We start from the raw sequence: 56466 nt of genomic DNA, 5'->3' as shown, positions 1-56466 counted from the left end.
CATCCTGCACGAAATGCGCGGCGTGCGCGAGACCGCCGCCCACAAGACGGACGGGCTTGCCGAACTGGTCTGCTCCAATTCCTTCCGCTCCGACGACGCCACCAGCAATGCCGTGGGCGTGATCCATGCGGAAATGCGCCTTGCCGGATCGCTGGTCATGGCCTCGGCGGATACCCACCAGGTGCCGGCGGGCGGCGCGCTGGCGGTGGACCGCGACGGCTTTTCCGCCGCCGTGACCGCGATGCTGACCGACCATCCGCTGGTCACCATCGTGCGCGAGGAAGTCGCGGCCCTGCCGCCGGAGGAATGGGACCAGGCGATTATTGCCACCGGCCCGCTGACCGCGCCGGCGCTCGCCGAAGCCATTCAGGAAAGAACCGGCAGCGAGGCGCTCGCCTTCTTCGACGCGATCGCGCCGATCGTCTATCGCGACACGATCGACATGGATATCTGCTGGTTCCAGTCGCGCTACGACAAGATCGGCCCCGGCGGCACCGGCAAGGACTATATCAACTGCCCGATGGACGAGGCGCAGTACAACGCCTTCATCGACGCGCTGATCGCCGGCGACAAGACCGATTTCCGCGAATGGGAAGGCACGCCCTATTTCGACGGCTGCCTGCCGATCGAGGTGATGGCCGAGCGCGGCCGCGAGACCCTGCGCCACGGGCCGATGAAGCCGATGGGCCTCACCAATGCGCACAATCCCGACGTCAAGCCCTACGCCGTCGTCCAGCTCCGCCAGGACAATGCGCTCGGCACGCTCTACAACATGGTCGGCTTCCAGACCAAGCTGCGCTATGGCGCGCAAAAGGACGTGCTGCAGATGATCCCCGGCCTCGCCGAGGCGGAATTCGCCCGCCTCGGCGGCCTCCACCGCAACACCTATCTGAATTCGCCGGTGCTGCTCGACGGCACGCTGGTGCTGAAGGGCCGGCCGGGCCTGCGGTTTGCCGGCCAGATCACCGGCTGCGAGGGCTATGTGGAAAGCGCCGGCATCGGCCTTCTCGCCGGCCGTTTCGCCGCCGCCGAGCGTCTCGGCAAAACGCCGGTCGTCCCGCCGCCGGAAACGGCGCTGGGCGCCCTGCTCGGCCACGTCACCGGCGGGCACCTTGCCCATCAGGAGGAAGGCGGCAAGCGCTCGTTCCAGCCGATGAACGTCAATTTCGGCCTGTTTCCGGAACTCGAACCCGGCGCGCTGATCGATCCCGAGACCGGCAAGAAACCGCGCGGCAAGGCGAAATCCAGCGTCAAGAAGCAGTTGATGGCAACGCGCGCGCTAACGGCGTGCAAGGTGTGGCTTGAGAGCTGAGAGGCAGCCCGCCAGGGCTCAGCGGGCGTTGAGCATCCACGTGGAAACGTCGGCGGCATCCTGTTCGGTCTGGAACAAGTAATTGCCGCTGAAGAAATCCGCCTCGGGATAATCCACCTGAAGGCCGTTCGCCTCCGGCAGCGCCCGAAGACGGTAGTCGCTCTGCACCACGATGATGGCCTGACCCTTGCCGCGCCGCGAGCGGTATATGCCAACCTTGCCATTAACGAGCCGAAGGAAGAAGGTCTCCATCTCCTTGTCGCCGATCACCGCCGCCACCTTTTCATCTGGATAGCTGCGCCTGAACTCGCTTGCCGCCCATTTATAGGTCTCGTCAACCGAAACATCCGAGGCGGCGGGCTGGCTCTTGGGACGGAGCAGGAAATAATAGGCTGCGACGACGGCCGCGATGGCGATTGCGACCCATATCCAAGTTTCCATGCGCCCACTTCCTCTGCTGCTGCATCACGCGCGCCCTGCCCTCCGGACGGAAATGCTGAATGGTTGAAAGCCTGTGCCCGGAACCGGCAGGAAAACCCAAGGTCGACGCGTTATATAAATCAAAACTTACGAAACAGCAAAGAGCGCATCATCGCGAACTGTCTCTTCCACTGTGGCGGCTGGATTGAGTTATCGAGCACATTTTCACCCAAACGCTCGGCCTTTACAAGAATGTTCTTGCAGCTCGCTATGGGCAGATAGGCGGGCGCGATTTCCCTTGCAACAGGGCCTTCCGCGCGGAATTTCTCCAGATGGGAGCGTCCGAACCCGGCAAAGGCGCGCACAGCATTGCCCACCCGGTAGCGATCGCTGGCGATCAGGAATGATTCGCGGTCGAGCCCCGTCGCCGACAGGATTTCGGTCGGAATGAAGACCTGGCCGTTGGCGCGATGCCGGCTCATCAGGAGCAGCGAACCCGCCACCGCCTGCGCCACGCCGGCATGACCGGCCGCCGTAGACGCCGCAGCGGCCTTTTCGCTGTCGAGCACCAGGCTTGCAAGCTGGATCAGGGCGGAGGCGGTTTCGCCGGCATAGCCTTCGAAGTCGGAAAGGCTGCCCATCGGATCGTCATAGAGATCGAAGATCCGCGCCTCGCTCATGCCGATCAGCGGGGCGGCCGGCAGGCGGTAAGCCTCAAGCGTCTGCAGCAGACGGGCGGCAAGCGGGTTGCGCTGACTTTCGCCATGGCCGCTGCCCTCCAGCAAATCGCGCCAGTATTGCAGGCGCACCTCGCCCGGCAGCGGCTCGCTGATCCGCTCGCGCACCCGAGCCAGTTCGGCATTGAATAGATAGAGCGCCGTCAGCGCTTGCCGGTGTTCCGCCGGCGAAAGCAGTACGGCAAGGTAGCGATCGCGATCGGCCTCGCGAAGCTCGGCGAGCAGTGGATCCGGCCCTTCTTGTGCGTCGGCCAATGGTTTCTCCGGTATCAGGGCGGGGCCGCTCGAGACTATACCGCGATCAGCGCCGCGGCCACCGCGCGGGATTCTTCCAGCAGGATATTGTAGGTGCGCACCGCAGCACCGGTATTCATCGGATCGGCAACGATGCCGCGTTCCTTCAGCGCTTCCTTCAGAGGACGCGGCAGCAGCGACAGGTCCAGCCCCGTGCCGACCAGCAAGACCTCGATCTCGTCCGCCTCGGCCAGCACCCGCTCGAAAGTCTCGACTGCCATCTCCTGCGGCGATGTCACATCCCAGCCGTGGATGCCGGACGGCAGGCACAGAAGCGAGCCGCGATGCGACATGTCGGCAAAGCGAAAACCGCCATTGCCGTAGGTATCGATCGGCGCGCGACCGGGAAAATGCGCCTCGCGTATTTCGATGCCGCGCGCCATATCGTCAGATCGTCTCCACGGTTCCATGCTCTTCGGGCGCGCCCTCGTCCTTCTTGTTGAAGGTGTCGGGGCGCAGCTTGAAGGCGATCAGCACGGGGGCCGCGATATAGATCGAGGAGAAGGTGCCGACCGCAACGCCGAACAGCATCGCGAAGGTGAAGGAACGGATCACCTCGCCGCCGAAGACGTAGAGGGCCGCCAGCGCCAGCATCGTCGTCACCGCCGTCAGGATGGTGCGCGACAGCGTGTGGTTGATCGAGATATCGATCAGCTCCGGCAGCGGCATCTTCTGATAGCGCCTGAGATTTTCGCGCACGCGGTCATAGACCACCACCGTATCGTTCAGCGAATAGCCGACGATGGTCAGCACCGCCGCGATACTGGTAAGGTTGAATTCGACCCCCGTCAGCACGAAGATGCCGATGGTCAGGATCACGTCATGCGCGGTGGCGATGATCGCGCCGACGGCGAACTGCCACTCGAAGCGGAACCAGATATACATCAGGATCGCGATCAGCGAGGCAAGCACGCCGATCGTCGCCGAGCGGCTGAGTTCGCCGGAGACGACCGGACCGACCACCTCGACGCGCGAGAAGGTGTAGTCGCTTTCCAGCGCGGAGCGAATCTTCGAAATCGCGCTCTGCTCGGCATTCGCCCCGCCATCCTGGGCCGGAATGCGGATCAGCACGTCCTTGTCGGAGCCGAAGCCCTGGGCCTGAACCGCGCCGATATTCAATCCGTTGAGCGTCGTACGAATTTCGGAAAGATCGGCCGGTCCGGACTTCGACTCAACCTGGACGACCGAGCCGCCGGTGAAGTCGATGCCGAGATTCATGCCCTTGGTGCCGAAGCCGACGACCGAGGCGATGACCAGCACCACCGAGATGATGAAGGTGACGCGGCGGAAGTTCATGAACGAGAAATTGATGCCGTCGAACATGCCGGTGCGGATGCCCTTCGGCAGTTCCTTCGGGCGCTTGCGGCGCACCCATTCGGCAATCATCCAGCGCGTCAGGTAGAAGGCGCTGAAGATCGTGGTGATGATGCCGATCGCCAGCGTCACCGCGAAGCCGCGCACCGGACCCGAGCCAAGGAAGAACAGGATGACGGCGGCAATCAGCGTCGTCAGGTTGGCGTCGATGATGGTGCCGAAGGCGCGCGAGAAGCCGGCATCCACCGCCTGCACGATGGACCGCCCATTGCGGCGCTCCTCGCGGATACGCTCGTAGATCAGCACGTTGGAGTCCACCGCCATACCGATCGTCAGCACGATGCCGGCAATGCCCGGCAATGTCAGAGTGGCCCCGATAACGCTGAGCAGCGCAAGCAGCAGCACGATGTTGAAGAACAGGGCGATGTTCGCGACAAGGCCGAACATGCCGTAGAAGGCAACCATGAACACCACCACGGCGGCAGCGCCGATGACCGATGCCATGATGCCCGCGCGGATCGAATCGGCGCCGAGGCTCGGGCCGACCGTGCGTTCCTCGACCACCGTCAGCGTTGCCGGCAGCGCGCCGGCGCGCAGCAGCACGGCAAGGTCGTTGGCGCCCTGAACCGTGAAGTTGCCCGAAATCTGTCCCGATCCGCCAAGGATCGGCTCGTTGATCACCGGCGCGGAAACGATCTGGTCGTCGAGCACGATCGCGAACGGCCGGCCGACATTCTGCTGGGTCGCCTGGGCGAAGCGCTGGGCGCCGCGCGAATCGAAGCGGAAATTGACCACCGGCTCATTGGTGCGCTGGTCGAAGGCGGCCTTGGCGTCGACCAGGTCCTCGCCCGAGATCAGCGCGCGCTTCTCGATCACATAGGGAACCGGCGGATCGTCCATCGAATAGAGCACTTCGGTGCCCGCCGGCGGACGGCCCTCGATCGCATCCTGCGCCGAAACCGTGGTGTCGACCATGTGGAAGGTCAGCTTGGCGGTCTTGTTCAAGAGCGCCTTCAGGCGCTGCGGATCATCAAGACCCGGCACCTGCACGATGATGCGGTCGTCGCCCTGGCGCTGGATCAGCGGCTCGGTGGTGCCGAGCTCATCGACGCGGCGACGGATCACCTCGATCGACTGTTCGACGGCCGAGCGCATGCGGTAATCGATGCCCTGCTCCGTGAGCGTCAGGCGGATGAGGCCGTTGCCGTCATCATCCATCGTGACTTCCTGGAAGGTGCCACCGTTGAGCGTGCCGGCATTGACATATTCGGCAAGCGGCTCGAGCGCGGTTTCGGCTTCCACATACTGCGCCGGATCGGTGATCCGCACCTGGGCGCTGTCGCCCGTGCCGGAAAGGCCGGTATAGCGCACCTGCGCCTCGCGCAGATCGGCGCGCACATCATCGACCAGCGTGTTCAGCCGGTCGGTGACGATATCATTTCGATCGACCTGCAGCATGATGTAGGAGCCGCCCTGAAGGTCGAGGCCGAGCGTGATCTTGCTGTCGGGCATCCATCCCGGGAGCTTCGACAATTGCTGGTCGCTGAAGATATTCGGCAAAGCGATGACGATGCCCACCGCAACGACTAGCCAGATGAAGAAGGTCTTCCAACGGGAAAAATACAGCATGAAGGTCTCGGTTCGTCGGTTTCACGAAGCAGGCGGCAACCCGGAAGGTCCCGCCTCTGTTTCGGCGCTCGGGCCGAAGGCATGCAATAGAATTACGGCCGAACCGGGCTTTTTCACGGTTCGGCCGTAATGAAATCAGGACTTGGCGTCTTCGGTCTTGACCGGCTCGCCCTTGACGCGCACGTCGGAGACGTAGGCGCGCATGATGCGGATGCGCACGCCGTCGGCGATCTCGACTTCAAGTTCGTTGTCGTCGATGACCTTGACCACCTTGCCGACAATGCCGCCGCCGGTGACGACCTGATCGCCGCGGCGGATGGCGGCCAGCGTTTCCTGGCGCTTCTTGGCCTGGCGGCGCTGAGGCCGGATCAGCAGGAAATACCAGATCGCCATCAGCGGCACGAACAGGAAGATCATTTCCATGCCGGAACCGAACGGACCTGCGGCGCCTGCCGCCTGGGCGTAAGCCGTGCTAAACATCGTGTTCAAAACTCCTCAAACCAGAACCAGGGCCACGCCCGGCGTCAAGACGGGGCCCACCCCCGCAAACGTGTCGCCGGTATATAGTCGGAGCCCGGTTCAATGCAACAATAGCCTATGAAACACCGATGCTTTTTGCGCTTTAGTGGCCTTTTTGCCCGGGAATCGACCTTGCATCGGCTCCCGAAACCGGAAATCTGGGCGGCAATGACGGATAGCATAGGAGAACAACGTGAACACCGAGACGACAGACAGGCTCCTTGCAGAGGTAACGCGGATCGCCAATGCGCTGGAGCGCCTGTCCGGCCCGCAGCCGCGCGAAAACGATCTCGACGCCGCCGATTGCTTCGTCTGGAAGCCGGAACAGCTCTACCTCGCGCCGGTCGCGAGCCCCAGCCGCGTCGATCTGTCGCTAATCCGCGGCGTCGATCATGTCCGCGACATCCTGTTTGAAAACACGCTGCGCTTCGCCGAGGGCTTTCCGGCCAACAACGCGCTGCTCTGGGGCGCTCGCGGCATGGGCAAGTCCTCGCTGGTCAAGGCCGTTCACGCCGCCATCATCGCCGAGCACAAGCTGCCCCTGAAGCTCGTGGAGCTCTACCGCGAGGATATCGGCACGCTCGGCGACCTGCTCGAGATCATCAATGCCTCCTCCCACCGCTTCCTCTTGTTTTCGGACGACCTCTCCTTCGATCACGACGACGCGGCCTATAAATCGCTGAAGGCGGCGCTGGACGGCGGGGTCGAGGGGCGGCCGGAAAACGTGCTGCTCTACGCCACCTCCAACCGCCGCCATTTGATGCCGCGCGACATGATCGAAAACGAGCGCTCGACGGCCATCAACCCGTCAGAGGCGATCGAGGAAAAGGTCTCGCTCTCGGACCGCTTCGGCCTCTGGCTCGGCTTCCACAAATGCTCGCAGGACGATTATCTGGCAATGATCGACGGCTACGCCGCCCATTTCGGCCTCGAAGGCACGCCCGAAACCCTCCACGCCGAGGCCCTCACCTGGGCCACCACCCGCGGCGGCCGCTCCGGCCGCGTGGCGTGGCAATTCGTGCAGGATATCGCCGGACGGCAGAGGAAGCGGTTGGAGATGTGAGGGGATTGGCTGCGAGGACCACTTGCTCGAAAGAGCAAGCGATTTTCTGAAGCAGAACGGCTTGCTCCCCATACTCTCTCCCGCTGGCGGGAGAGATGCCCCGAAAGGGGCAGTGAGGGTGGCGCGGCATTTCAAATCGTGAGGGCGTTCGAGGGGATACTCTCTCCCCTCACTGTCGCTTTCGCGACATCTCTCCCCGCTGGGGCGAGAAGATTGGGTGGCTTTGCGGCAATGATTGCCAGTGCCGCAAAGGTTCAGGACTAATCACCGCGTCAGCCGCTTATACGTCACCCGCTTCGGGTTCACGCTTTCCGGCCCCAACCTTCTGATCTTGTCGGCTTCGTAGTCTTCGAAGTTGCCCTCGAACCATTCCACGTGGCTGTCGCCCTCGAAGGCGAGGATGTGGGTGGCGAGGCGGTCGAGGAACATGCGGTCATGGCTGATGACGACGGCGCAGCCGGCGAAGTTTTCCAAAGCATCCTCGAGCGCGCCCAGCGTCTCGGTGTCGAGGTCGTTGGTCGGTTCGTCTAGCAGGAGAACGTTGGAGCCCGACTTCAGCATCTTGGCGAGGTGGACGCGGTTGCGCTGGCCGCCGGAGAGGTTTCCGACCTTCTGCTGCTGGTCGCCGCCCTTGAAGTTGAAGGCGCCGCAATAGGCCCGCGAGTTCATCTCGAACTTGCCGAGCTTGATGATGTCGTTGCCACCGGAAATCTCTTCCCAGACATTCTTGTCGCCATCAAGCGAATCGCGGCTCTGGTCGACATAGCCGAGATCGACGGTCTCGCCGATTCGGATATCGCCGCTGTCGGGCTTTTCCTGGCCGGTGATCAGCTTGAACAGCGTCGACTTACCGGCACCGTTCGGGCCGATGACGCCGACAATGCCGCCGGGCGGCAGCTTGAACGACAGGTTTTCGAACAGCACGCGGCCATCATAGGCCTTCGACAGGTTCTCGGCCTCGATCACGACATTGCCGAGACGCTCGCCGACCGGGATGATGATCTGGGCATCGCCCGGACGACGGTTTTCGGCGGATGCCACCAGTTCGTCATAGGCGCGGATACGGGCCTTCGACTTGGCCTGACGGGCCTTGGGACTGGAGGCAATCCATTCCTGCTCGCGCGACAGCGCCTTCTGGCGGCTGCCCTCCTCGCGGGCCTCCTGCGCAAGGCGCTTGGCCTTGGCCTGCAGATAGGCCGAGTAGTTGCCCTCGTAGGGGATGCCGCGGCCGCGGTCGAGCTCGAGGATCCAGCCGGTGACATTGTCGAGGAAGTAGCGGTCATGGGTGACCATCAGGATGGCGCCAGGATATTCGCGCAGGTGCTTTTCAAGCCAGGCGATGGTTTCGGCGTCGAGGTGGTTGGTCGGCTCGTCGAGGAGCAGCAGGTCGGGCTGACGCAGCAGCAGCTGGCAGAGCGCGACGCGGCGCTTTTCACCGCCGGAGAGGTTTTCGACATTGGCATCGCCCGGCGGGCAGCGCAGTGCGTCCATCGCCATCTCGACCTGGTTTTCGAGGTCCCAGAGGTTCTGCGCGTCGATCTCGTCCTGAAGACGCGCGCCCTCGTCCGCCGTCTCGTCGGAATAGTTCATCATCAGTTCGTTGTAGCGGTCGACGATCGCCTTCTTGTGGGCGACGCCTTCCATCACGTTTTCGAACACGGTCTTTGTCGGATCGAGCTGCGGCTCCTGCGGCAGGTAGCCGAGCGTCGCGCCCTCGGCGAGCCAGGCCTCGCCGGTCCACTCCTTGTCGAGACCGGCCATGATCTTCAGCACGGTCGACTTACCGGCCCCGTTCGGGCCGAGAATGCCTATCTTGGCGTCCGGATAGAACGACAGATGGATGTCTTCGAGAATCTTCTTGGCGCCATAGGCCTTCTTGAGCCCGGCCATGTGGTAGATGAACTGTCGTGCCATATCTTTCCTGCTTCCCGTCAATTGGATGCTTGGGCCGCTATGTATGCGAAACCGGCTTCGGAAACAATGCGCCTTCCCGATTTGCCGCCGCCGTCACAAAGACGTCATGAAATGAACAATCGTCCGCGTCAGACGTTTAGACCTGCAGAACTGAAACAACGGCATTTGGGAAGGAAGCGACAATGGTACTGAAAAAAGCGGCTTTCTACGGCGATCCGGTTGAAGACACCGAGGAATGGAATCCCGACGCCCGCAGGGAGGATGAGATCGCCAGCGAACTGGCCTCGTCCGGCCTGCTCGATGCCACGGAAGTCCACGTCACCGTCAAGGGCGAAGAGGCGCGGCTTACCGGCGAGGTCTATATGCGCGAGGAGATCGCGGTCGCCGGGAATATCGCGCTCTCCGTCGAGGGCATCAAGCGGGTGCGCAACGCCATCCGCCCGAAACAGCGCCATCTGCGCAGCGCCGGCAAGGAAGACGATGCGCGCGCTCAGCAGCGTACCCTTTGACGACTACTGCAGACCGGCGGGGTCGACGATCCCGCCGTCGCAACCGATCGTGGTCCTTCCGGCGCCCTGTATCAGGTCTTCCAGAGACGTCCCCGGCGCATATTTGTCGGAAAGGCCGATCGTAATCTCGTCGATCAACTGACGATCTCCATCGGCAACGCAGCTGACCTTGATGCGATTCTTCGCTCCACGCCCGAACGCGCTATCGAAAGCCTTGGCAATCTCGTCGGCCGAGAGTTCCCTGCCGATATTCGCCTGAAACAGCCTGGCGACCTCTGAGCCGTTCAATTGCTCAAGCAGGTCCACAGACGTCTGGAAGTAGTTTTCCGGCGTGAACCTGGTGCAGGTGCCGTGCTTTACCCATTCGTGGCGCTGGAGATTGGATTGCGTTCCGGGCATCACCTTCGCCAGCGTTTCCCGCAGGCCATCGCTGAGCGTCAGCGCCGGCAAAGCATTCCAGTTTCCGTTTTCATCAGTCGCGCGAACGTCCGCCGCAACGCCGCAATAGTTCTCGCCGAGCGGCCACAGCCCATGCAGCGAGAAATGGCCGGCATCAAAGCGGCTTTCCGTCTGGCTTTTGCATTCGGGCCTGTCCTGATGACCTTCGCAGAAGGCAGGCTGCCAGCTGACGGCCAGGATCGCCGCGGTTCCGCGCGCCATCGTCGGCGTTGCCGCAGTCGCCACCATCGCTATTGCGATCAATGCTGCCTTGATTTTCATTCCTTCCCCCCGATTTGCCAAAGTTGAAACCGTCGCAGCATAGCTGCCGGCTGCACTGTATTGTACATGCCGCAGAAAAATGGCCTGGATGCGCCCCAGGCCATTCCGGCGGCAAATGGCGCCGCGATCAGTCCAGCGCGGCGATCACGGTGAACTCGACGAGGATATGCGGCGCGGCGAGTTCGGCCTGGCTGGTGGCGCGCGCGGGCGTGTTTGCTGGATCGACCCAGTCTTTCCACACCGCGTTCATCTCGGCGAAACTGCCCATGTCCTTCAGATAGACCAGCGTCTGCAGGATCTTCGACTTGTCGGTCCCGGCCTCGGCCAGAAGCGCGTCGACCTTGGCGAGGCATTCCTTCGCCTGCGTCGTCACGTCCGCGCCCTCGCCGGTCTGGCCCGAAAGATAGACCGTGTTGCCATGGACAACCGCGCCGGACATCAGGGGGCCGGGCTTGATACGTTTTACCGTCATCGCATTCACTTTCTTTTGCATGAAAAAATAAAAGGCGGCCCGCCGGGACCGCCCTGATTATCAAAACTCAGCCGCGCAGGCGCTTGGCTTCCTCATAGATCCGGGTCGAGCGCGCGCCCGAGCGGCAATAGGCCAGCACCGGCTTTTCCATATCGTCCAGCGCGTCGACCATGCCGGTCACGGCCTCGGGCGTCAGTCCCATGCCGCCGACGGGCACATGGGCGAAATAAAGACCGGCATCCTCGGCGGCCTGCTTGATCTCGGCAAATGTCGGCTGGCCCGGTTCCTCGCCATCCGGCCTGTTGCAGACGATGGACTTGAACCCCGCCGCCTTGATCTCGGCGATCTGGTCCGGCGTGATCTGCGGGCTGACGGCATAAAACTCATCGATCGGGCGGATATTCATGACGGTATCCCTGTTGCGTTTGTTACGCAGAAACTAAGAAGATTTTGACGATTTGCAAGTCGGCGGAGGGTCTCGCTATTCGAAACGAATGCGGAGCGAAAACCGCTTTGAGCCGCCCGGCTCAACCGGCTCCAGCTCGCCGGCTTCGGCAAGCTTGCGCCGCGAGGTCCAGCGATGGGAAACCGGCTCGATGCCGAGAATATGCGCCGGTGCCTCCTGATTGCGCCAAACCTGCAGGTAAGGCAGCGTCGCTGTATCGACGGAAAGCGTGAAGGAGCGCCCGCCAAGCGCCGCGATCGGGCCGAGCCGCGTCGTCGACCAGCCATCTTCGCCGCTTTCCGCCGGCACGCAGAATATGCCGTGATCGCCCTCGCCGAACCGCCATGGAAGCGCGCCCTCCGGCAGTGACGCGCTTTCAAGCCGCACGCCGTCATCGAAATGCTTCGCGCCGAAATTGATGTGATACATCATCATGATCGGCAGAGGTCGGTCGGAGCGGTTGATCACGGTATCGGCAAGGCTCAGTTCGCCGGTTGACGCCTCCAGCGTCCAGCGGCGCTCGATCAGCATCTCGCCGCCATTGGCGGTCCTCACCGGGATCGCGGCAACGCATTCCGCGCCGGCCGCCCCCGTCTCCAGCGATTTGACCACCGCCGCATTGGCTGAGGCGGAGCCGTGGAGCGGATAGAACCGCCCTTCCTCGCCCTCGACGGGCTCGGGATGACGGATATGCTCGGGGCCGCAGGTGAACAGAAAGCCTTCCAGCGAGTGGTCTATGCGCGGATCGCCATCATCCGGAATAGCCCGTTTCGGCGCGATGTCGACGCCCGCCACGACGCAGCCGCCGATATCGAGAACCGACGTCGGATCAAGTTGAAAGGCCGGGCCGTCGGGGATGCTGAAATCGATCATGATGCGTCCGTCATAAAACCAAATTTAACCACGATTGCAAGATAATGAAACCTGCCGGTTCAGCCGACGTTCATTCTCCAGGGCTTTGAATCCATCCCAAAACGAATCCGGCAAGGATTTTCCCGATTATAACGCTCACACGGTCGAAGACATGCGAAAAGCGAGATTGTACACCATTCCCTTCTGTCTGGCGCTGGCGGCGGCATCCGCCGTCACGCCGGCCCAGGCGCATGAGCCGCTCTACAGGGATGGCCGGCAGATCCTGCTGATCGCGCCCGATGGCGCAATGCTCGACTATGTGCCGGAAGCCGGCAGCGTGGTCTTGAGCCGCGATGTCAATGGTCGCCAGATCCTGCTCGACGCTTATGGGAACCTCGTTGCGACGGAATTCTATGCGGATGAGTACCGCTCGGAAAATGCCGGCTACAATACCAATCAGGGCTTCGACCAGGGTTGGCAGCGCGGCAACAGCTGGGGCGAGCGCCCGTTCGGCACGAACGGCCGGGCCCGCTGGAGCCGGGACTTTGGCAATCAGAACGCCTACCCGCCGCCGCCCGCCAATGATTTTCCTTCAGCGCCGCAAACCGTGACGCCCGATCGCCCGGAAACCAGCCCCCCGGTTGCCAGGACGTCGGCGAAGCCGGATATGAACGTGGTCGCGACCCAGGTGTTTCTCGACCGCAAGGGCTTTTCGCCGGGCGTGATCGACGGGCTTATGGGCGACAATGTCAGGAAGGCGCTGGACGCCTATGCCGAGGCCACCGGCGAGCGGCTCGATCCCGTCGCCGATAGCGAAAAGATCATGCAGGTGCTGTCGCTGGAGGGCGGACTGCCGTTTACCACTTATACCATCACCGCGACGGATGCCGCCGGCCCCTATGTTGCCGCCATCCCGTCCGACTACGCCGAAAAGGCCGAGCTTCCGGAGATGTCCTACACCTCCGTCTCCGAAATGCTGGCCGAGAAATTCCACATGGACGAGGGCTTCCTGAAGAAGATGAATCCGGATGCCGACTTTTCCCGGCCCGGCACCACGATCAAGGTCACGAGTGTCGGCAAGCCGGAAAAAACCAAGGTCACGAAAATCCTCGCCGACAAGGCCCTGAAGCAGCTGCGCGCCTATGACGCCGACGGCGTGCTGATCGCCGCCTATCCGGCCACGATCGGTTCGGCCGACACCCCCTCGCCCTCAGGCACGGTTTCGGTGGAGAGGATCGCGATCGATCCGAACTACACCTATAATCCGCACAAGAACTTCAAACAGGGCGACAACAACCGGGTGCTGACGATCAACCCCGGTCCCAACGGGCCTGTCGGCAATGTCTGGATCGCGCTGTCGAAGCCGAGCTACGGCATTCACGGCACGCCCGATCCCGGCAAGATCGGCAAGACCTCAAGCCATGGCTGCGTGCGGCTGACCAACTGGGATGCGAATGAACTCGCACACATGGTGTCACCGGGCACAACGGTCGAGTTCATAGACTGAGCCCGTAGCGCATCACCTTGCGGCCTTTGCCATCCGCTGTCAGCGCCCTACATCAGGCGCGAAACAAACGGATGACGAGGAACTATGGCCAAACCGGCAATTTACTGGATCCGCAACGATCTGCGCCTTTCAGACAACCGCGCGCTTGCCGCCGCCTTGGAAGAGGACCGGGCCGTGGTGCCGGTCTATATCCGCGAGGATAATGGCAACGGCCCGCTTGGCGCAGCGCAAGCCTGGTGGCTGGAGCGCTCGCTGGAGAAACTGTCGGAGCGTTATGACGATCTCGGCGCGCCGCTGGTTTTGAGAAGCGGCGATCCGCTGAAGGCGCTGCGCGCGCTGATCGAGGAGACCGGGGCCGAGGCCGTGTTCTGGAACCGGCGCTACAGCACCGAAGGCATTCGCGCCGACAAGGCGATAAAAAAAGCGCTGGACGATGATGGGATCACGGTCAAAAGCTTCGCCGGCCAGATCCTGCACGAGCCTTCGAATTTCAAGACCAAGTCGGGCGGGCCCTACAAGGTCTATACCCCGTTCTGGAAGGCGTTTTCGGCGGATCAGCATGTGCCCGACCCGGTCGATGCCCCGAAGAGCCTCAAAGGCGTATCGAAGACGATCAAATCCGAGAAGCTGAAGGATTGGAAGCTCTATGAAGCCAAGCCCGACTGGGCGGCGGGCTTTTCCGAGATCTGGGAGCCGGGCGAGGACGGCGCGATCGAGCGCCTCGACCATTTCATCGAAGATGTCGTGCAGGATTACGCCGAGAAGCGCGACCGGCCGGACCGGCAGGCGACCTCGATGCTCTCCCCCCATCTGGCGCTCGGCGAGATTTCGCCGGCGACGGTCTGGCATCGCATCAATGCGGCAAAATCGATCTCCGCAGAAAACAGGAAGAAATTCCTACAGGAACTTGTCTGGCGCGATTTCTGCCGCCACCTGCTGTTTCACGCGCCCGATCTTGCAGAGAAAAACTGGAACGAGCGCTTCGATGATTTCGGCTGGAAGGATGATGAGGAAGCGTTTGACGCCTGGACCAAAGGCCAGACCGGCTATCCGATCGTTGACGCCGGCATGCGCCAGCTTTGGCGCGAGGGCTACATGCACAACCGCGTGCGCATGATCGCGGCGTCCTTCCTGATCAAGGACCTGATGATCGACTGGCGGCGCGGCGAGAAATGGTTTCGCGACACGCTGGTCGACGCAGATCCCGCCTCCAACGCGGCGAACTGGCAGTGGGTCGCGGGCTCGGGAGCGGACGCGGCCCCGTTCTTCCGGATCTTCAACCCGACCCTTCAGGGCGAAAAATTCGATCCGGCGGGCGATTATGTGCGCGCCTATGTGCCGGAACTGAAGGATATGCCGAAAAAGCACATCCACGCCCCGTTCGATGCCCCGGACGACGTGCTGAAGGAAGCGGGCGTGACGCTTGGCGAGACCTACCCTGAGCCGCTCGTCGACCACAAGGCGGCTCGCAAACGCGCACTTTCCGCCTTCGAGGCGATTAAGGACTGAAATGGCTTTGCGCCAAAGCCACTGGCGACGCAAACTGAATCCTTGGCAAAGCCCGACCCCGGCGGCACAAGTACGGAAAAATTGAAAGCGAGACCATGACCACGCATTCCTCCGTCATCGACCTGATCGGCAACACGCCGCTGGTGAAGCTTCGCGCCGCCTCGGAGGCGACCGGCTGCACCATTCTCGGCAAGGCCGAATTCCTCAATCCCGGCCAGTCGGTCAAGGACCGCGCGGCACTTTACATCATCCGCGATGCCGAGAAACGCGGCCTGCTGAAGCCCGGCGGCACGATCGTGGAAGGCACCGCCGGCAATACCGGCATCGGGCTGACCATGGTCGCCAACGCGCTCGGCTACAAGACCGTGATCGTGATCCCGGAAACGCAGGCTCAGGAGAAGAAGGACGCGCTCCGCCTGCTCGGCGCGGAACTGGTCGAGGTTCCCGCAAAACCCTATCGCGACCCGAACAATTACGTAAAACTCTCCGGCCGGCTTGCCGAGAAGCTCGCAAAGAAAAACCCGAATGGGGCGATCTGGGCCAACCAGTTCGACAATGTGGCAAACCGCAACGCCCATATCGAGACCACCGCCGAGGAAATCTGGCGTGACACCGATGGCAAGGTCGACGGCTTCATCTGCGCGGTCGGCTCTGGCGGCACGCTGGCCGGCACGGCGATCGGCCTTACGGCGAAGAACAAGGACATCAAGATCGGCATCGCCGACCCGGAAGGGGCTGCCCTTTACCAATTCTATGCCCATGGCGAACTGAAGAGCGAGGGCGGCTCGATCACCGAGGGCATCGGCCAGGGCCGCATCACCGCCAATCTGGAAGGCTTCACCCCCGATTTCGCCTATCGCATTTCCGACAGCGAGGCGCTGCCGCTGATATTCGATCTGGTAACGGATGAGGGCTTGTGCCTCGGCGGCTCATCGGGCATCAATATAGCAGGCGCCATGCGTCTGGCGCGCGAGCTCGGCCCCGGCCACACCATCGTCACCATATTGTGCGACTATGGCAACCGGTATCAGTCGAAGCTTTTCAACCCGGAATTCCTGAAGGATAAAGGGCTGCCGCTGCCGCAATGGCTGACCCAGAAAACGGAGATTGCCGCTCCGTTTGAATAGAAAGTAACCCATGCCTGTTGATGCTCTCTACCGCAACGATTTCACCCTGACGAGTTGCGATGCGGTGGTCACTTCAGTGCATGAGGACGGCACGTTCGAAACCGACCGCACCTGTTTCTACGCGACCTCCGGCGGCCAGCCGGGGGATACCGGTATTGCAACGCGCGATGACGGCTCCGCAATCGCGCTTGCCGTCACCCGCCACGGCGAGACCAAGGACATCATCCTACATGTGCCGGCCGAGGGCGAGGCGACGCCTTCCGTCGGCGAAAGCCTCCGCCTCGAAATCGACTGGCCGCGTCGGCTGAAGCTGATGCGCATGCACACCGCCTGCCACCTTCTTTCCGTCGTCTGTCCCTACCCCATTACCGGCGCCTCCGTTGGCGAGGACGAATCGCGCGTCGATTTCGACATGTCTGAGACGATCGACAAGGACGCGGTTACCGCGGCAATGATGAAGCTGGTTGAGGAAAACCACCCGGTCTATGTCCAGTGGATCACGGATGAGGACCTCGCCGCCAATCCCGCTATCGTGAAATCGAAGAATGTCCGCCCCCCGATGGGCATGGGGCGGATCTCGCTGATCGCGATCGGCGAGAATGCCAGCGTGGACAGCCAGCCCTGCGGCGGCACCCATGTGAGCGCAACCGGCGAGGTCGGCGGCGTCCATATCGGCAAGATCGAAAAGAAGGGCCGCGAGAACCGCCGTTTTCGGATACGGTTTGACGCCTAGGCCGTCGCATAGAATCATCGCATGAGGAGTGTCGCCAGATGAATTTTATCGTTTCGCCGGATTGGGTCGAGGAAAGGCTGGGCCAGCCCGGGTTTTCTGTCATCGATGCCTCCTGGTACCTGCCGACCCACAACCGCGACCCGAAGGCCGAATACCTGGCCGGTCACCTGCCGGGCGCGGTGTTCTTCGATCACGATGCGATTGCCGACACCTCCTCCGGCCTGCCGCACACCCTACCCGCGCCGGACGTGTTTGCCGCCGAGATGGAAGCGCTCGGCGTCGGCAGCGATCACACCATCGTGGTGTATGACGGCCCCGGCTATTTCGCCGCGCCTCGCCTGTGGTGGATGCTCAGGATGATGGGCGCCAGCGACGTCTACGTTCTCGATGGCGGCCTCGACGGCTGGCGCAACGAGGGCCGCGCCCAGGAGAAAGGGGCTCCCTCGCCCGCGCCGGCGAAGTTCAAGCTCGACGCCAAACCGCACCGCGTTACCTCTTTTGAAGACATGCGCGATATCGTTGCCTCCGGAAGCCGGCAGATCGCCGATGCGCGCAGCGCCGCCCGGTTCGAGGCCGTGGAGCCGGAACCGCGCGCGGGCATGCGATCCGGCCATATGCCGGGCGCGAAAAGCCTGCCAGCATCTTCCTTCGGGAAAAACGGCCGGTTCAAGTCGCCCGAAGAGCTTCACGCGATGTTTGAAGAGGCCGGCATCGACCTTTCGAAACCGGTGGTCACCACCTGCGGCTCCGGCGTCACCGCCGCCATCATCACGCTGGCGCTCGAAACGCTCGACCACACGGACAATACGCTTTATGACGGCTCGTGGTCGGAATGGGGCAGCCGCGATGATACGCCCGTCGCGACCGGAAAGGCCTGAGCGCGATGACGAAAAAGAAGACAGCACCGCTTCCGGTCCATGTCACCCGGCTTGAAATGACCGCTGCGCCGAAGGCCCATATGCTGGCGCCGTCGAACCTTCATATCGCGCTGATGCGGGTGCCGGAAATTCCGCTCGCCTACTACCGTTTCCTCTATCGCCAGGTCGGCACGCGCTGGGAATGGGTCGACCGGGTGCGCATGAGCGACGAGGATCTGGCCGCGACCATCCACAACGACCGCACCACGGTGACGGTGTTCTATCTGGAGGGCGCGCCGGCCGGCTTTTACGAATACCACCGCGAGGATGACAGCGTCACCCGGCTGGTGCATTTCGGCCTGTTCGAACGCGCGCTCGGCTTCGGCGTCGGCAAATGGTTTCTGCTGCAGGCGTTAAAGGCAATCTGGGCCGACCAGCCGGAAAAGGTGATCACCGAGACCAACAATCTCGATCACCCCCGCGCGCTCCAGCTCTATCAGCAGTTCGGCTTCTCGCCGGTCTCCACCTATGAAAGCGAAATCGCGCCGCTGTCCGACGCCGAGCTTCTGGAATTGGCGCGGCGGTTTTAGAATTCGCCACATGAGGCAATAACCCGGCGAGAGCGCCGGGTTATATCTTTCGTTATATCGAAATTCCGCGAAAACTATTCGTAGCGCGCCGTGAACTCCAACAGAGCCCGGACGATCTCGCTGGCGGCGGCAGGGTCATCATCCAGCTTGCGGGCGATCACCTCGCGCAGGTTCAGCATCGCGACGTCGACGCTTCGCGGCAGTTCGGGGCCGGCTTCGGCCTTGTGCCGCTCTTTCCGCCGCTTCATCTTGTCGCCGATCGCCGACAGCGCCTTCAACGCCATGGACGCCTCGAACATGTTGTCGGCGAGATAGGCGCTGCCCTCGTCCGTGATCGCGTAGCGCTTCTTGTTTCCGTCTTCGGTGGCCGCCACATAGCCGCCTTCCTCGAGGAAGGACAGCGTCGGGTAGATCACGCCGGGGCTCGGTGCATAGAAGCCGCCGCTCATTTCCTCGATGGCCTTGATGATTTCGTAACCGTGGCGGGGCTCCTCTCCGATTAGGTGGAGAACCAGAAGGCGGATCTGCCCCTGGCCGAGAAAGCGGCCCGGCCTGCCAGGACCATCGCCGTCGCCGAAACCGAACGGGCCGCCGAAGCCGCCGCGTCCGAAACCGCCGCCGCCGCGCGCCATCATCATATATTCGCGAAATCCTGCGCGGGGATCGTGCAACCGATGTTCTTCAAATTGTCTCATCATGAATGCTCCTGTTGTTTACGATATATCTAAAGATATAATTTCTGGAGGAATTTGCAATATACGATATATCGAAAATTCATTTTGAGCCCGAGCGGCTTCTCATCCAGCGGTGAATTCCACTACACTACGGGGAAAATCGGCGTTTACCGCGGAAGCCGATTTCACTATGCAGCTGTCCTGCCGCATCGTCACGGGGATCAGATGGCGTGATCGATCATGAAATGCTCTGAAGGGAGATGACCGGCATGAACCTGCAGACCATTGCTGACGATATCGTGCGCGAGCTCCAGCCGCGCGCCGGCGAAGGCCAGGTGGCGGATTACATTCCCGAACTCGCCAAGGTCGACCCCAATCAGTTCGGCATTGCCATCACCACCGTCGACGGCAAGACCTACCTTGCGGGCGATGCCGAGACGCAGTTTTCGATCCAGAGCATTTCCAAGGTGTTCATGCTGACGCTGGCGCTCGGCAAGATCGGCGAGGCGATCTGGAAACGGGTCGGGCGCGAGCCCTCGGGCTCCGCCTTCAATTCGATCGTCCAGCTTGAGCACGAGCAGGGCATTCCGCGCAATCCCTTCATCAATGCCGGCGCGATCGTGGTCACCGATATCGTGCTGGCCGGCCACGCGCCGCGCGAGGCGATCGGCGAATTCCTGCGCTTCATGCATTTCATCGCCAATGACGAGACGCTCTCGATTGACGAGAAGGTGGCGCAATCGGAACAGCGCACGGGTTATCGCAATTTCGCGCTCGCCAATTTCATGCGCGGCTTCAAGAATATCCACCACCCGGTCGACCACGTGCTGGGCGTCTATTTCCATCAATGCGCGCTGACGATGAACTGCGTCCAGCTTGCCCATGCCGGGCTTTATCTCGCCAATCACGGCACCAATCCGCTGACCGGCTTTTCCGTGGTCTCGCCGCGGCGGGCGCGCCGCATCAATGCGCTGATGCTGACCTGCGGCCATTATGACGGTTCCGGCGATTTCGCCTTCCGGGTCGGTCTTCCCGGTAAGTCCGGAGTCGGCGGCGGTATTCTGGCGGTTGCGCCCGGCAAGGCCTCGATGGCGGTGTGGTCGCCGGGGCTGGATGCCACGGGAAACCCCGCGCTCGGTTCCGTTGCGCTGGAAATGCTGGCCGCGCGCACCGGCTGGTCGGTGTTTGCGGGTTGATCCTTTCGGCGTAAACAGGCATTGCCTTTGAGCGCGTCCAGGAAAAGTGGATACCGGTTTTCCGTCCGGACGAGCGGAAAACAAAAGGTTAGAGCCGGTTCGCGATTCAACGAAAAGCGAACAGGCTCTAGCAAACCAAGCGCCCGGAGCGATGATGAACGAACTGGCCGACGATACCCTGCCCGACGCCTTCCAGGCCCTGTTTGCCGATGCGCCCTCCTCCGTCGGTTTCGGCAAGCTGCGCAAGCGGCTGCTCCGGCAGGTGCGCCAAGCGATCGCCGATTTCGACATGCTGAAGGACCAGAAGCGCTGGCTAGTCGCGCTTTCGGGCGGCAAGGACAGCTACGGCCTGCTCGCCGTTCTGCTGGAGCTGAAATGGCGCGGCCTACTGCCGGTCGACATCATCGCCTGCAATCTCGATCAGGGCCAGCCGAACTTTCCCAAGCACGTGCTACCGGATTACCTCACGAAGATCGGCGTTCCGCACCGGATCGAATATCGCGACACCTATTCGATCGTGACCGAAAAACTGGTGCCGGGCTCCACCTATTGCGCACTCTGTTCGCGTCTGAGGCGTGGCAATCTCTACCGGATCGCGCGCGAGGAAGGCTGCGACGCGCTGGTGCTCGGCCACCATCGCGAGGATATTCTCGAAACCTTCTTCATGAACCTGTTCCATGGCGGCAAGCTCGCCACCATGCCGGCGAAACTGCTGAACGATGAAGGCGATCTGATGGTGCTGCGCCCGCTCGCGTATGCGGCAGAGGACGATCTCGCCCGGTTCGCCGAAGCGATGCGGTTTCCGATCATCCCCTGCGATCTCTGCGGCTCTCAGGACGGGCTGGAACGTAACGCGATGAAACAGATGCTGGCCGATATGGAAGCGCGCATGCCCGGACGCAAGGACGTGATGTTGCGGGCGCTTGCAAGCGTCAACGCCTCGCATCTGCTCGATCCGTCGCTGTTCGATTTCTCCGCGCTGACCGCCAAACGCTAACCCGGCGTTTTCGCCTTTACGCTTTGTGACAGAACGGCAAAACTTTTCGGCCGCCCGGCGAAAAGCGCCGGTTTTGCGCCGCCACGTCTTGCCGTTTGCCCGTGGCGGTGCCACAAAAGGCCAACCCCGGTTCGCCGCGCACTCCCCGGCGCAGCTGAAGGCTATCCGGGTTTTCGAAATTGCGCATCATTGCCCACGGCAATCCACATGATGCGCCAAAGACAAGAGGTGATGTCTTGGAAAAAGCAGAAATCGGACTGATCGGGCTTGGAGTGATGGGCTCCAACCTCGCCCTCAACATTGCCGAGAAGGGCAACAGGATCGCGGTCTACAACCGCACGGCCGACAAGACGCGCGCATTTTACGCCGGCGCCGGCGAACTGCAGAAGAACATCGTCCCGACCGAGACGCTTTCGGATTTCGTCGCGGCCATCCGCCCGCCCCGTCCGATCATCATCATGATCAAGGCCGGCGATCCCGTTGACGAGGAAATGGAAAAGCTGCGCCCCTATCTCGGCAAGGGCGACATCATCATCGATGCCGGCAACGCCAATTTCCACGACACCCGCCGCCGCTTCAAGGAACTTGACGGCACCGGCCTGACCTTTATCGGCATGGGCGTGTCGGGCGGCGAGGAAGGCGCGCGCCACGGACCTTCGATCATGGTCGGCGGCACCGAGGACAGCTACAAGCGCGTCGAAAAGGTGCTGACCTCGATCTCCGCCAAATTCGACAACGACCCCTGCTGCGCCTGGCTCGGCCCGGACGGCGCCGGCCATTTCGTCAAGACCATCCATAACGGCATCGAATATGCCGACATGCAGATGATCGCCGAAATCTACGGCATTCTGCGCGATGGCTGCGGCATGGACGCCAACGATATCGCCAACATCTTCGGCGAGTGGAACAAGGGCCGGCTGAACTCCTTCCTGATCGAGATCACCGAGAAGGTGCTGCGCGCCAGCGATCCGGAAACCGGCAAGCCGATGCCGGACGTGATCGTCGATGCCGCCGGCCAGAAGGGCACCGGCCGCTGGTCGGCGATCGAGGCCCAGCAGCTTGCCGTGCCCGCGACCGTGATCGAGGCGGCCGTTGCCGCCCGCTGCATCTCCGCCATGCGCGGCGAGCGGGCCGCAGCGGAACCGATGTTCAACAAGGAAGAGCTTTCCTTCGGCATCGAAGCCGGCCCCTGGCTCAACCGCGACCTCGAACTGGCACTGTTCGCCGCCAAGATCGCGGCTTACGCCCAGGGCTTCGACGTAATGGCCTCGGCCTCCGAGGAATATGGCTGGAACCTGCCGATGCCGGAAATCGCCCGCATCTGGCGCGCCGGCTGCATCATCCGCTCGCAGTTCCTGGACGAGATCACCAAGGCATTCTCCGACACCCCGGATGTCGCCAATCTGATCGTGACGCCGGCATTCTCGGAAATGGTCAATGAGTGCATGCCGTCGCTGCGCCGGATCGTATCGGCCGCCACCGCCGCCGGCCTTCCGGTTCCCGGCCTAGCCTCGGCGCTCACCTATTTCGATGCCTATCGCCAGTCGCGCGGCACCGCCAACCTGATCCAGGCCCAGCGCGATTTCTTCGGCGCCCATGGTTTCGACCGTCTCGACGGCCTCGATATCCATCACGGCCCCTGGGGCAGCGGCGCGGTCTGAACCGGCCGCAAGGCATAGCAAATCAGCAAAACGGAAAGCCCCGGCGACGGGGCTTTTCTCGTATTCCGGGTTGAGCCTCAGGCGGAACGGGTCTTCTGCCTGCGGTCGGTTTCGAGCCGATAGGCGCACACGCGGTTGCGGCCGCTGTTCTTGGCATCATAGAGCGCCTTGTCGGCATGTTCTATGACCCTGAACACCGAGAAGGCCGTGGCGTTCGCTTCGGCGACCCCGACGCTGACCGTCACGCCGATCTCCTCGGTCGCCGCCTGGAAGCGCTCTTCCATGATCTGAAGCCTGATATCCTCCGCAATGCGCCTGGCATTGTGCAGCGTCGCCTCCTTGACCACAACGCAGAATTCCTCCCCGCCATAGCGCACCACGAGGTCGAAGCCGCGCATGCGCCCGCGGACAACCTCGGCAAGGCGGCGCAGGACCCTGTCGCCGAAGGCATGGCCGTGAATGTCGTTCAGGGATTTGAAACCGTCGATGTCGATCATCAAAACAGCGAAGGGGTGATCCTCGGCGTCGGTGGCGACCTGCCGGTCGAATGCCTCAAGCGCCCGCCGGTTCTTCAGCCCGGTGAGCGGATCGCGTTCCGCCTCGCGCTTGTAGGCGCGATATTCGGCCTCGCGCCGCTCCTCCATGGCAAGCAGATAGCCGAGGATCATGGTTCCGAGCAGATTGCGGATGATGAGCGCCGGCGTTGTGGAGGACACCACCGGCACGGGCGCGAATACGCCGGCGACGAGGGTGAGCGACAGCAAAAGCCCCAGAACGGCAAGACCGAGCGCATCGCGCCGTCCGCCGCTGAGGCGCGCATAGACAAGCCCGATCACCGCCGCAAGCGCGATGCTGACACAGCCCGCAAGCGCCCCGGCGCCGCCGATATATATCCGCATAACGATGGTCACGGCCGAGGCGATCAAGGCGGCGAGCGGACCGCCGAAAAGCGCCGCAAGGGCAACCATGACCGCCCGGATATCCACGATGATGCCCGGCAGCACCTCCAGCGGATCGACCATCGTGACCACGGCCCCGAAGCCGAACAGCAACCCGGTCGCCAGCGATGAACGGACGATCGAAAAGCGCGCATACCGGATCAACCGATAGGCCAGAACGATGAGGGCCGCCATGCCGACCTTTTCCAGCATGGCGATGATGATTTCCAGATTTTCAAGCATTGCGTCCTGAACCGCCAGGCCTTTCTTCAACCTTCGAACCCGCGAAAGCACGAGCGTCGAGTTTCAACGACAAGGCGCGCAGTTCGCTCCAGGGCGCCGTGAGAGCGAGCAATGTCCAATATATACCCATATGCCGACAAGTTGGTAGGGTTAACACTGGACCGACGCGATAACACTTCCTACCTTGGGTCCTGTCTGGCGCCAGCCCGCCGGGACCTTCAATCCGTGCTGGCGTCAAAACGCACCTGCCTTGGCTCTCGCTTTCAGGACAAGCACAAATGTCGTCAACCGTCATTCCCTTTCCGCCCGCCGTGACCCTGCCCGTCAGAGGCAGTGAAAGCATATTTCCCGTTCGCCGGGTCTATTGCGTGGGTCGCAACTACGCCGCACACGCGGTGGAAATGGGCCACGATCCCAGCCGCGAAGCACCGTTCTTCTTCCAGAAGAACCCCGACAATCTCGTCGCCCACGGCAAACCCTTTCCCTATCCCGTCCAGTCGCGAAACGTCCACCACGAGGTGGAGTGTTTTATTGCCCTGAAAAATGGCGGCGCCGATATCGGCGTCGGTGAGGCCCTGGATTGTGTATACGGTTATGGCGTGGCCGTGGATTTCACCCGGCGCGACATTCAGGACGAAGCCAAGGCGAAATCGAGGCCGTGGGAAATGGCCAAGGCCTTCGAGGGGTCCGCGCCCGTCTCCGCAATCGCGCCCGCCGCCGAAATCGGCCATCCCGCGCGCGGCGCGATCAGCCTTGTGCGCAACGGCGCGGTGGTCCAGAACGGCGATCTCTCGCAGATGATCTGGAAGACCGCGGAAATCATCGCCGAGCTTTCCCGTTATGTGCGCCTTGCCGCCGGCGACGTCATCCTCACCGGCACGCCCGCGGGCGTTGGACCGGTCGAGCGCGGTGATCGCATTGCGTGCACCATCGATGGCGTTGGAGAGCTTGCATTCGAGGTAATCTGATATAGTGTCTGTCTGCGTTTGAGAGGAGATAGACGTGCCGCTTTACAACCTCGCCGATAAACGGCCGCAATTGCCGCCTGAAGGCAGATTCTGGATCGCTCCCGACGCGTCGGTGATCGGCGACATCATCGTCGGCGAGGATGTCGGCATCTGGTTTACCGCCGTGCTGCGCGGCGACACCGAGCCGATCACCATCGGCAAGGGCAGCAATATCCAGGATGGGGTCATCATCCATACCGACTTTGGATTCCCGACCACGATCGGCAAAGGCTGCACCGTCGGCCATCGCGTGATCCTGCATGGCTGCACGATCGGCGACAACAGCCTTGTCGGCATGGGGGCCACGATCCTGAATGGCGCGTCGATCGGCCGCAACTCGCTGGTCGGCGCCAATGCGCTGGTAACCGAGGGCAAATCCTTTCCCGACAACAGCCTGATTGTCGGATCGCCGGCCCGCGCCATTCGCGAACTCGATGACGCCGCGATCGCCGGCCTTCGTCAGTCGGCCGAGAACTATATCGCCAACTGGAAGCGTTTCAGCCGGGATCTCGCGCCGGCGGAGTCGCGGACGCCATGATGCTGCGACGCGTAGCGAGCCTGTCGAGCACGGACCAGTTGCTCGACGAGCAGATTGAACTCAACCTGAGAAGACGGGGCGTGCTGCTCCGCTTCACGCGCCCGCTCGAGCGCCGCTTCTTGGAAGAGATGCATCGCAGCCGCCACCGCCAGCTCGTCTGGGCGGGCGCGATAGGCATCCTCGTGATCGCAGGTTTTGCGTTCATCGATATGATTTATCGGGAAGAATTGCTGGCCCGCATGACCCTGATCAGATCCGGCGTTGTTCTGGCCTTGCTGTCAGCGCTAACAGTTCTGATCATGCGCGATCTCGACACCCGCCTTCCGGGCTGGATTTCGGTTTTCGGCGTCGCTGTCTCTGCGATCGGCACCGGTCTGATGCTGAAGACGCCCGGCAACCCGATCGTGGAATTCGAACCGTACAGTTTTATTCTGCTGGCCATCGTCGGCAATATCGCGCTGCCGCTGCGCACGTCACAGGCCGTGGTTGCCGCGTCGGTCAACTTCGCCATCGCCGCCTTCTTCATCCTTCCGCTGCCGACACTGCTGCCGATGGAAAAGGCCTCTCCCCTGATCTTTCTCGGCGTGACAAGCCTGCTCACCTTGCTGGCGAGCTATCGCATCGAGTCGGTCGAGCGGAAGGTGTTCCTCCTCTATCTGCGCGAAAAGGTCTATGCCGACGCGCTCTATGCCAAGTATCGCTCGCTCAACGATATCTCGAACACGGATGCGCTTACGGCGCTCGCCAACCGCCGGCTGTTCGACGATTTCCTGAAACAGAGCTGGACGGCGGCCGCGGAGACGGACCAGCCGCTCGCCATGCTGATGATCGATATCGATCACTTCAAGGGCTATAACGATACCTACGGTCATCCCGCCGGCGACGAATGTTTGAAACGGGTTGCCGCCGCGCTCAAGGCATCGACACGGTCCGACGAGGATCTTCCGGCGCGCTTCGGCGGCGAGGAATTCGCACTGGTGCTGCCGAACAGCGACGAAGATGCAGCCCTTGCCCTCAGCGACCGCATTCACGACGCCATTGCAGAACTCGCCATCCCGCATGCATCAAGTCCGAGCAAGCGGCTGTCGGTCAGCATCGGCATCGCCGTCGAGCACCCGGCGACGACCCAGCACGATTCGCGCAACCTCTTGATCAGGGCCGATCGGGCGCTTTATGCCGCCAAGCGCGCGGGCCGCAACTGCACGCAGGTCGACCTCTCCATGGATCCCGCTCCGGAATTTGCCGACAATGCCGCAAAGGCCGCCCTGCGAAACTGAGCGCGCATAGACGGCGTCATGCCTCGCCGGCAGCGCAGGCGGCGCAAAGCCCCCGCATTTCCACCGTCATCGCGCCGGGCCGAAACCCCTTTGACCGCGCCAGCCGGCCAAGCGCATCCTCGATATCATGGGCGTGGAATTCGATCACCGCGCCGCAGCCCTCGCAAATCGCAAAGGCCGTCATGCCGTGATGGCTGCAATCCTGATGCGGATGGGCGCAGGCGACATAGGCATTCAGGCTCTCCAGCCGGTGGACCAGCCCGGCCTCGGTGAGTTTTTCAAGCGCGCGGTAGACCTGCAGCGGCGCCTTGAAGCCCTGATCGCGCAGCCGGTCCAGAATGGTGTAGGCGCTGATCGGCGCCTCGCTGCCGCTGAGGCAGTCGAACACCAGCGCCTGGTTGCGGGTCAGCTTTTCATCGGGCCTTTTCATATCGTCCCTCGTTTTCATCGCGGCCGCCTTGCCGCTTCAGGCACCAGCGTCACCAGAAAGATCAGCATGGCGGCCACCACGATCGACGGACCGGATGGCGTGTCATAATAGAGCGAGGAATATAATCCTGCCACCACGCTCACAACCCCGATCAACGATGCGAACACCGCCATCATCTCCGGGGTCCGCGCGAAGCGACGGGCGGTTGCGGCCGGCACGATCAGGAGCGAGGTGATCAGCATGATGCCGACGATCTTCATCGCGATCGCGATCACCAGCGCCATCAGCAGCATGAAGATGAAGCGCACCGTCTCCGGCCGCATGCCCTCGGCCTGCGCGATCTCGGGCGAGACCGTGGCCGCAAGAAGCGGCCGCCACAGGCCCGCCACGGCCGCGACCACCACCAGCCCGCCGAGCCAGATCGTGGCGATATCGGCGCGCGTCACCGACAGGATGTCGCCGAACAGGAAGCTGATCAGATCGACCCGGATCCAGGTCAGGAACGACACGATCACGAGGCCGATCGCCAGCGTCGAATGGGCGAGGATACCGAGCAGGCTATCGGTGGAGAGCGCCCGCCGCCGCTCCAGCATGATCAGCATCACCGACACGATGGTGGCGACCACAAACACGCTGAGCGTCAGATTGACCGTGAACAGCAGCGACAGCGCCACGCCGAGCAGGGCCGAATGGGCCATGGTGTCGCCGAAATAGGCCATCTTGCGCCAGATGATGAAGCAGCCGAGCGGGCCTGCCATCAGCGCAACGCCGATGCCGGCGACCAGCGCGCGCACGAAGAAATCGTCAAGCATGTTCCTGCGCCTCATGATGATGGCCGTCATCGGGATGGCAATGTTCGGTCACCGAGCCATCGGCATGGCGCACCTTGCCATCGGGCAGATGGGTGTGGTCGTGATCATGGCGGTAGAGCGCGAGCGCGCCATCGCCGCGTGCGCCGAGCAGAGACTGATAGGCCTCGCTTCCGCTCACGGCCTCCGGCGTGCCGGTGCAGCAGACATGGCCGTTGAGGCAGACGACCGTATCGGTTCGCGCCATCACCACATGCAGGTCGTGCGAGATCATCAATATGCCGCAGCCCTGGCGCTCCCGGATGCGCGAGATCAGGGCGTAGAGCGCGATCTCGCCGGCATGGTCGACGCCCTGCACCGGCTCGTCCAGCACCAAAAGGTCGGGTTTGCGGGCAATCGCCCGCGCCAGCAGCGCGCGCTGGAACTCGCCGCCGGAAAGGGTCTGAACCTCGGCCTTTGCCAGATGGGCGATACCGACCTCCTCCAGCGCTTCGGCGATCGCATCAGCCGAAAGCGGCCCGGTCAGGGTCATCAACCGCCGCACCGTCAGCGGCAGGGAGTGATCGATGGCGAGCTTCTGCGGCACGTAGCCGATGGTCAGGCCACCGGCGCGCTCGACGCGGCCCTCATCGGGCGCGAGAACCCCGAGCGCCATCCGCGCGCTTGTGGATTTGCCCGCGCCGTTCGGCCCGATCAGAGTGACGATCTCGCCGCGGCGCACGCTGAAGCCCACGCCGCGCACGAGCCACCTTCCATTGCGGTGGAGCCCGGCATTGTCGAGCGAGACCAGCAGGTCATTCGAATGCATTTTTTCAAAACTCCGTCTTGTCCGCGTCTATGGCATACGTTATAGCGTAACGCAATTGATGTAATAACATTACGTCGAACTGCAATCCCCGGGCTACCCGCCTTCGAAAATAATGAGGATCTCATGAAAACGTCCCGCCTGCTTCTCCTCACGACGGCCGCGATGGCCCTCGCCCAGACCGCAGCGGCAGAAGATGCCCTCAAGGTCGTGACGTCGATCAAGCCGCTCTATTCGCTGACGACAGCGCTGACCGCGGGAACGGCGACCGAAACGACGCTGCTGGTGAAGGGCGCCGCCTCGCCCCACACCTATAACATGACGCCGTCCGAGGCGCGCGCCCTGCAGAATGCCGACGTCGTGTTCTGGATCGGTCCGGCGCTGGAGCATTTTCTCGACAAGCCGCTCGACGCACTCGGCGGCAATGCCCAGATCGTGGAACTGGAAGACGCCCCCGGCGTGGAGACGCTGGCCCCGCGCGAAGGCGGCGCTTTCGAGGCGCATGAACACGATGAGGATGATCACGAGGGCCATGATCATGAGGAAGACGGGCACGACGACCATGATCACGAAGCCGATCATGACGACCACCACCACGGAGAGGTCGATCCGCATATGTGGCTCGATCCGATGAATGCGAAGGCCTTTGCCGCCGCCATGGCGGAAACGCTTTCGGAAAACGACCCCGCCAATACCGAGATCTATGCCGACAATGCCGAAAAGCTCGAGGCCCGGCTTGATGGGCTGACGACCGACATTCAGGCTCAGATTGATGCCGTGAACGCCAAGCCCTATGTCGTCTTCCATGATGCCTACCACTATTTCGGCAACCGGTTCGGCGTTGAGGCTGCAGGCTCGATCACGGTCAATCCCGAAGCCCCGCCGAGCGCACAGCGCATCCGCGAAATTCACGACAAGCTGACCGAACTGGGTGCTGCCTGCGTGTTCTCCGAACCGCAATTCCCGCCGAAGATCGTCGATACCGTGATCGAGGGCACGGATGCCCGCACCGGCATTCTCGACCCGCTTGGCGCCGGTCTTGAGGACGGACCGGACCTCTATTTCCTGCTTCTGGAAAACCTCGCCGGCAACCTCACCGACTGCTTTGTGGCCGGGTAATCGACCACAAGGACATCGCCCGGGCGCGCATGGCCGGGCGTTGTGGCCTGCGGGTGAGTAGTGCCCCCGCAGGCCTTTTTTTGTCCGCCGGTCCGGGACCCGGCTATTTCTGCCGCTCCGGCCCCTTGCGTTCGGCCGATCGCGCCCAGAGGTTAATGTCGGCCTCGCGAGCATATTTGTCGATTTCGGCAAGCTCGGCTTCAGTGAAATCGGGTTTGTCGAGGGCCTTCACGCAATCGAGCACCTGTTCCGGCCGGCTTGCGCCGATCAGCGCGGTGGTGACCCGCCCGCCGCGCAGCACCCAGGCCAGCGCCATCTGCGCCAGCGTCTGGCCCCGCCGCTCGGCGATCGCATTCAATGCCCGGATATGCTCAAGCGTGTCCTCGCGCAGGAATTCATGGCGCAGCGATTTGCCCTGCGCCGCCCGGCTGTCATCGGGAATGCCCTTCAGATACTTTGATGTCAGCATACCCTGGGCCAGCGGCGAGAACACGATCGAGCCGAGCCCGAGTTCCTCAAGCGTATCCAGCAGGCCATCCTCCTCGACCCAGCGATTGATCATCGAATAGCTCGGCTGATGAATGACGAAGGGCGTCTTCAGTTCCTTCAGGATTTTATAGGCCTCACGCGTGCGTTCGGAATTGTAGGAAGAAATTCCCACATAAAGCGCCCTGCCCGACCGCACGATCTGGTCGAGCGCCATCATGGTTTCCTCGAGCGGCGTATCCGGATCGAAGCGGTGGGAATAGAAGATATCGACATAGTCGAGGCCGAGCCGTTTCAGGCTCTGGTCGCAGGAGGCCAGCAGGTTCTTGCGGCTGCCCCACTCGCCGTACGGCCCCTCCCACATTCCATAGCCGGCCTTGGACGAAATGATCAGCTCGTCGCGCAGGCCGGCAAACTCGTTGCGCAGGATATCGCCAAAGGCCTTTTCGGCGGAACCGGGCGGCGGGCCGTAATTATTGGCGAGATCGAAATGGGTGATGCCGGCATCAAACGCGGTCTGGCAGATCGCCACCTTGCGGGCGCGCTCGGTATCGTCGCCGAAATTGTGCCACAGGCCGAGCGATATCGCCGGCAGCTTGAGGCCGGAGGCGCCGCAGCGGTTATATTGCATCGTGTCGTAGCGGGTCTTCGAGGGTGTCCAGCGCATCATATCCTCCTGCCTGAAGAGGGCCGGGACGGCCCGGCCATGAAAAAGGCGGCAGAACGCCGCCTCTTGCGATTCGATTATAGGCAAGCCGGGCGCAAAGCGCCACGCCCTACCGCAACAACGCCCTGGCCGCCTCGGCATCCAGCGCCGCCGGCTGGGTGCAGGTCGTCGACAACGGGACGAAGGCGCCGGTCTCCCCGGATTTCAGGATCGCGGCCATGACGTCGACGCCGTGCAGCGCGCGGGCGAGCGAACAGCGGGCGTCGCGGCCTTCGATCAGCGCCACCGCCATATCGGCAAGGCCCGCCGTGCGGTAATTGGCGCGCTCGCCCTGGTTGGGCTTGCCGAAGGGGTGATCCTGGCTGTCGAGTTCGGACGTCTTGCCGTCGCGGCCCGCCGCCTCGACCTTGCCGCCGAAGAAGTTGGGGTCGGGCACGAACAGCGTCCCTTCCGTGCCGTAAAGCTCCATGTTGGAGTGACGGTGCACCCACACATCCCAGCTTGCGGCAAGGGAAATGGTCGCCCCGTTTTGAAACTCCAGCAGCGCATGGATATTGGTCGGCGTCTTCACCGGAATGATCTCGCCGTGCCGGGGCTTTGAGGTGATAGTGCGGGTCTCGTTCGCCATCGAGGTCAGCGCCGCCACCCGCTTTACCGGCCCGATCAGGTTGATCAGGTTGGCGATGTAATAGGGGCCGAGATCGAGCACCGGGCCGCCGCCGGGCAGGAAGAAGAAATCCGGATTGGGATGCCACATCTCCATGCCCGGGCTCATCACGTGGCAGGTGCCGGAGGTGACCCGGCCGATGCCGCCCTCATCGATATATTTGCGGGCGCGCTGATGGGCGCCGCCCAGAAACGTATCCGGCGCGCAGCCGACCGAAAGCCCCTTTTCGGCGGCGATACGGCCGAGCTCCTTGCCCTCGTCGACGGACAGCACAAGCGGCTTTTCCGAATAGACGTGCTTGCCCGCCTCGAGAATCCGCTTCGACATCTCGTAATGCGCGCCTGGAATGGTGAGGTTGACGATCACGTCAAGCTCATCGTTCTGGAGCAGTTCCTCGACGCTCTGTGCCGTCACGCCGTATTCCTCGGCGCGCGCGGTGGCCGCCGCCGGATTGATGTCGGCGCAGGCCAGCACCTTGAGGCCGCGAAACAGCGGCGCGAGAGAAAAATAGGTCGCGGAAATATTGCCGCATCCGAGGATGCCGACACCAAGTTCGCTGGTCATGAATGCCTCGTTCAGAAAGACTGGAAGGATGCGATCGACCGCTCGATCAGACGGTCGATATCATTCGGATTGTCGTGCTCGACGATGTAGTGACGGATCGGCAGCGGCTTCAGGACGCCCATCAGACCCTTCCAGTCGACCGTGCCGTGGCCGACATCGGCCCAGCCGTCCTCATCCTCGTTTTCGCCCGGCTCGGCGATATCCTTGACGTGGACGGCGCTGAGGCGGTCCTTGAACGTCTCGATCCAGTGCAGCGGATCGGCGCCGCCGCGAATGACCCAGGCGATATCGGCCTCCCAGGCAAGCGACGGGCCGCCCTGCATCAGATGCGTCATCGGCACGCTGCCATCGGCAAGGGCTGCAAATTCGAAATCATGATTGTGCCAGCCGAACACGAGGCCGGCATCACGCACCGGCGCGCCGGCCTTTTCCAGCCGCGCGCCGAAATCGCGCCAGCCCTCGGCCGTCGTCGGCCTGTCATCCGGCATCAGGAAGGGGCAGAACACGCTGTCCATCTTCAGCGCCGATGTGATCTCGAGCACGCGCTCGGGATCGTTCTCCAGCATGTTGAGGCTGAAGTGACCGGTCGGCATGGTAAGCCCGATCGTCGCCAGATCGGAAGAAAGCCGGTCGAGCCCTGCCTGATCGAGATCGTCATAAAGCGCGCCGTAGCCCTCGACTTCGCTGTAGCCCGCAGCCGCGAGCTTCTTGAAGATCGTCGAAAACGGCTGGTAGTTGCGCGCGCTGTATAGCTGAAACCCTAGTTTTGTCATCTGTTTCCTCCGGCTGCCGCCATTGATCCGGCCGGCAGGCCCTTCCTGTTATTCATGCCGCGCAGGACTGTCCCCTCGCGGCCTTGCTTCAAAGCCGCAATTCGGTTTTCGCGTCGAAGACCGAGGCGAGCGGGATATCGAAAGCGAAGCGGATCTTCTGGCCGACCTTGTAGCGGACATTGCCATTGACCCTGACCGTGATCAGGTGGCCTGCATGTTTCAGCCACAGCAGGCTGTCGGCGCCCATCGGCTCTTCAAGGTCGACCGTCGCCTCGTGCACTTCGAGGTTTTCCTCCGACAGCGCCTTGTCGATGACGATATGCTCCGGCCTGACGCCGAGCGTCACCTTGCCCGTCTCCGGCAGTTCGCCATTGGCATCATAGCCTTCGAGCGAGAAATCGACGTCATTGGTGCGAAACACCGGCTTGCCGTTCTCGCGGCGCAATTCGCCATCCATGAAGTTCATCGGCGGCGAACCGATAAAGCCGGCAACATAGCGGTTGACGGGACGATTGTAGATCGTGGTGGGCTCGTCAAGCTGCTGGATCACGCCACCGCGCATGATCGCGATCCGGTCGGCCAGCGTCATCGCCTCGATCTGGTCGTGGGTCACGTAGATCATGGTGTTGTGCAGCGACTGGTGCAGCCGCTTGATCTCCACGCGCAGTTCGGAGCGCAGCTTGGCATCGAGGTTCGACAAGGGCTCGTCGAACAGGAACACATCGACATCGCGCACCAGCGCGCGGCCGATCGCGACGCGCTGGCGCTGGCCGCCGGAAAGCTCGGCGGGCTTGCGCTTCAGAAGCGGCTCGATCTGCAGGATTTCGGAGGCGCGCTTGACGCGCTTGTCGATCTCCGCCTTCGGAATCTTCGCCACCTGAAGGCCGAAGGACAGGTTCTTCTCGACCGTCATCTGCGGATAGAGCGCGTAGGACTGGAACACCATGCCGATGCCGCGATCCTTCGGCTCAAGCCAGGTGACGTTCTTGTCCTTGATGAAAATCTGGCCGCCGGTGACGTCAAGCAGGCCCGCAATGCAGTTCAAAAGCGTGGACTTGCCGCAGCCGGACGAGCCGAGCAGCACCAGGAACTCGCCGTCCTGGATATCGAGATCGAGGTTCTTGAGGACGTCCACGGCCCCGAAGGAGAGCGACAGGTCCTTGATGGAAACACTGGTATTCATCATTTACCCTTTCACCGCGCCGGCGGCGATGCCGCGCACGAACAGCGGTCCGGAAACGAAATAGACGGCGAGCGGGACAAGGCCGGTCAGAAGGGTCGCCGCCATATTGACATTGTACTCCTTCACACCCTGAACCGCATTGACGATATTGTTGAGCTGGACCGTCATCGGATAGTTCTGCTGACCGGCGAAGATCACGCCGAACAGGAAGTCGTTCCAGATGCCGGTGGTCTGGATGATCATGCCGACGACGAAGATCGGCAACGACATCGGCAGCATGATCTTGAAGAAAATCTGCCAGAATCCCGCGCCATCGACGCGCGCCGCCTTGAACAATTCCTCCGGCAGCGAGGCGAAATAGTTGCGGAACAGCAGCGTCAGGATCGGCATGCCGAAGATGGTGTGCACCAGCACGATGCCGGGAAGCGTCGAGAACAGGTGTAGTTCGCGCAGGATGATCACCAGCGGATAGAGCATCACCTGATAGGGGATGAAGGCCCCGAACAGGAGCACGGTGAAGAAGAATTCCGAGCCCTTGAAGCGCCAGTTGGCAAGCGCATATCCGTTCACCGATGCGACCGCGATCGAGATGATGATGCCGGGAACGGTGATCTTGACCGAGTTCCAGAAACCGACGCTGATCCCTTCGCAGTAAAGCCCGGTACAGGCGCCGCTCCAGGCCTTGACCCAAGGCTCGAAGGTGATTTCCACCGGCGGGGCGAAGATATTGCCCATGCGGATTTCCGGCATGCCCTTCAGCGAGGTCACGATCATCACGTAAAGCGGGATCAGATAATAGACAGCGGCCACGAACAGGATGGAATAGAGAATGATCCTGGAGGGGGCGAGCCGGCGTTTGGGGCGCGGACCCGCGGGTCCGTTCAAAGCGATGTCAGCCATGTTGCTACCTCTTCTTGCCTCTGAATTCCATCAATGCCCAGGGCACGAGGATGATGAACACAGTGACCAGCATGACGGTGGATGCCGCCAGACCCTGCCCGATATTGCCGCGCTGGAACATCAGGTCGTAGACATATTTCGCGGGCACTTCGGAGGCGAATCCGGGTCCCCCTTGGGTCATGGCCACGACAAGGTCGTAGACGCGGACGATGCCGGAGGCGACGATCACCAGCGTGGTGACGAACACGCCGCGCATCATCGGAATGACGATGAAGATATAGGTGCGCCATGCCGGAATGCCGTCGATCTTCGAGGCCTTCCAGATTTCCGTGTCGATGCCGCGAAGCCCCGCCAGCATCAGCACCATGACGAGGCCCGTGCCCTGCCACAGCCCGGCGATCACCAGCGCATAAATCACGGTGTGCTTGTTGCCAAGCAGCGCGAGATCGCCGCCGGGCAGCCCGAGTTCATCGAGAAATTTCGGCAGGCCGAGGCCGGGATCGAGAATCCATTGCCACACCAGACCGGTGACGATGAAGGAAAGCGCGAAGGGATAGAGGAAGATGGTGCGGAACGTGTTTTCGAAGCGGATCTTCTGGTCGAGCAGCGTTGCCAGAATGAAGCCTACGACGAAAGAGAAGATCAGGCTCAAGCCCCCGTAGATAAACAGGTTGCCGATCGCCACATTCCAGCGCGTGGTGCCGAACAGGCGATCATACTGCGCGAAACCGACGAAGTTCTCGCTCGGCAGAAGCCTTGAATCGGTGAATGAATAGATGACCGTCCAGGCGGTGCAACCGATGAAGATGACCACCGCGGTGAGCATCATCGGTATGGCCGCGATCTTGGCGTTCAGGTTCTTGAACAGGCCCATCGGACGGCGAGCGACATCAGCCATTGCTGCTCCCCTCACGAGATTGGTGCAGAAAGAAAGGCGGAGCGGAATAACCCGCCCCGCCGCTCAACCGGGCAAATTACATTGCCTGTTCGATGATTTCCTGCTGGCGCTCCATCGCTTCGTCGACCGACATGTCGGAGGAGAAGAACTCGAGCGCGAGGTCGGTGATCTGGCCCTGCGTATCGGAGTCGAGCAGCTGCTCGGTCGACGGCAGCACGTTTTCGGGGTTGGCGAGAATCTCGATACCCTTCTTCATGCAGGCATTGGCGGCTTCCAGATCGACATCGCCGCGCACCGGCAGCGAGCCCTTGACGAGGTTGAACTCGACCTGGGTTTCGGGCGAGACCAGCATGGAGGCGAGCTCGAGCTGGGCGGCCGTGATATCCGGGTCATCCGTCTTCGGGAAGTAGAAAGCATCGCCGCCGGTATCGAGAACCGGGTTGTTGCCGAGGCCCGGCAGGCAATCATAGTCGACGCCGGCTTCCTGGCCGGCCTGGGCGAACTCGCCCTGCGCCCAGTCGCCCATGATCTGGGCCGCGGCGTCGCCCTGGATCACCATATTGGTGGCGACGTTCCAGTCGCGGCCGGAATAGGCATCATCGACCATGGTGCGGGCCTGCGCAAAGGCTTCCCAGATGGCGCGGTTTTCGTCGCTCATCACCGCTTCGGGATCCTTGTCGCCATTGACGGCGAGATAGTTGTCGACGCCGCCGATGGCGACCTGCATCACGTTGCGGATGCCGTCGACCTGCCAGGGCTGGCCGGTGGCAAGCGGAATGACGCCGGCTTCGCGCAGCTTCGGCGCGGCTTCCACCAGCTCGGCCCAGTTGGTCGGGACCGGGATGCCATTGTCTTCGAACACATGACGGTTCAGCCACATCCACTGCCAGGAGTGGATGTTGATCGGAACGCAATAGATGCGGCCGTCATATTCGCAGGCTTCGAGAAGCTTGGCGGGACGGATCTTGCTGGCCCAGTCTTCCTTCTCGGCAAGCTCGGTCAGGTCGAGCATCAGGCCGGCCTTGATGAGCTCCTCGGCGTCGCGGCCGGTGTTCATCTGGGTCGCGCCCATGGGGTTGCCGCCGAGAATGCGGCTGACGATGATCGGGTTGGCGGTGGTGCCGGAACCGGCGATGGCGCTGTCGACCCAGGTATTGCCGGTTTCGTTGAAATTGTCGGCAAGAACCTTCACGGCGGCAGCCTCGCCGCCGGAGGTCCACCAATGGGTTACTTCGAGATCGGTCGCGCTGGCGGAAAGCGGCATCGCGACGCCGGCAGCGAGTGCTGCGGTGAGAAGTGCATGTTTCATCTTGTCCTCCCAACTGAAACGTTACCGAAAAACGGTATTCAAATTCCCGGAAGCTGGCAACCTTTTTGTCGAAGTTTTTGTTTCAGTGCGACTTTAGTCGGAATTTTACGCACCCCGGCAGCATGCCTTATTGCAACGCAAATAACCCATCAAATCATTATTTTAATTGGATTTTTCAAAGAAAATCGGCTTCCGAAATAGCGCTTATTCGCTAACGCACACAATGTGGTGACCTATGCGTCATGACCCAGGGTACACCTTGAAAATCAGGGGCTCGAAGGGCCAGAAACACTTTTCTGTATCGTTTCAGTTCTTGCCGCGCTACATTGCTGTCATCCCCTTTCCTGGACGGGAGGAGGCCACTTGACGCATGGCAGACAGCGCTTTTTTTTGCGCATGGATTGCCGGGAGACGCTATAAGCGTCGGCGACAGGCGGGGCTGTTCAGGGCGAGGCGGAAGAGGTGCAACCTCGAGACGCAGACGAGCCGGGGCGCGCGACCAGTTTCGCGCGGCAAAGCACGTTTGCAATCATGTCCGGTTGCCGGCGAATGAGGAGACGCAATGAAACCGACGACAAGCCGCACAGAGGGCCGAACAGAGAGCCGCACAGCCGAAACCGCAAACGCCCGGCCGACGCTGAAGACCATCGCCTATATGACCGGGCTCGGCGTCACCACCGTTTCGCGCGCGCTGAAGGATGCGCCGGACATCGCCGAGAACACCAAGGAGCGGGTGCGGCTGGTCGCCAAGCAGCTCGGCTACATGCCGAATCGCGCCGGCGTCAGGCTTCGGACCGGCAAGACCAATGTCATTGCCTTGATCCTCAACCTGGAAGAGGAAATCATGGGCATGGCCGGCCAGATGATCTTCGGCATTTCGGAAATCCTGGCCGACACGCCCTATCATCTCGTGCTGATGCCGCAGCCGATCCATCACGATCAGATGGCGCCGGTGCGTTACATCCTCGACACCGGCTCGGCCGATGGCGTGATCATCTCGCGCATCGAGCCCGACGATCCCCGCATCAAGCTGATGCGCGAGCGCGGCATGCCGTTTGCCGCCCATGGCCGCACCGAAGGCAGTATCGACTATCCGTTTCATGACTTCGACAATGACGCCTATGCTTTCGACGCCGTTGAAATGCTGGCGGGGCGCGGGCGGCGGCGGATCGTCAGCTTGCAGCCGCCGAGCCACCTGACCTATTACAAATATTTCCGATCCGGCTTCGAGCGCGGCCTTAGCCAGTTCTCGCTGGAGGAGACGCCGCTGACGTCGATCTCGACCGATTCGCCCCTGACCGAGATCCGCAGCGGCATGCTCGCGACGCTGCGCTCCAGCCATCCGCCCGACGCCGTGATCGCCTGCAGCGGCAGCAGCGCGATCCCGATCATGGCGGCGCTAAGAGACTGCGGCCTGACGCTTGGCCGCGAGGTCGACGTGGTGGCCAAGCAGCCGGCCGATTTTCTGAACTGGATCAACCCCGAACTCATCGCCATGAGCGAGGATTTCGGCCGGGCCGGGCGCGAACTCGCCCGCGCCGTTCTCGCCCGCATCGACAATGCCGGATCAAAGCCGCTGCAAAGCATCAGCAAGCCGGACTGGTCTAAAGCGCCGGCGGCAAAGGCTCGCGAAAACAGCTAAAGCCTGCGGAAGGTCAGCCGTCCGCGGCGATTGAGGAAGGCGAAGGGCGGGTGAGGACGTAGAGCGCGCAACAGGCGAGCACAAACGCGACGCCGGCCTGCAGCCACGGCCATGCGCCGGCAAACAGCAGAACCGAGATCATGCTGCAGCCCATGGCCGCCACGGCAAGCAGCTTGGCCGGCAGCGAGATCGCGCCCTCACGCCGCCAGCGGCCGAGATGCGGGCCGAAATGGGGATGGTTCATCAACTTTGCCTCAAGCTCCGGCGAGGACCGGGCGAAGGCGGCGGCGGCAACGATCAGGAACGGCACGGTCGGCATTACGGGTAGAACCGCGCCGACAAGGGCGAGCGCCACCATCACCCAACCAAGCCCGATCAAAAGCCTGCGCTTTACCGTTTTCATGCCTGCCTGCCTTCATCCGATCAGCCACACTGTGGCTCTACCGCATTGTTTTACCGTGACAACCTTGCCGAATCCATAGCGACTGGCTGCGGCAAAAAGAACATTGCCCAGCGCGTGGCCAGCACCGACGATGCACGGTTTGCGGCTCACATGCTCCGCAATACCGGCGATATTTTGACGCAACCGTTCAGGGGCTGGGCGCGCTCTCCTGACGCACTTCATCCGCCCCATCAATGATCGATTCGATCAGCCGGTCCCAATCGCTCTTCTCCGGCGCTTCGGGAACGACCTCTGCCGGCGCGGCGGAAATCGGCGCGGCCTCCACCGGCTGATCGGGCGCAGTCGCGCCGGCGCCGCCCGGCGATGCCTGATCCGAAGGCTCGCCTGCGGCACCCGCCTCGGCGTTGCGGGCGGCCTCGGCGGCGCGACGCGCCTCCTCTTCCCGGCGCTGCCGGTCAACCTCCTCCTGACGCTGGCGCTCGCGCGCCTCCACCCGTCCCTGGTAAAGCGCTGCCTCACGCCGCAAGCGCTGCTTTTCGAGAATGTCGGCCTGAAGGCGTTCCACGCGTTCGCGCTCGCGCTCGACCGCCCTCAGCGCCAGATAGTTGTCGATCTCGGTGAGATCAAGGGTGCGGTCCGGCGCGGCGAGCGGGCCGTTGAAGCCGATCGTGAAGCCGGCGCTTGCCCCCTCCTCGCCCTCGTCGCCAAGCTTGAGCGCTACATCGAGCGCGGCGTCCAATTCGCGCGAGTCCAGATCGGCCTCCATCGCCGCGTAGACGCTGGCCTCGGGCAGATCGACCAGCACATTGCGCGCCTGCAGCGTTCCGTCGGTGATCGCAAACGGGATCGCGATATCGCCAGCCTGGAAGCTGCCATTGCCGAAGAGCAGCCCGCGGACCTCCTCCTCGATCGCCTCATTGGTGATCTCGGTGCCCTGAGCGTCCGCCCAGGCGAGAAGTTCGTCCCTGAAGCCGAGATCGAGGCCGTTGAAGGTTGGCGATTTGAGCGTGACGATGCCGGACCCGCTGGCCTGCGACTTCAGGCCCCGCGCGGTATCGGCGGTGGTCTCCACCACAAGGCCGAGATCGAACGCGCCGGAGACGACGGGCGTCGCATCCGCCTGCCAGAGATTGTCCGGCAGGGTGGCGTCGGAAAGATTAAGCTGGGCCTGGAAATAGCCATTGCCATCGGTGTTGCCGAGCCGCATGTCGCCGGAAAGCGTGCCGCCCATCAGCCGGCCCGAAAGCCCGTTCAGCGCCATGCCGCCGCCGCGGAAATCGAGCTTGCCGCCCATGCCGGACACCGGCTCGGCAAGACCGATATCGAAGGCGCCCGCCTGCAGGTCCACGCTCGCCTCCGCCGTCCCGAAATAGGCGCGGTCGAACGGCACATCCGAAAGATTGCCCTCGGCGTCGGTGAAATCGGGCCCGAACACGGCCTCCGTCAGCCAGGCCATGTCGAGCCGGTCGAGCGCAAGCGCGCCCTCGAGCGAGGCCACCGGCCCGCCCCTTGCGAGTGAGAGCCGGCCGGCAAGGCCGTTATTGTCGAGCGTACCGTCAATGGCCGAAAGCGTATAGGCCTCGTCGTCGATATCGAGCGCCGCCTTCAGCGACACCGGCACCCCGAAGGCCGTGCCCGGAACGGCAAAGGCGTTCATCGCCAGATAGGGCTCCAGATCGGGGCTTTCGAGCGAAACCGAATAGCGGCCGTTCAGGAAATCACCCGCCGCGAGGCTCGCCTCGCCGCTGGCGGAGAACCGGGTCTCGCCGCTTGCCGCGCGAAAGCCGACGGTGGCTGGCCCTTCGGCACCGTCGCGATCGACGGAAAGCGACACCTGCGCGCCCGCCGGCGCCGGGATCGGCAGCGGCATCAGGCCCGCCTGCCCGAACAGCACCGCTGCATCCGGGTTTGACGCCTGAAGCTGGCCGCTGATGCCGCCCTGCCCCAGAAGCGAGTCCATCCGCCAGGAGCCGGAAATGCGGCTGCCATTGGCGCTGCCCTGGATCACCGCGGCGACCGCGGTGCCATCCTGCCCGAAGGTCAGGTCCGCCTCCAGATTGGTATCTTTGTACCAGAGCGAGCCACCACCCAGCATGGTCAGCAGCGGATGATCGCCGGCCCGTTCGCGCAGCATCGCCACGAAATCGGTAATGTCTTCGGCGGAAAGCGTCAGGCGGGCGGAGCCGGTCGGCATGTCCCGCATGGTCTGCGCCTGGCCCGAAAGCGTGATCGCCGCGCCCGAAAGATCGTCGATCTTCAGGCTGTCGATCGTCAGCGCGCCGGCCTGATAGGTGAAATCGGTATCGACCACATTGGCCGTCAAATCGAAGGCGTCAACGGCGCCGGCCCTGAGTGTCGCGTGAATGCGGTGCTGGCTGAGACCGCTATCGATATCCTCGCCCACCATCAGCCCGGCAAGAGCCCTGAGCGCGTTCAGATCGATGACATTGCCGGAGAGGTCGAAATCGAGCGTCGGCGGGGCCGCGCCGTCCGCCTGCCGCGACAGGGTGCCGTCCAGCACGGCATCGCCCGCGACAATCTGCAGGTTTTCAAAGGCCTGGGACTCAGGCGTCAGGATCACATCGGCGGAAAAGCCGGCGCGGTCGAGTTCGCGAATTTCCGGGCTGACCTTGCCCGTCAGCCATTGCGAAAGCCCGCTCGGCTGGCGCGAGGCGACCAGAAGCGACCCCGAAAAATCCGTGGTATCGCCGACGGCCAGACGCCCGGACGCCTCCACCTGGGTGCGGCCGGGCAGGATCGCCGAGCCGTTTTCGATCCGCCAGCCATCGCCGTCCGGCGAGGCGTCGAGCACGATCGAGCGAATGGTCGTGTCGCCGGAGACCAGCGCCGGCAGGCGGAACGTCACCTTGCCCGGCAATTGCGGGATCGGCACATCCCTGATGAAGCCGATCAGCACATCGAGGCGCTCGCGCGCGCTTGGCGGCGCGACCCGGCCCTTCTTCAGATTGGTGTCGTAATCGGAAAGCCGCTCGACATTGAATTGCTGGCCATTGGCCGTCAGCAGAAAGGTGCCGCCGGGCCGTGTGTCGAAATTGCCCTCGCCCGAGATCACATAGGGATCGACGCGGGTGCCGACCTCCAACCGGTATTCCGGCACCGAAAACGAGTTATTGGTGAGCTCGAACGTGCCGGCAACGCGCGGCGGCGGAACGTCCTGTTCGTCATCGGCGGTCACGGCAAGGCGGAAGTCGCCGGCATAGACCGGCGCGCCGGTCGCAAGCGAGACATCGCCTTCCATGGTCGCAGACAGCGGCCACTCCGCAGGCGTCGCCGACAGTCGCACCCGCACCGACCGAGTTTCGGGATCGGGTCTGCCGGTGAGGATAGAGAAGCTCCCGGCGCGGCCGTCGAGCACGCCCGTTCCTTCCATGCGCCACGGACCTTCGATCGCGTTGGCGGAAAGCATGGCGTCGATATCGGTCAGGCTGCGCATCCGCCCGCTTGCCGCATCGGACAAGTGAATCTCGCCGTTGCGCACCTCGACATCCTCGAAGATCACGCGGCGGGCGGCGATCGAACTTTCGCCGGTATCGGTCCACGCCAGCGCGCCATCCTCATCGAGCGAGAGATTGAACACCGGGTGTTCGAGCTGCATCTTGAAGATGCGCATCTCGCCGCTCAGGAAGGGCGCCAGTTCCGCGTCCATCGAGAAGGATTCAGCCGTGGCAAGCGGCGTGCCTCCGGCATCGCGGCCAACGCTGACATCGTGCATGGTGATCGCCGGAAACGGCAGGATGCGAACATCGACATCGCCGAGCACCTCGACCTTCTTGCCGACCACCCGGCTCGCCTGCACCTCGAATTCCCGCCGGAAGCTGCTCCAGTCGATGAAATAGGGAGCAACCAGCGCGACACAGAGGACGAAAACCAGAAAAGCGCCAATGATAACCAGTATTCGTGCCAGCAAACCTGCTATTCCTCTGTCACTTGCGTTTGCGGCTCCGGCCGCATTGGCCAGAACCTAGCACAGGGTCGATTGGCAAACCAGTTCAGGCACCGGTTCCGTGCAGGGCGTTATACCCTTTTTCCGCGCGGCACCGCACCGGCTGCAATCAGAATATCTTGCCCGGATTGAAGATATTGTCCGGGTCGAGCGCCTGCTTGATCGCGCGCATCATGGCGACCGCGCTTCCAAGCTCCTTGCCGACAACGCGTTTCTTGCCCTGGCCGACGCCATGCTCGCCGGTTGAGGTGCCGCCCATGGCGATCGCGCGCTCAGCAAGGCGGACGGTGAACGCCTCGATCTTCTCGATCTCGCCGGGCTTGTCCTTGTCGAACAGCACCAGAAGGTGGAAGTTGCCGTCGCCGGCATGGCCGACCACCGGGGCGAGAATCCCCTGCTCCGCGATATCAGCCTGTGTCTCGCTGACGCAATCGGCAAGGCGCGAGATCGGCACGCAGACATCGGTGGAAAAGCCCTCATAGTCCGGCTTCAGCGCCCTGCCCGCCCAATAGGCGTTGTGGCGCGCCTTCCAGAGCCGATTGCGCTCCTCGGCATTTGCCGTCCAGACGAATTCCGAACCGCCGCATTCGGCCGCGATCTCCGCGAACTGCTCCGACTGCATCGCGACCGCCTGCTCACTGCCGTGAAATTCCAGGAGCAGCAGCGGCGTTTCGGGAAAATCGAGGCCGGAATAGGCATTGCAGGCCTTTACCTGCAGGGCGTCGAGCAGCTCGATCCGGGCGACCGGAATGCCCATCTGGATGGTCATGATCACCGCGTTGCAGGCATCCTCCAGCGTGGCGAAGGAAGAGACGCCGCCAGCGATCTTTTCAGGTATGCCGGCAAGCTTCAGCGTCGCCGAGGTGATCACGCCAAGCGTGCCCTCCGCGCCGACGAAAAGCCGCGTCAGGTCGTAGCCGGCTGACGATTTGCGCGCGCGGCTGGCGGTTGTGATCTCCTCGCCATCCGCCGTCACTGCCGTCACCGCCAGCACCACATCCTTCATCGTGCCGTAGCGCACGGCGTTGGTGCCGGAGGCGCGGGTGGAAGCCATGCCGCCGATCGAGGCGTTGGCGCCGGGATCGATCGGGAAAAACAGGCCGGTGTCGCGCAGATATGCGTTCAGCTCCTCGCGGGTGATGCCTGGCTCGACCGTGCAGTCGAGATCCTCGGCGTTGACCGCCAGAACGCGGTTCATGCGCGAAAAGTCGATCGATATGCCGCCCTCGGGTGCGTTCACCTGCCCTTCCAGCGAGGATCCCGTGCCGAAGGGGATGATCGGAACCTTGTGGGCGGCGCAGGCCTTGACCACCGCCTTCACATCCTCCGCGCTTTCGGCGAAGAACACGGCGTCGGGAAGCTGCGCCGGCAGATACGTGGTTGTGTGGGCATGCTGGGCGCGGAAGGCCTCGCCGGTCTGCACCTTGTCGGTGAACCGCTGCTTGAGGATGGCGATGACGGTTTGCGCCGCCTCGGGGTTTCTGAGCCGGGTTGTTACATCCTCGATCGCCATTCTTGCACTCCGCGGGTAGGTTGCCGTAGCCTTCAGGCAGCGGTGACCGCTTTTATGACAGCATCGCCCCCGGCGTCCAGAGCGCGCACAGCCACGGAACGACGATGAACCAGATTGCAGACCATACTGCCCGCCTGCTTGGCGTCGAAAGCGTCGAACTCACCCATTTTTCGAGCGGCGACCTTTCCGCGCTGATGCGCGCCGTGACGGACGATGGACAGAGCTACATCGTGAAGACCGGTCCCGCGCCGGCGCTGGAAGCGGAGATGCTGCGCCTGATCGCGGCGACCGGCGCGCCCGCGCCTAAGGTGATTGCCGCGGATGATACCTTGCTGATCATGGAGGAGGTCGAGGGCCGCAGCGGGTTTTCGGGCGCCGAGGACGATCTGGCGCGGGTTCTGACCGCTCTCCACCAGCCGGTCGACAGACCCTACGGCTTCGGCGAGAATTTCTCTTTCGGCAAGGTCGCCATCCGCAATGACGAGACCCCGTCCTGGATCGCCTTCTGGCGTGATAACCGACTGCTCAACAGCCTCCCGGACCTGCCGTCTCCGCTCGCCCGGCGGGTCGAAAGCCTCGCCGCGAGACTGGGCGATATCATTCCCGACGATCCGCCGCCCGCCCTGCTTCACGGCGATCTGTGGTCGGGCAATGTGATGACGTCGGGCGGTCGCGTGACCGCGCTGATCGACCCGGCCTGCTATTATGGCGACCGCGAGGTCGATCTGGCGATGGCCCATCTTTTCGGCCATCTCGACGACCGATTCTATGGCCGTTATGGCGCGCTCGGTCCCGGGTTCGAAACGCGCCGCGCGGTCTACAGTCTCTGGCCGGCGCTGGTGCATTTCCGGCTTTTCGGATCGAGCTACAGGGCGATGGTAGAAGGTTTTCTGACTGAGACCGGGCATTGAAAACTGATTTTAGTCAAAAACTTAGCCGCCTTCGCTCACTTGTAAAATCGATTCGCATCTGATCGAATCACGCAAGGGGCTTGCCATGAGTGCCCGAACATGGCGATAAAGTGACAAAGCTTCGCCAGCGCGAAAACGGATAATGCTGGCGGTTACCTGCTGGAAGCATGATTCTTGCACAGAGTTTGTTTTGGCCCCCGAAACCCTTGCCAGCGCCGCGCGCCTCGCCCTGCCGGATCGTCAGGCTTTGACCGCGCCCGAAGGCACGGAACGGCATTGAAAGCAAACGTCCGAAATATGCATAACAGGACATTGGAATGACGAGAAAACTCAAAGTCGCCGTCGTCGGCCTGGGCGTCGGTCAAACGCATATCAGCCGCGGTTACCTTCCCAACCCGGAGCGCTTCGAAGTCGCCGCCATCTGCGATATCGACGCCAGCCACCTCAACGCGGTCGGCGACCGGTTCGGCATTGAGCGGCGCGAGACCGATTATCTCGAAATCCTGGGCATGGACGATATCGACGTGATTGACGTCTGCACGCCGCCCGGCACGCACAAGGCCCTGATGCTTGCGGCGCTGAAGGCCGGCAAGCACGTGATCTGCGAAAAGCCGCTGGTCGGCTCGCTTGCCGATATCGATGAACTGCTCGATGCCGAGTCGCGCTCCACCGGCCATGTCATGCCGATCATGCAGTATCGCTATAATGACGGCGCCCAGAAGGCCAAGCATCTGATCGCCACCGGCATTGCCGGCAAGCCCTATGTCGCGACCTGCGAGGTGCACTGGCTGCGCGACGCGCATTATTACGAGCACGACTGGCGGCGACACTGGAACGATGCGCTGGGCGGCGTGCTGATGAACCACGCGATCCACGCCAACGACCTGATGTTCTACCTGCTCGGGCCGGTGCGTTCGCTGTCCGCGCGCATCGCCACCCGCGTCAACCGCGGCATCGAGGTCGAGGATTGCGCCAGCGTGACCGTGGAACTGCATTGCGGCGCGCTCGCCACCACCTCGGCAACACTCGGTTCCGTCGAGCCGCTGAGCCGCATGCGGCTGTGCTTCGAGAACATGGTGATCGAGACCGACAGCCGACCCGACTTCACGGCCGAGGACGCGCCGTGGCGCTTTATTCCGGCGAATGACGAAATCGCACGCCGGATCGACGAGTCGCTGGCCGAGTTCGCTCCGCCGCCCACCGGCTTTGCGGGCCAGATGCAGGGTTTCCACAACGCCATCTGTACCAAGACGCCGCTGCCGCTGACCCTTGCCGACGCGCGCCACAGCCTCGATTTCGCCACGGCGGCATACTGGTCGGCAAAGACCTACAGCCCTGTACCCCTGCCGGTGATGGCGGATCACGCATTTTATCACGGCTGGCAGAACGCGATCTGACATCGCGCTGCGCAAACCAAAAAGCCCGAGCGCACGGCTCGGGCTTTTGCAGCGAAATCAAAGACTTTTATTAATAGCTTGCAGCGCGGTCTACAGACTGGCCGGCGTTCTGCGTCGCATCGATGGCGTTCGCCGTATCCTGGCCCATGCCCTCGATGGTGTTGCCGCAGGAGGCGAGCAGGCTCCCCATGGCGAGAAGAATGGAAGCGACGATAACCTTACCTTTAAACATTGCGAACTCCTGATTTTTCGTTCGGATATCCCTTAAACGTTCAGAACTCCGTCGTGTTCCGGACCAATGCTTGCGCGAGTGAAACTATCCCCCCTCCGCACCGGCCGCGAAAAAGTCTTCACAGTTTTTCCCCAGTTCTTCCCACCATTATCCACAAGAGAGAGCGGCGATTTCCACAGGCGGCGCCATACCCCGCGAAGACGCCCGGTAGCACTTCCAAAAGCCGCATTGCCACCCTACCTTCTTCCGTGCCCAAGCAGAGGAAGCCGCCGGTGACCGACCACACGGAAGACAGTGACAAGCTCTCCGCCATTCTGGCCCGCCTCCAGCCGGGGCCGGATGGCCGCGTCAGCCTCGATCAGCTCGACGGTGCGCTGGCCGAGCGGTCCTTCGGCGCGTTTCTGGTGCTGTTTGCCGTACCCAACCTGATACCGCTGCCGCCGGGCGCGACGCTGGTGCTCGGCATACCGCTGATCCTCGTGAGCTGGCAGATGATGGCATCGCGCCGCAAGCGCGTCTGGCTGCCGGAGCGGATCGCGCAATTCTCGATGGACGGGGCGCGCTTCATGGTGCTGCTGGAGCGGATACTGCCCTGGCTGCGCTGGATCGAAAGCGCGGTGCGTCCCCGGCACTGGTTTTTGAAAACACGGCGGTCGGAACGCCTGCTCGGCGCCTTTGCCTTCCTGCTGTCGCTGGTGGTGTTCATGCCGATCCCGTTCGGCAACTGGCTGCCGGCCTTCGCTCTGGCGATTATCGGCTTGTCGGATACCGAGCGGGATGGCTATGGCCTGATCATCGGCATCATCACCGGCGTGATCTCGATCCTGCTCGCAGGTCTGGTCGTGGTCGCCGCCGGAGCTCTGATTGCGCTGCTTTTCTAAAAGCTTACCTGGACTCCCTGAGACAGGTCAGGCAACCCGATTGGCAAGCTGCGTCGGCTGCAGGGCATGGCGGATCGCATCGGCCACCGCCTCGATCAGCTCGCCGCGCTGATCCGAAAACCGCAGCCGGATATCGTAATAGCCGAGTTCGGGAAGCCCCTTGTCGGGCCCAAGCACTTCCATATCGTCGGTGACGTAATAGGCCGCCATCGGCGCGACGGCGAGATCGGAGAGAACGGCTGCGCGCTGAACCATGGTGGTCGCGCTCAGATAGGCGACGCGGTAGGGTCGGCCGGCCTCGGCGAGCGTGCGCACCGCCTCATGCCGCCAGCAGCAGCTCTGCTCCCACATCGACACCGGCAACGGCTCCTTGAGATAGGCTGTGCCGCATTTGGCGCCGACCCAGACCAGCCTTTCGCGCATGATCAGCTCGCCATCATCATCCTTGCCCGGAAGATCGCCGGAGTTCAGAAGGGTGAGGTCCAGACGCTGCTCGCGCAGGCGCTGGGCAAGCCCGTTCGAATTGTCGATCGTGACGTCGACCATCACGCTCGGAAACGCCTCGGCAAAGCGCTTCAGCACGGTCGGCAGCACGCGCTCCCCGATATCGTCTGTCGCGCCGAGCCTGACCACGCCGTGCATATCGGGATGGCGGAAACGCGACATCGCCTCATGGGAAAGCGCCAGCATGCGCCGCGCGTAAGACAACAACGTCTCGCCGCTGCGGGTGAGCCGCACGGACCGGGAGTCGCGCACAAACAGAGAGGCTCCGACAACCTCCTCCAGCCGCTTGATCTGCATCGACACTGCCGAGGGCGTTCTGAAGACCCGCTCGGCGGCCCCGGAAAAGCTGCCGGTCTCCGCGATCGCGACGAAGGTGCGCAGAATATCATTGTCGAGCACCGGAAGCGGCGTTTGCAGGCTCAGGGTCATGGCGGCCTCTTGGATCAATATTTTTGACTGAACCTATGATTACATTTCGTTTGATTGAATGTCAAATCCGCCTACCTTTGTCTCATGACCCGCACTTGAAGGAGAGAAGTCATGGGATTGTTCATCATATTACGCCATCTGGTGGCGCCGCTCGCACGATATGCCAATCTGCAGGATCAGCTTGCCCGCAAGCAGCAGTTTGAGGAAAACATCAGGCGGATCCCGCCCCATCTGCGCCGGGATGTCTTTGCCGACGACCGCTACTGGCGCCATGACTGAGACGCCCTAGACGCACCGGTCGGCCATATTCATTCCGCCTGAAGGGGCATGGCCGACCGTAAAAATCGATCCATTCGAAGTCGCGTGCTCTTTCCCGCCGCATTTGTCTGTGTCAATGTCGTAAACAGACTATTGGCGACCCGGTTTCTTGCGGAAATTGTATTTTTTCAAGTGTCGAATCCGGCTCTCAGCGCGGCGGTGTCCATCATGGTAAGATCGTTTGTTTTTTATCTCGTTCCGCAATTCTCGCTGCTGCCCTTTACCAGCGCGATCGAAGCGCTGCGGATTGCCAACAGGATGCTCGGCTACGAGGCCTATCGTTGGCGGATCGCCTCCGACAGCGGGCTGAAAGTCTGTTCGTCGAGCGGCATCGCCGTCGAGCCGGATACCTCGCTTGCCGACGAGCGCCGCGCCCTGATGGGCGAAAAGCGCCCCGATCTGGTGCTGGTCTGTTCCGGCATCGACGTCGAGGACTACTACAACAAATCCTTCGAGGCGTGGCTGCGCGAGCTCAACAATCGCGGCTGCGGCATCGGCGCGATGTGCACGGGAACGCACCTGCTGGCCCGCGCCGGCCTGCTGAAGGGCCGCCGCTGCGCGATCCACTGGGAAAACATGCCGGGCTTTACCGAGACCTGGCCGGAGATCGACGCCCATGCCGATCTGTTCGTGATCGACCGCAACATCTATACCTCGGCCGGCGGCACCGCCTCGCTCGACATGATCCTGCACCTGATCGGCCGCGAATTCGGCGAAGGCCTCGTCAACGCGATCTGCGAACAGGCGCTGACCGACCGGGTGCGCCTGTCGTCCGAGCGTCAGCGCCTGCCGCTCAGCGCCCGTCTCGGCGTCCAGAACGGCAAGGTGCTGCAGATCATCGAACTGATGGAAGCCAATCTCGCCGAGCCGCTGTCGCTGATCGAGATCGCCGACGCGGTCGGCCTGTCGCGCCGCCAGATCGAGCGGCTCTACCGGCAGGAGATGGGCCGCTCGCCGGCGCGCTACTATCTTGAAATCCGCCTCGACCGCGCCCGTCGGCTGCTGGCGCAATCGACCATGCCGATCGTCGATGTCGCGGTCGCCTGCGGTTTCGTCTCCGCCTCGCATTTTTCAAAATGCTACCGCGAAATCTACCACTGTTCCCCCCAGCAGGAACGCGCCCAGCGCCGCCAGGCCCGCATGTCCGTGCGCGACAGCGCCATCGGGGTTGCGGTGTAGCGCCTTCGGGTTGCTCACAAACCAACCCTTTTTACGGACGTCATCCTCGGGCTTGTCCCGAGGATCTAACCCCCCTTCCGCACGAGCGGCGTTGGCGGTCCGTAATAGTTTGGTTTGAATTGACTCTTCGTCCGAAACGCCTGTCGTGTTGAAACGTGCTTAGACCCTCGGGACAAGCCCGAGGGTGACGAAGAGAGGCGGAGAACTTTGTCAGCGGTCTGATGCCTTCCCGGGTGAGACGGCCTACCCCCTCAGCAGCAGCGTCACCCAGCCATTGCGCCAATAGGTGCGCTCGTGACGCATGCCTTGGCCGCGGTAGGCGGCGAGCACCTTCCAGCGCTGTTCGGCGAGAATGCCGGACAGGATGACCGCGCCGCCCGGCGAAAGATTGCGCTTCACGCCCGGCGCGAGCTTCATCAGCGGGCGGGCGAGAATATTGGCGATGATCAGGTCGAACGGCGCATATTCGGAAAACGCGGCGTGGTGAAAGCCCGGCGCGGTGACGAAATCAATGCCGGAGACGATGCCGTTCGCCCGCGCATTCTCGCGCGCCACCTTGACGGCGACCGGATCGATGTCCGTCGCCAGAACCGGGATCGGGCGCAGCTTGCGCACCGCCATCGCCAGCACGCCGGTCCCGGTGCCGAGATCGAGCGCGTTGAGCGGCTGTTCGGCCTTCAGCACGGTATCGATCATTTCCAGACAGCCGCTTGTAGTGCCGTGATGGCCGGTTCCGAACGCCTGGCCCGCCTCGATTTCGATCGCGATGTCGCCCGCGCGGCGGTGTTCGCGGTCATGCGAACCGTGGACCAGGAAACGCCCGGCGCGCACCGGCTTCAGCCCTTCCAGCGATTTCGCGATCCAGTCGATATCCTCGATCTCTTCCTTCTCGATTTCCGGACCGCTCTCGTCAAAGACGGATTTCACCGCATCCGCGAAGATCGCCCGCAGCGCGTCTTCCTCTTCGGCCTCGAGATAGACCGAGGCTTCCCAGCGGTTGGCCTTCTCGTCGATCTCCATGGTCGCAAGCGCATAGGGTTCCTCGCCGAGCGCCATCGAAAGCGCATCGAGCACCTGGCCCGCGCCGGCTTCATTGGTGGTGACGTATAGTCTGATCTGGCTCACGGATCGGCCTTTCCTGGAATTCCTGCCATCCGCGATAAGCCCGCCGGCCGGCAATGGCAAGGCTGCGGCCGTCAGTTGATAAGGTTTTCGAGCTTCTTCACCGCGACATCCGGGCTTTCGCCATAGGCGATCGTGCCCTTCAGCACCCCGCCATCATCAAGCAGAAACACCGAGGCGTTGTGGTTCATCGTGTAATCGCCGTTCGGCTGATCGGGGTCGAGCGGCACTTTCTCGTAGTAGATGCCGAACTTGTCGAGCGCGGCGCGCACCTTCTCCGGATCGCCGGAAATCGCCTCGATCCGGTCGGAGACGTTGGAGAGATAACGCTCCATGGTTTCCGGCGTGTCACGCTCGGGGTCGACCGACATCCAGTAGGCGTCGATCTTGTCGCCATCGCGATCAACCTCGTGCAACCAGCCGTTCAGCTCGTAAAGCGTTGTGGGGCAGACTTCCGGGCAATGGGTGAAGCCGAAGAACAGCGCTGTCGGCTTGTCGCGCAGCGCCTGCTCGGTGATCGGCTGGCCGTCGCCGGCGGTCAGCTGGAACGAGGGACCGAAGGGGACATTCATCATCTCCTCATTGGTCTCGCCGATCTCATAAACCAGCCAGATCAGCACCGCGCAGATGACAGCGACGGAAGCCCAGAGCACACGACGGAAGGTTTTCATGCTTATCCCTTGTTCGGCGCGGCAAGCGCCGCCCTATTCCTCCAGAAGACCGTGCTTGCGGTGCCAGTCCTCGATCGAAAGCTCCGGATAGCCGCCGAAATGGACATGGCCGGGGCCTTCCGGCACATCCACCCAATTGGCCTTGGAGTCCAGCATGATATGCACGATCTCCGGCGGACGGGGCAAGGGCGTATCCACCGCTGCGGCAATTGGATGCACCAGTTCCGGCCAGCGCTCGTCATAGAGATAGAGCGCGCTGCCGCAATTGCCGCAGAAATGCCGTTCGCCCTCGCTTTCGCCGTCATGCATGCGGGCGTGATAGAAGCGCTTGTGCTCGCCGCCCTTCAGTTCCAGCGTGTCGGCGTCCGCGCCGAGATTGATGGCGTAGCCCCCTGCCCCGGCGTGCTTGCGGCAGATACTGCAATAGCAGCGCATATAGGGATAGGGCGTTCGGCTCTCCACCGAATAGGAAACCTTGCCGCATTGGCAGCTTGCCTCAAGCCTCATGATGCTCTCCTCGTGCCTGCTTTACTCGGGCGCACCGTTTTCCCACACGACGTCCTGGCCGTAAAGCGGCACGGTCGACATCGACATCTTGGCAGAGCCCTCGGTAATCTCGCGGGTATGGGCCAGATAGATCAGCGTTTCATTGGCCTTGTCGTAGATGCGCTTGATGACGAGTTGCTTGAAGATCAGCGAGCGCCCTTCCCGGAACACCTCCTCGCCATTCTTGTCGAGGTCGATTTCGCCGATCCTGATCGGCCCGGTCTGGCGGCAGGCGATCGAGGAATTCGACGGATCCTCGAACCAGTTGCCCTTCGACAACCGATCGATGATCGAGCGGTCGAAATAGGCGATATGGCAGGTCACGCCGTCCACTTCGGGATCATGCAGGGCTTCAACGACGATATCGTTGCCGACCCAGTCGACCCCGACCTCGCCCACCTGCTCCGCATGCACGGCACCCGCAAGCAACAGGCCCGCACAAAGAGCAAAACCAAACCGCTTCATATCGAAACTCCCTGAAAATCCATGCTCTGAAGATAGGTTTACGGCAGCATGATGCAAGCGGCCATGACGGGAAGAAGCGCGAATTGCGTCCGGCTTTGCCGCTTGCTCCCAATACTCTCTCCCGCTGGCGGGAGAGATGCCCCGAAAGGGGCAGTGAGGGTGGTTCGGCATTTCAAACCGTGACGGCGTTCGAGGGGATAGGCTCCCCCCTCACTGTCGCTTTCGCGACATCTCTCCCCTCCGGGGCGAGAAGATTTGGGGGGCTATGCGGAGGGGTCAGGTCAATCCCCAACTCAGTCCAATCACCCGCCGATCAGCGCCAGCCACTCATCCTCGTCCATGGTCTCAACGCCGAGTTCCTCGGCTTTCTTCAGCTTCGAACCTGCGCCGGGTCCCGCGATCACGATATCCGTCTTCTTCGACACCGAGCCGGACACCTTGGCGCCGAGGCTTTCCGCCTTGGCCTTGGCCTCGTCGCGGGTCATCTTCTCAAGCGTGCCGGTGAAGACAACCGTCTTGCCGGCAACGGGGCTGGAGGTATCGATGCGCTGCTGGTCGTCCTCAGGGGTCACCTCTTCCAGCAGCCGCCCAATGACCTCGGTGTTCTTCTTCTCGGCGAAAAACTCCGCGATGGCGCGGGCGACGACCGTGCCGATGCCGTCGATATTGTTGAGATCGTCCCAGGCCTCGCCCTCGCCGCTTGCCGCCTCGCGCATCGCCTTTTCGAAAGCTTCATAGGAGCCGTAGGAGCGCGCCAGCAACTTTGCCGTGGTCTCGCCGACATGGCGGATGCCGAGCGCGAAGATGAAGCGGTTGAGGGCGATCGTGCGCCGCTCGTTGATCGACTCGTAGAGATTGGCGACCGAGGTCTTGCCCCAGCCGTTGAAGTTCTCAAGCTTGGTGAGCGCCGCCCCCTGCCGCCGCTCCAGCGTGAAAATGTCGGGCGCGGTGCGGATCGCCAGCGCCTCGTCCTCATGTTCGAAGAAGAAATCGACCTGCTTGGAGCCGAGCCCCTCGATATCGAAGGCGTTGCGCGAGACGAAGTGCTTCAGGTGCTCCACCGCCTGCGCCCGGCACGAGAAGCCTGCCGTGCAGCGCCTGACGGCATCGAGCTTGCCGGTCTTCTCGTTGATCTCACGCACCGCATGCGCGCCGCAGACCGGGCAGTGATCGGGAAAGTGATAGGGTTCGGCATCGTCGGGCCGTTTGTCCGGTACGATATCGACGATCTGCGGAATGACGTCGCCGGCGCGCTGGACGATGACATAATCGCCGATGCGGATATCGCGACCCTCGCGGATCGGCTCGCCGTTCGAGCCTTTGCCGGCGATGTAATCCTCATTGTGCAGCGTCGCATTGGTCACCACCACGCCGCCCACCGTGATCGGCTCCAGCCGCGCCACAGGCGTCAGCGCCCCGGTGCGGCCGACCTGGATATCGATGTTGACAAGCCGCGTGATCGCCTGTTCGGCCGGGAACTTGTGCGCCGTCGCCCAGCGCGGCGAGCGCGAGCGGAAGCCGAGCCGCGCCTGAAGGTCCAGCCGGTCGACCTTGTAGACGACGCCGTCGATATCGTAATCGAGATCGCCGCGCTGAACGCCGATCTCCCGGTAATGATCGATGAGATCATCGACGGAGGAAAGCCGCCGCATCAGCGGATTAACCGGAAAGCCCCATTTCTCGAAGGTCTCGACCATGCCCATCTGGGTATCAGCCGGCATCTCCGACATCTCGCCCCAGGCATAGGCAAAGAACCTGAGCTTGCGCTTCGCGGTCACCTGCGGGTCGAGCTGGCGCAGCGAGCCCGACGCGGTGTTGCGCGGGTTCACATAGGTAGGCTTGCCTTCCTCAGCTAGCGCTGCGTTGAGCGCCGCGAAATCGCTCTTGGCCATGTAGATTTCGCCGCGCACCTCGACCACCGCCGGCGCGCCCTTCGGCAAACGGTTCGGGATCTCGCTAATGGTGCGGACATTGGCGGTGACATTCTCCCCCGTCGCGCCATCGCCGCGCGTCGCGCCGGAGACGAGCACGCCATCCTCATAGCGCAGCGACATCGACAACCCGTCGATCTTCGGTTCCGCAGTGAAGGCGATCGAACCATCCGGCATCTGGCCGAGAAAACGATAGACCGAGGCGATGAAATCCTGCACGTCATCGTCGGAAAACACATTGCCGAGGGAGAGCATCGGCACCGCGTGCACCACCGGCGCGAACGCCTCTGAAGGCGTCGAGCCGACCCGGCGCGACGGGCTGTCTTCGCGGACAAGGTCGGGAAACTGCGCTTCCAGCGCGTCATTGCGCTGCTTCAGCGCGTCATATTCGGCGTCGGTAATCTCCGGCGCGTCCTTGCCGTGATAGGCGACATCGTGGCGGGCGATTTCCGCGGCCAGATGCGCAAGCTCCGCCTCGGCCTCATCGCGGGACAGTTCCTCGACCGGTTTCTTCGCCATGTCACACTCCTTCGCGGCTCCCCCGCTGAATTAGAGCGGAATGGCGCGAAATGGAAGCGGGTTGATGATCAAGGCGCTGCCGCATTCGATGCGCTTCGGTCGAACGCGGCCTCGCCGCCCCAATCTCCCCCCTTGAGGGGGAGATGTCGCGAACGCGACAGAGAGGGGTAAAGGG

Annotated in this window: 54 protein-coding genes (1 of these 54 only partly in view); 22 read left to right on the top strand and 32 right to left on the bottom strand. The window is 62.6% G+C overall.

Features of this window, described 5'->3' with window-relative positions; genetic code table 11:
* On the top strand, positions 1–1312 hold the 3' portion of the coding sequence (gene trmFO, locus V6767_RS18810; protein WP_448474860.1) for a methylenetetrahydrofolate--tRNA-(uracil(54)-C(5))-methyltransferase (FADH(2)-oxidizing) TrmFO. Its footprint begins 89 nt before the window's first position; only the last 1312 of its 1401 coding nucleotides appear in the window; its start codon lies off the left edge, out of view; the stop codon is at positions 1310–1312.
* Positions 1313–1330: 18 nt separating this feature from the next.
* Here trmFO and V6767_RS18805 read toward each other — a convergent pair whose 3' ends face one another.
* From V6767_RS18805 to yajC, 5 genes are all read right to left on the bottom strand, one after another.
* Positions 1331–1753: a hypothetical protein gene (locus V6767_RS18805; protein ID WP_448474859.1), complete on the bottom strand. Its 423-nt coding sequence runs from the start codon at positions 1751–1753 to the stop codon at positions 1331–1333.
* 119 nt (positions 1754–1872) lie between these two features.
* Positions 1873–2724 (bottom strand): phytoene/squalene synthase family protein, encoded by an 852-nt coding sequence (locus V6767_RS18800; protein WP_448474858.1) that lies wholly within the window; start codon positions 2722–2724, stop codon positions 1873–1875.
* A gap of 35 nt (positions 2725–2759) precedes the next feature.
* Complete coding sequence (locus tag V6767_RS18795) at positions 2760–3146, bottom strand: Mth938-like domain-containing protein (protein WP_448474857.1); 387 nt, start codon at positions 3144–3146, stop codon at positions 2760–2762.
* A gap of 4 nt (positions 3147–3150) precedes the next feature.
* Complete coding sequence (gene secDF / locus V6767_RS18790) at positions 3151–5706, bottom strand: protein translocase subunit SecDF (protein ID WP_448474856.1); 2556 nt, start codon at positions 5704–5706, stop codon at positions 3151–3153.
* A gap of 135 nt (positions 5707–5841) precedes the next feature.
* Positions 5842–6186: a preprotein translocase subunit YajC gene (gene yajC, locus V6767_RS18785; protein ID WP_448428339.1), complete on the bottom strand. Its 345-nt coding sequence runs from the start codon at positions 6184–6186 to the stop codon at positions 5842–5844.
* Between the two features lie 232 nt (positions 6187–6418).
* Between yajC and V6767_RS18780 the strand changes: the two genes are divergently transcribed.
* Positions 6419–7288 carry an ATP-binding protein gene (locus tag V6767_RS18780; RefSeq protein ID WP_448474855.1) on the top strand — a complete coding sequence of 290 codons (870 nt, stop codon included), beginning with the start codon at positions 6419–6421 and terminating at the stop codon, positions 7286–7288.
* Between the two features lie 264 nt (positions 7289–7552).
* On the opposite strand, the gene ettA is transcribed toward V6767_RS18780, so the two are convergent.
* Positions 7553–9202: an energy-dependent translational throttle protein EttA gene (gene ettA, locus V6767_RS18775; RefSeq protein ID WP_448474854.1), complete on the bottom strand. Its 1650-nt coding sequence runs from the start codon at positions 9200–9202 to the stop codon at positions 7553–7555.
* Between the two features lie 182 nt (positions 9203–9384).
* On the opposite strand from ettA, the gene V6767_RS18770 reads away from it, so the two are divergent.
* Positions 9385–9711 (top strand): BON domain-containing protein, encoded by a 327-nt coding sequence (locus tag V6767_RS18770; RefSeq protein ID WP_448474853.1) that lies wholly within the window; start codon positions 9385–9387, stop codon positions 9709–9711.
* A 3-nt stretch (positions 9712–9714) separates the two neighbouring features.
* Here V6767_RS18770 and V6767_RS18765 read toward each other — a convergent pair whose 3' ends face one another.
* From V6767_RS18765 to V6767_RS18750, 4 genes are all read right to left on the bottom strand, one after another.
* Positions 9715–10431: a ribonuclease T2 family protein gene (locus tag V6767_RS18765; RefSeq protein ID WP_448474852.1), complete on the bottom strand. Its 717-nt coding sequence runs from the start codon at positions 10429–10431 to the stop codon at positions 9715–9717.
* A gap of 127 nt (positions 10432–10558) precedes the next feature.
* Complete coding sequence (locus V6767_RS18760; RefSeq protein WP_448474851.1) at positions 10559–10903, bottom strand: RidA family protein; 345 nt, start codon at positions 10901–10903, stop codon at positions 10559–10561.
* 67 nt (positions 10904–10970) lie between these two features.
* On the bottom strand, positions 10971–11309 hold the full coding sequence (locus tag V6767_RS18755) for a TIGR01244 family sulfur transferase (RefSeq protein ID WP_018066946.1): 339 nt from the start codon (positions 11307–11309) through the stop codon (positions 10971–10973).
* Positions 11310–11384: 75 nt separating this feature from the next.
* Positions 11385–12221: a DUF4432 family protein gene (locus tag V6767_RS18750; RefSeq protein WP_448474850.1), complete on the bottom strand. Its 837-nt coding sequence runs from the start codon at positions 12219–12221 to the stop codon at positions 11385–11387.
* Positions 12222–12372: 151 nt separating this feature from the next.
* Between V6767_RS18750 and V6767_RS18745 the strand changes: the two genes are divergently transcribed.
* The 6 genes from V6767_RS18745 (at position 12373) to V6767_RS18720 (ending at position 18523) form a co-directional block, all read left to right on the top strand.
* Positions 12373–13707 carry a L,D-transpeptidase gene (locus V6767_RS18745; RefSeq protein WP_448474849.1) on the top strand — a complete coding sequence of 445 codons (1335 nt, stop codon included), beginning with the start codon at positions 12373–12375 and terminating at the stop codon, positions 13705–13707.
* Positions 13708–13791: 84 nt separating this feature from the next.
* Positions 13792–15216: a cryptochrome/photolyase family protein gene (locus V6767_RS18740; RefSeq protein ID WP_448474848.1), complete on the top strand. Its 1425-nt coding sequence runs from the start codon at positions 13792–13794 to the stop codon at positions 15214–15216.
* Positions 15217–15311: 95 nt separating this feature from the next.
* A complete protein-coding gene (locus V6767_RS18735; protein ID WP_448474847.1) occupies positions 15312–16343 on the top strand; it encodes a cysteine synthase A in 1032 nt (343 codons plus the stop codon).
* A gap of 10 nt (positions 16344–16353) precedes the next feature.
* On the top strand, positions 16354–17076 hold the full coding sequence (locus V6767_RS18730; RefSeq protein ID WP_448474846.1) for an alanyl-tRNA editing protein: 723 nt from the start codon (positions 16354–16356) through the stop codon (positions 17074–17076).
* Positions 17077–17114: 38 nt separating this feature from the next.
* Positions 17115–17954: a 3-mercaptopyruvate sulfurtransferase gene (gene sseA / locus V6767_RS18725; protein ID WP_448474845.1), complete on the top strand. Its 840-nt coding sequence runs from the start codon at positions 17115–17117 to the stop codon at positions 17952–17954.
* 5 nt (positions 17955–17959) lie between these two features.
* Entirely contained in the window at positions 17960–18523 is a 564-nt protein-coding gene (locus V6767_RS18720; protein ID WP_448474844.1) for a GNAT family N-acetyltransferase, read from the top strand.
* 74 nt (positions 18524–18597) lie between these two features.
* Here the strand turns inward: V6767_RS18720 and V6767_RS18715 are convergent, their stop codons facing one another.
* The gene (locus V6767_RS18715) at positions 18598–19221 is read right to left on the bottom strand and encodes a PadR family transcriptional regulator (protein ID WP_448474843.1); all 624 of its coding nucleotides are present in this window, start codon (positions 19219–19221) and stop codon (positions 18598–18600) included.
* 245 nt (positions 19222–19466) lie between these two features.
* Between V6767_RS18715 and V6767_RS18710 the strand changes: the two genes are divergently transcribed.
* The 3 genes from V6767_RS18710 to gndA all read left to right on the top strand — a co-directional run bounded on the left by V6767_RS18710 (position 19467) and on the right by gndA (position 23051).
* Positions 19467–20393 carry a glutaminase gene (locus V6767_RS18710; protein ID WP_448474842.1) on the top strand — a complete coding sequence of 309 codons (927 nt, stop codon included), beginning with the start codon at positions 19467–19469 and terminating at the stop codon, positions 20391–20393.
* A 151-nt stretch (positions 20394–20544) separates the two neighbouring features.
* Positions 20545–21390, top strand: coding sequence for a tRNA 2-thiocytidine(32) synthetase TtcA (gene ttcA / locus V6767_RS18705; protein ID WP_448474841.1), 846 nt, complete (start codon positions 20545–20547; stop codon positions 21388–21390).
* 236 nt (positions 21391–21626) lie between these two features.
* Complete coding sequence (gene gndA / locus V6767_RS18700) at positions 21627–23051, top strand: NADP-dependent phosphogluconate dehydrogenase (RefSeq protein WP_448428309.1); 1425 nt, start codon at positions 21627–21629, stop codon at positions 23049–23051.
* Positions 23052–23128: 77 nt separating this feature from the next.
* Here the strand turns inward: gndA and V6767_RS18695 are convergent, their stop codons facing one another.
* Positions 23129–24232 carry a diguanylate cyclase gene (locus tag V6767_RS18695; protein ID WP_448474840.1) on the bottom strand — a complete coding sequence of 368 codons (1104 nt, stop codon included), beginning with the start codon at positions 24230–24232 and terminating at the stop codon, positions 23129–23131.
* Positions 24233–24510: 278 nt separating this feature from the next.
* On the opposite strand from V6767_RS18695, the gene V6767_RS18690 reads away from it, so the two are divergent.
* From V6767_RS18690 to V6767_RS18680, 3 genes are read left to right on the top strand one after another with little or no spacing between them, the layout of a single operon-like run.
* On the top strand, positions 24511–25200 hold the full coding sequence (locus tag V6767_RS18690; RefSeq protein WP_448474839.1) for a fumarylacetoacetate hydrolase family protein: 690 nt from the start codon (positions 24511–24513) through the stop codon (positions 25198–25200).
* A 34-nt stretch (positions 25201–25234) separates the two neighbouring features.
* On the top strand, positions 25235–25777 hold the full coding sequence (locus tag V6767_RS18685) for a gamma carbonic anhydrase family protein (RefSeq protein ID WP_448474838.1): 543 nt from the start codon (positions 25235–25237) through the stop codon (positions 25775–25777).
* On the top strand, positions 25777–27054 hold the full coding sequence (locus V6767_RS18680; protein ID WP_448474837.1) for a diguanylate cyclase domain-containing protein: 1278 nt from the start codon (positions 25777–25779) through the stop codon (positions 27052–27054). The genes V6767_RS18685 and V6767_RS18680 overlap by 1 nt, the downstream gene beginning before the upstream one ends.
* A 16-nt stretch (positions 27055–27070) precedes the next feature.
* Here V6767_RS18680 and V6767_RS18675 read toward each other — a convergent pair whose 3' ends face one another.
* From V6767_RS18675 to V6767_RS18665, 3 genes are read right to left on the bottom strand one after another with little or no spacing between them, the layout of a single operon-like run.
* A complete protein-coding gene (locus V6767_RS18675; protein WP_448428299.1) occupies positions 27071–27484 on the bottom strand; it encodes a Fur family transcriptional regulator in 414 nt (137 codons plus the stop codon).
* Between the two features lie 14 nt (positions 27485–27498).
* Positions 27499–28296, bottom strand: coding sequence for a zinc ABC transporter permease subunit ZnuB (gene znuB, locus V6767_RS18670; RefSeq protein WP_448428297.1), 798 nt, complete (start codon positions 28294–28296; stop codon positions 27499–27501).
* Positions 28289–29101, bottom strand: coding sequence for an ATP-binding cassette domain-containing protein (locus tag V6767_RS18665; protein WP_448474836.1), 813 nt, complete (start codon positions 29099–29101; stop codon positions 28289–28291). The genes znuB and V6767_RS18665 overlap by 8 nt, the downstream gene beginning before the upstream one ends.
* A 123-nt stretch (positions 29102–29224) precedes the next feature.
* Here V6767_RS18665 and znuA point away from each other — a divergent pair, with 123 nt between their 5' ends.
* A complete protein-coding gene (znuA, locus tag V6767_RS18660; protein ID WP_448474835.1) occupies positions 29225–30217 on the top strand; it encodes a zinc ABC transporter substrate-binding protein ZnuA in 993 nt (330 codons plus the stop codon).
* Positions 30218–30320: 103 nt separating this feature from the next.
* Here the strand turns inward: znuA and mgrA are convergent, their stop codons facing one another.
* The 7 genes from mgrA to V6767_RS18625 form a co-directional block, all read right to left on the bottom strand.
* A complete protein-coding gene (gene mgrA / locus V6767_RS18655) occupies positions 30321–31373 on the bottom strand; it encodes an L-glyceraldehyde 3-phosphate reductase (RefSeq protein WP_448474834.1) in 1053 nt (350 codons plus the stop codon).
* A gap of 106 nt (positions 31374–31479) precedes the next feature.
* Entirely contained in the window at positions 31480–32601 is a 1122-nt protein-coding gene (locus V6767_RS18650) for a Gfo/Idh/MocA family protein (protein ID WP_448474833.1), read from the bottom strand.
* Between the two features lie 11 nt (positions 32602–32612).
* Positions 32613–33374 (bottom strand): sugar phosphate isomerase/epimerase family protein, encoded by a 762-nt coding sequence (locus V6767_RS18645; RefSeq protein ID WP_448474832.1) that lies wholly within the window; start codon positions 33372–33374, stop codon positions 32613–32615.
* Between the two features lie 88 nt (positions 33375–33462).
* Positions 33463–34557: an ABC transporter ATP-binding protein gene (locus V6767_RS18640; protein WP_448474867.1), complete on the bottom strand. Its 1095-nt coding sequence runs from the start codon at positions 34555–34557 to the stop codon at positions 33463–33465.
* A gap of 3 nt (positions 34558–34560) precedes the next feature.
* Positions 34561–35457 (bottom strand): carbohydrate ABC transporter permease, encoded by an 897-nt coding sequence (locus V6767_RS18635; RefSeq protein WP_230718428.1) that lies wholly within the window; start codon positions 35455–35457, stop codon positions 34561–34563.
* Between the two features lie 4 nt (positions 35458–35461).
* On the bottom strand, positions 35462–36355 hold the full coding sequence (locus tag V6767_RS18630; RefSeq protein ID WP_448474831.1) for a carbohydrate ABC transporter permease: 894 nt from the start codon (positions 36353–36355) through the stop codon (positions 35462–35464).
* Between the two features lie 76 nt (positions 36356–36431).
* Complete coding sequence (locus V6767_RS18625) at positions 36432–37664, bottom strand: ABC transporter substrate-binding protein (protein ID WP_448474830.1); 1233 nt, start codon at positions 37662–37664, stop codon at positions 36432–36434.
* A 562-nt stretch (positions 37665–38226) separates the two neighbouring features.
* Here V6767_RS18625 and V6767_RS18620 point away from each other — a divergent pair.
* Positions 38227–39306, top strand: a complete 1080-nt coding sequence (locus V6767_RS18620) for a LacI family transcriptional regulator (RefSeq protein WP_448474829.1) — start codon at positions 38227–38229, stop codon at positions 39304–39306.
* 13 nt (positions 39307–39319) lie between these two features.
* Here the strand turns inward: V6767_RS18620 and V6767_RS18615 are convergent, their stop codons facing one another.
* The 3 genes from V6767_RS18615 to V6767_RS18605 form a co-directional block, all read right to left on the bottom strand.
* Positions 39320–39709, bottom strand: a complete 390-nt coding sequence (locus V6767_RS18615; protein ID WP_448474828.1) for a YbaN family protein — start codon at positions 39707–39709, stop codon at positions 39320–39322.
* Positions 39710–39896: 187 nt separating this feature from the next.
* On the bottom strand, positions 39897–43637 hold the full coding sequence (locus tag V6767_RS18610) for an AsmA family protein (RefSeq protein ID WP_448474827.1): 3741 nt from the start codon (positions 43635–43637) through the stop codon (positions 39897–39899).
* A gap of 145 nt (positions 43638–43782) precedes the next feature.
* Positions 43783–45186, bottom strand: a complete 1404-nt coding sequence (locus V6767_RS18605) for an FAD-binding oxidoreductase (protein ID WP_448474826.1) — start codon at positions 45184–45186, stop codon at positions 43783–43785.
* Positions 45187–45290: 104 nt separating this feature from the next.
* Between V6767_RS18605 and V6767_RS18600 the strand changes: the two genes are divergently transcribed.
* Both V6767_RS18600 and V6767_RS18595 read left to right on the top strand, forming a co-directional pair.
* The gene (locus V6767_RS18600; protein ID WP_448474825.1) at positions 45291–46097 is read left to right on the top strand and encodes a fructosamine kinase family protein; all 807 of its coding nucleotides are present in this window, start codon (positions 45291–45293) and stop codon (positions 46095–46097) included.
* 317 nt (positions 46098–46414) lie between these two features.
* Entirely contained in the window at positions 46415–47494 is a 1080-nt protein-coding gene (locus V6767_RS18595) for a Gfo/Idh/MocA family protein (RefSeq protein ID WP_448474824.1), read from the top strand.
* Between the two features lie 70 nt (positions 47495–47564).
* On the opposite strand, the gene V6767_RS18590 is transcribed toward V6767_RS18595, so the two are convergent.
* On the bottom strand, positions 47565–47684 hold the full coding sequence (locus V6767_RS18590; RefSeq protein WP_085986587.1) for an entericidin domain-containing protein: 120 nt from the start codon (positions 47682–47684) through the stop codon (positions 47565–47567).
* 314 nt (positions 47685–47998) lie between these two features.
* Between V6767_RS18590 and V6767_RS18585 the strand changes: the two genes are divergently transcribed.
* Positions 47999–48607, top strand: a complete 609-nt coding sequence (locus tag V6767_RS18585) for an exopolysaccharide biosynthesis protein (RefSeq protein WP_448474823.1) — start codon at positions 47999–48001, stop codon at positions 48605–48607.
* 27 nt (positions 48608–48634) lie between these two features.
* Here the strand turns inward: V6767_RS18585 and V6767_RS18580 are convergent, their stop codons facing one another.
* Complete coding sequence (locus V6767_RS18580; protein ID WP_448474822.1) at positions 48635–49540, bottom strand: LysR family transcriptional regulator; 906 nt, start codon at positions 49538–49540, stop codon at positions 48635–48637.
* Positions 49541–49651: 111 nt separating this feature from the next.
* Here V6767_RS18580 and V6767_RS18575 point away from each other — a divergent pair, with 111 nt between their 5' ends.
* Both V6767_RS18575 and V6767_RS18570 read left to right on the top strand, forming a co-directional pair.
* Positions 49652–49819, top strand: a complete 168-nt coding sequence (locus tag V6767_RS18575) for a hypothetical protein (RefSeq protein WP_448474821.1) — start codon at positions 49652–49654, stop codon at positions 49817–49819.
* 207 nt (positions 49820–50026) lie between these two features.
* Positions 50027–51037 (top strand): GlxA family transcriptional regulator, encoded by a 1011-nt coding sequence (locus V6767_RS18570; protein ID WP_448474820.1) that lies wholly within the window; start codon positions 50027–50029, stop codon positions 51035–51037.
* A 243-nt stretch (positions 51038–51280) separates the two neighbouring features.
* Here V6767_RS18570 and V6767_RS18565 read toward each other — a convergent pair whose 3' ends face one another.
* The 5 genes from V6767_RS18565 to ligA form a co-directional block, all read right to left on the bottom strand.
* A complete protein-coding gene (locus tag V6767_RS18565; RefSeq protein WP_448474819.1) occupies positions 51281–52162 on the bottom strand; it encodes a 50S ribosomal protein L11 methyltransferase in 882 nt (293 codons plus the stop codon).
* Between the two features lie 71 nt (positions 52163–52233).
* On the bottom strand, positions 52234–52830 hold the full coding sequence (locus V6767_RS18560; RefSeq protein WP_448474818.1) for an SCO family protein: 597 nt from the start codon (positions 52828–52830) through the stop codon (positions 52234–52236).
* Positions 52831–52863: 33 nt separating this feature from the next.
* Positions 52864–53337, bottom strand: a complete 474-nt coding sequence (locus V6767_RS18555; protein ID WP_448474817.1) for a GFA family protein — start codon at positions 53335–53337, stop codon at positions 52864–52866.
* A 21-nt stretch (positions 53338–53358) separates the two neighbouring features.
* Entirely contained in the window at positions 53359–53841 is a 483-nt protein-coding gene (locus tag V6767_RS18550; protein WP_448474816.1) for a CreA family protein, read from the bottom strand.
* Between the two features lie 302 nt (positions 53842–54143).
* Positions 54144–56291, bottom strand: a complete 2148-nt coding sequence (ligA, locus tag V6767_RS18545) for an NAD-dependent DNA ligase LigA (RefSeq protein WP_448474815.1) — start codon at positions 56289–56291, stop codon at positions 54144–54146.
* Positions 56292–56466 lie beyond the last annotated feature (175 nt).

The organism is Martelella sp. FLE1502 (assembly GCF_053484255.1).
This window is presented reverse-complemented; position numbering and strand designations above follow the sequence as displayed.

What these genes read in the sequence shown, in the direction of transcription:
- V6767_RS18720 (WP_448474844.1), top strand. Translation starts at nt 17,960, where the DNA reads ATGACGAAAAAGAAGACAGCACCGCTTCCGGTCCATGTCACCCGGCTT.
- V6767_RS18605 (WP_448474826.1), bottom strand. Translation starts at nt 45,186, where the DNA reads ATGGCGATCGAGGATGTAACAACCCGGCTCAGAAACCCCGAGGCGGCG.
- V6767_RS18740 (WP_448474848.1), top strand. Translation starts at nt 13,792, where the DNA reads ATGGCCAAACCGGCAATTTACTGGATCCGCAACGATCTGCGCCTTTCA.
- V6767_RS18765 (WP_448474852.1), bottom strand. Translation starts at nt 10,431, where the DNA reads ATGAAAATCAAGGCAGCATTGATCGCAATAGCGATGGTGGCGACTGCG.
- V6767_RS18575 (WP_448474821.1), top strand. Translation starts at nt 49,652, where the DNA reads ATGGGATTGTTCATCATATTACGCCATCTGGTGGCGCCGCTCGCACGA.
- V6767_RS18635 (WP_230718428.1), bottom strand. Translation starts at nt 35,457, where the DNA reads ATGGCTGACATCGCTTTGAACGGACCCGCGGGTCCGCGCCCCAAACGC.
- V6767_RS18715 (WP_448474843.1), bottom strand. Translation starts at nt 19,221, where the DNA reads ATGATGAGACAATTTGAAGAACATCGGTTGCACGATCCCCGCGCAGGA.
- V6767_RS18730 (WP_448474846.1), top strand. Translation starts at nt 16,354, where the DNA reads ATGCCTGTTGATGCTCTCTACCGCAACGATTTCACCCTGACGAGTTGC.
- V6767_RS18745 (WP_448474849.1), top strand. Translation starts at nt 12,373, where the DNA reads ATGCGAAAAGCGAGATTGTACACCATTCCCTTCTGTCTGGCGCTGGCG.
- V6767_RS18640 (WP_448474867.1), bottom strand. Translation starts at nt 34,557, where the DNA reads ATGAATACCAGTGTTTCCATCAAGGACCTGTCGCTCTCCTTCGGGGCC.
- V6767_RS18600 (WP_448474825.1), top strand. Translation starts at nt 45,291, where the DNA reads ATGAACCAGATTGCAGACCATACTGCCCGCCTGCTTGGCGTCGAAAGC.
- V6767_RS18755 (WP_018066946.1), bottom strand. Translation starts at nt 11,309, where the DNA reads ATGAATATCCGCCCGATCGATGAGTTTTATGCCGTCAGCCCGCAGATC.
- ettA (WP_448474854.1), bottom strand. Translation starts at nt 9,202, where the DNA reads ATGGCACGACAGTTCATCTACCACATGGCCGGGCTCAAGAAGGCCTAT.
- secDF (WP_448474856.1), bottom strand. Translation starts at nt 5,706, where the DNA reads ATGCTGTATTTTTCCCGTTGGAAGACCTTCTTCATCTGGCTAGTCGTT.
- V6767_RS18580 (WP_448474822.1), bottom strand. Translation starts at nt 49,540, where the DNA reads ATGACCCTGAGCCTGCAAACGCCGCTTCCGGTGCTCGACAATGATATT.
- V6767_RS18625 (WP_448474830.1), bottom strand. Translation starts at nt 37,664, where the DNA reads ATGAAACATGCACTTCTCACCGCAGCACTCGCTGCCGGCGTCGCGATG.
- V6767_RS18770 (WP_448474853.1), top strand. Translation starts at nt 9,385, where the DNA reads ATGGTACTGAAAAAAGCGGCTTTCTACGGCGATCCGGTTGAAGACACC.
- V6767_RS18615 (WP_448474828.1), bottom strand. Translation starts at nt 39,709, where the DNA reads ATGAAAACGGTAAAGCGCAGGCTTTTGATCGGGCTTGGTTGGGTGATG.
- V6767_RS18645 (WP_448474832.1), bottom strand. Translation starts at nt 33,374, where the DNA reads ATGACAAAACTAGGGTTTCAGCTATACAGCGCGCGCAACTACCAGCCG.
- V6767_RS18620 (WP_448474829.1), top strand. Translation starts at nt 38,227, where the DNA reads ATGAAACCGACGACAAGCCGCACAGAGGGCCGAACAGAGAGCCGCACA.
- V6767_RS18680 (WP_448474837.1), top strand. Translation starts at nt 25,777, where the DNA reads ATGCTGCGACGCGTAGCGAGCCTGTCGAGCACGGACCAGTTGCTCGAC.
- V6767_RS18805 (WP_448474859.1), bottom strand. Translation starts at nt 1,753, where the DNA reads ATGGAAACTTGGATATGGGTCGCAATCGCCATCGCGGCCGTCGTCGCA.
- ligA (WP_448474815.1), bottom strand. Translation starts at nt 56,291, where the DNA reads ATGGCGAAGAAACCGGTCGAGGAACTGTCCCGCGATGAGGCCGAGGCG.
- V6767_RS18690 (WP_448474839.1), top strand. Translation starts at nt 24,511, where the DNA reads ATGTCGTCAACCGTCATTCCCTTTCCGCCCGCCGTGACCCTGCCCGTC.
- V6767_RS18595 (WP_448474824.1), top strand. Translation starts at nt 46,415, where the DNA reads ATGACGAGAAAACTCAAAGTCGCCGTCGTCGGCCTGGGCGTCGGTCAA.
- sseA (WP_448474845.1), top strand. Translation starts at nt 17,115, where the DNA reads ATGAATTTTATCGTTTCGCCGGATTGGGTCGAGGAAAGGCTGGGCCAG.
- V6767_RS18555 (WP_448474817.1), bottom strand. Translation starts at nt 53,337, where the DNA reads ATGAGGCTTGAGGCAAGCTGCCAATGCGGCAAGGTTTCCTATTCGGTG.
- mgrA (WP_448474834.1), bottom strand. Translation starts at nt 31,373, where the DNA reads ATGATGCGCTGGACACCCTCGAAGACCCGCTACGACACGATGCAATAT.
- V6767_RS18550 (WP_448474816.1), bottom strand. Translation starts at nt 53,841, where the DNA reads ATGAAGCGGTTTGGTTTTGCTCTTTGTGCGGGCCTGTTGCTTGCGGGT.
- V6767_RS18650 (WP_448474833.1), bottom strand. Translation starts at nt 32,601, where the DNA reads ATGACCAGCGAACTTGGTGTCGGCATCCTCGGATGCGGCAATATTTCC.
- V6767_RS18710 (WP_448474842.1), top strand. Translation starts at nt 19,467, where the DNA reads ATGAACCTGCAGACCATTGCTGACGATATCGTGCGCGAGCTCCAGCCG.
- V6767_RS18695 (WP_448474840.1), bottom strand. Translation starts at nt 24,232, where the DNA reads ATGCTTGAAAATCTGGAAATCATCATCGCCATGCTGGAAAAGGTCGGC.
- V6767_RS18750 (WP_448474850.1), bottom strand. Translation starts at nt 12,221, where the DNA reads ATGATCGATTTCAGCATCCCCGACGGCCCGGCCTTTCAACTTGATCCG.
- V6767_RS18795 (WP_448474857.1), bottom strand. Translation starts at nt 3,146, where the DNA reads ATGGCGCGCGGCATCGAAATACGCGAGGCGCATTTTCCCGGTCGCGCG.
- V6767_RS18760 (WP_448474851.1), bottom strand. Translation starts at nt 10,903, where the DNA reads ATGACGGTAAAACGTATCAAGCCCGGCCCCCTGATGTCCGGCGCGGTT.
- V6767_RS18665 (WP_448474836.1), bottom strand. Translation starts at nt 29,101, where the DNA reads ATGCATTCGAATGACCTGCTGGTCTCGCTCGACAATGCCGGGCTCCAC.
- V6767_RS18735 (WP_448474847.1), top strand. Translation starts at nt 15,312, where the DNA reads ATGACCACGCATTCCTCCGTCATCGACCTGATCGGCAACACGCCGCTG.
- V6767_RS18570 (WP_448474820.1), top strand. Translation starts at nt 50,027, where the DNA reads ATGGTAAGATCGTTTGTTTTTTATCTCGTTCCGCAATTCTCGCTGCTG.
- znuB (WP_448428297.1), bottom strand. Translation starts at nt 28,296, where the DNA reads ATGCTTGACGATTTCTTCGTGCGCGCGCTGGTCGCCGGCATCGGCGTT.
- V6767_RS18675 (WP_448428299.1), bottom strand. Translation starts at nt 27,484, where the DNA reads ATGAAAAGGCCCGATGAAAAGCTGACCCGCAACCAGGCGCTGGTGTTC.
- V6767_RS18560 (WP_448474818.1), bottom strand. Translation starts at nt 52,830, where the DNA reads ATGAAAACCTTCCGTCGTGTGCTCTGGGCTTCCGTCGCTGTCATCTGC.
- V6767_RS18590 (WP_085986587.1), bottom strand. Translation starts at nt 47,684, where the DNA reads ATGGGGAGCCTGCTCGCCTCCTGCGGCAACACCATCGAGGGCATGGGC.
- V6767_RS18630 (WP_448474831.1), bottom strand. Translation starts at nt 36,355, where the DNA reads ATGGCTGATGTCGCTCGCCGTCCGATGGGCCTGTTCAAGAACCTGAAC.
- yajC (WP_448428339.1), bottom strand. Translation starts at nt 6,186, where the DNA reads ATGTTTAGCACGGCTTACGCCCAGGCGGCAGGCGCCGCAGGTCCGTTC.
- ttcA (WP_448474841.1), top strand. Translation starts at nt 20,545, where the DNA reads ATGATGAACGAACTGGCCGACGATACCCTGCCCGACGCCTTCCAGGCC.
- znuA (WP_448474835.1), top strand. Translation starts at nt 29,225, where the DNA reads ATGAAAACGTCCCGCCTGCTTCTCCTCACGACGGCCGCGATGGCCCTC.